We start from the raw sequence: 47,260 nt of genomic DNA, 5'->3' as shown, positions 1-47,260 counted from the left end.
TGGCCTCAACCCCCGGACTTTGTTCGGGGGTTGAGGCATTTTTGCGTTGTATACCCCCGTCGACCGACCAGTCCGGGACTACCCCGCGTTTGAGGCCGTTTTGGTCTAGCCGTCCCGCAGCGCGGCTCTTTGACAAGGTGACGGGCCCGCGACCTGGCCGCACAGGATCTCGGTGCCGTTCCCGCACAGGAACGGCACCGGCCTCGACCCGGTGAAGCGCATCGACGGGGAAGACGCACGGCTGTCACAGGACCACGACGGGGCAAGCAGCACCGGGTACGACAAGGAGAACCTGAGCCTCGGAACCTTCTTGAAGCGGATGTAAGCCGATGGACAAGGGCTTCGGCAACCGGACGACGGAGTGGAACCCGGACCACACGGCCTCCCGAAGGACCCGGATCTCATGTTCTTCCCGGTCGGCTGACGGGGAGGGCGATGTGCCGCCCTAGCTAGCGCCGTGGCCGTCACCGCCGAAGGCCCTCCCGACCGGGAGGGCCTTCGGCGTAGGAACAGGCGGAATCACGGCACTCAGCGAGGGCGCGCAGCGAGCCGGCGAACCACGGCGACGGCACAGCAGGAGGACCTGGACAGACGGGCCTAGAGCCGCCCCGCTGCTTTCAACGCGAGATAGGCATCGGCGACGGCCGGGGCGAGGTCGTCCGGAAGGGCGTCGACGACGGTCACACCGTGGCGCTGCAGTTGTTCGGAGGTGCGGCCACGCTGGATCTGGGCTTGGGTACCGGCCGCGGCGTCGTACACGTCCTCCACCGTGCCGCGGCTCTCGGCCATCTTCTCGACGTGCGGGTCCGCAACGGCTGCGACGAGCAGGGTGTGGCGTCGGGTGAGTTGGGGGAGCACCGGCAGCAGCCCCTCCTCGATGGGAGCCGCGTCCAGTCCGGTCAGCAGAACGATGAGGGAGCGGCGAGGCGCGTGCTTGAGCGCGGTGGCGCTGAGGCCACGGGCGTCGGTCTCCACCAATTCGGACTCCAGCGGTGCCAGCGCGTTGACCATCGCCGACAGTGCTTCCCCGGCCGCCCGGCCCTGCACCTGGGCCCGCGTACGACGGTCGTACGCCAGGAGATCGACCCGATCGCCGGCTCGGGTGGCGAGCGCGGTCAGGAGGAGTGCGGCGTCCATGGCTGCGTCCAGGCGCGGCACGTCACCTACCCGGCCGGCCGACGTGCGTCCCGTGTCCAACACGATGAGGATGTGGCGGTCACGCTCCGGACGCCAGGTACGCACCGCGACCGCTGACTGGCGGGCGGTGGCACGCCAGTCGATGGAACGGGTGTCGTCGCCCGGCACGTACTCTCGGAGGGTGTCGAATTCGGTGCCCTCGCCGCGAGTGAGCACACTGGTGCGGCCGTCCAGTTCGCGCAGCCGGGCCAGACGGGACGGAAGGTGTCTGCGGCTGGCGAAGGGCGGCAGGACGCGCACCGTCCACGGCACGAGGTGGTTGCCCTGGCGCGCGGCGAGCCCCAGCGGGCCGTAGGACCGGACCGTGACCCGCTCCGCCCGACGGTCGCCCCGGCGGGTCGGGCGCAGGAGTGTGGTGATGCGGCGTTGTTCGCCCGCGGGGACGGCGATCCGGTGCCGAGAGGCTTCCTGATCGGTACCCGCGGGCCAACTGCTGGGTGGCCAGGCGTCACGAAGGTCCGCGCGCAGCCGGCGGCGGGACGGGTTCGTCACCGTCAGCTGGACCTGCGCGCCCTCGCCGAGACGAATCGACGTGTCACCGCTTCGGGTGAATCGCAGGGTGCGTACTGGTGCGGCGAGGGCGTAGTCGCAGAGAATGGCTACTGAGAGTGATGCATTGACCATCAGGAGCCCAGCCCAGTTGGGCGCGACGATGCCCACGAGGAGGGAGCCTAGGGCAGCGAGGAGTGCCGTTCGTCCGGTGAGGGCCATGGGATCGGGGCCTCAGCGGGGGACGGGTACATGGGAGAGGATCGCGGTGATGACGGAGTCGGCAGTGACCCCTTCCATCTCGGCCTCTGGGCGGAGCTGGATGCGATGCCTCAGGGTGGGCAGTGCCAGAGCCTTCACGTCGTCCGGGATGACGTAGTCCCGGCCGGTCAGCCAGGCCCAGGCGCGGGCGGTGGAGAGCAGGGCGGTGGCGCCTCGAGGAGAGGCGCCGAGAGTGAGTGAGGGGGAGTCGCGGGTGGCACGGCAGATATCGACGACATAGCCGGCGATGTCGTCGGAGACCGAGGTCTTGGAGACTGCGGCGCGGGCCGCTTCCAGATCGGCGGCGCTGGCGACAGGACGGATACCGGCGGCCTTCAGATCGCGAGGGTTGAACCCCTCGGCATGCCGGGTGAGAACGTTGATCTCGTCTTCGCGCGAGGGCAGAGGAACCGTCAGCTTGAGGAGAAAACGGTCGAGTTGTGCCTCAGGCAGAGGGTAGGTGCCTTCGTACTCCACCGGGTTCTGCGTCGCCGCGACGAGAAACGGTTCGGGCAACGCCCGCGGAGTACCGTCCACGGTGACCTGACGCTCTTCCATCGCTTCGAGTAGTGACGACTGCGTCTTCGGAGGCGTCCTGTTGATCTCGTCGGCAAGGAGCAGATTGGTGAAGACGGGACCGGGCTGGAAGGAGAACTCGGCGGTTCGCGCATCGTAGACCAACGAGCCCGTGACATCGCTCGGCATGAGATCAGGGGTGAACTGGACCCGCTTGGTGTCGAGTTCGAGGGAAGCGGCGAGGGCACGCACCAGGAGCGTCTTGGCTACGCCCGGGACGCCTTCGAGGAGCACGTGGCCGCGGCACAGCAGGGCGACGACGAGTCCCGTCACGGCGGAATCCTGGCCGACCACGGCTTTCGCGATCTCGGCCCGCAGAGCCTCCAGGGACGTGCGTGCATCGTCCGATTTCCCGGGGGTCTCGGGGGTCGGGGCGCTCATGAGGTGCGTACCTCTCTTTCGAGGGCGTCGAGTTGGTCAGTGAGGCGGATGAGTGCGGCATCGTCCGTGGGCGCCGGGCCGAAGAGCACATCGCCGAGTTCGCGGTCGCTGTCGGCGAGGTGTGCGGAGACGGCCGGGAGGAGGACATCGGGGGAGTGGGCGTCCGCCACGGCGACGCCCAGGAGAGGGGCGAGCCGAGTGCGGGCGGCCTGACGGAGTACGGCGGCGGCCCTGTCGCGGGCATTGGCCTTGCGGTAGAGGCGTGCTCTGCCCTCCGTCGCCTCTGACGCCCGGATGGCGACGGGCAGACGTTCGGTCACGAGTGGTCCGAGCCGCCGCGCCCGCCAGACAGCGGCGATCACGGCGGCGAAGGCGAGCTGGAGCGTGCCCCAGAGCCAACCGGAGGGGATCAGGTCGGAGAACGTCTTGTCGCTGTCGCCCGCGGAGCCATCAGCGAGAGAGGGGAGGTACCAGACGAGATGCGGCCGGGAACCGAGCAGTTGGAGGGCGAGCGAGGCATTGCCCTCCTCGTCGAGGCGCTCGTTGTAGAGGATGTCGGGCGAGCCGATGAGGACGGTGTCCCCACTGCCGGTGCCTTGGATCCTCAGGAGGCTCGGGAGCCCGTCACTGGGGTAGCAGCTCTGGGCGCCCGGGAGGTTGTCCGTGACGTAGCGCTCACCACCCATGTCGGCGCTACCCGCACGCCGGGCGGCGGGGAAGGAGCACCGCGGATCACGGGGCCGGACGGCCGTGGGGGCGTCGGCCAGTACACCGGGAGCGAGGCTCTCGACGGATGCCGGACCCGGCGCGATGAGCACCGTACGACCTCCCTTGGGGGCCACCGAGGTGCGCAGGTCCGCCTGCTGGTCTTCTGTCAGCAGGTCCGGAGTGGTGACCAGGAGCGTGGTGTCGGGGCCGGCGGCGGTAGTGGCCTCGTCGAGGGTGGTGACCACGCGGGTGGAGACGCCCCGCGCGGTGAGCAGTTCGGCGACGGCCCGGCTGCCGTAGCGGTCGGCGGAACGCGGGTCGAGGCTACCGTGCTGGCCACCGGAGCGGACGGCGGCCAGGGCGATGCCCGCGGCGAGCAGGATGGCGACGACGAGCAGCACTCCCCGGGCGCGCGCCCAGATCTGACGGGACGTGGGGGAAGTCGAGGTGGTGGAGGCGGCGGGACCGGTCATTCGGCCGCTCCCGAGGCCGACTGGCTGAGAATGGGTTTGCTGCTTTCCAGTGCGGTGTCGAGTTCCTTGACGCGGAGGTACGCCGGCTCGTCGGCCGTCCGTCCCCCGTACGTGACGTCGTCGAACGTGCCGGCCGCGGAGCGGAGTTCCACGGCGTGCCCGGGCATCGGGCGGCTCGCCTCCGCGGCTGCTTCGTCGGCGGTCCGTCCCGGACGCGGGTCGAGGAGGGCGCGTTCCTCCAGGGACCGGACGATGGCGCGCATCCGTTCCTGGACGGCCTCGTTCCACCGGCCGGCGTCGGCGTGCGCGTCGGCGGCCGCGCGGTGTTCGGCCGCACTGCGGGTGCGCTCGCCGAACAGGGAGTCACCCCCGGTGGTGGGTGTGCGCCGCGGCGTACCGAGTCGCCACCAGAGCGCCGCGATCAGGGCGACGGCGACGACGGCGATGACCGCGAGGCCGAGCGGCCCGCCGGGGGCGGCGCCCGACGCGGAGTCGAAGAGGTCGCCCACCCACTCCCAGAACCGGTCGAGACCGCGCTGGAGCAGGTTCGGATCGTTCTCGTGGTACATCGGCTTGGTGAGTTCGCGCTCGGCCGCCTCCCGGGCGGGGAGGCGTGGAACGTCCACCGGTACGTCGTCGTTCGCGCGGGCGATCAGCCACGCTGCGGTCATGCCCCCCGTGACGGACACCGCATCAGATCCCGGAGGTGCCGGGGCCCGGCGCGTCGGAGTCGTAGCCCGAGACGCCCGCCGCCCGGGCCAGTTCGAGGTCGAGGGCCTCGCGGCGGATGCGCTGGTCCACGTAGAGGAGGACCGTGACGCCGGCCGAGATCGGGTACGTAATGGAGGCGGCGATCACTGCGCCGATGCCGGTGATGACGAGGAACGGCCAGCCGAATTCCGGCGCGCTACCGGAGAACAGCGACCCGAATCCCTGGCCGTCGACCGCGAAGGCGATCACGGCGAACGGAATCTCGATGATCATCGAGACCAGCATGGTCAGCAGGGCGGTGAGGGCCAGGACGCCGAAGGTCCGCCACCATGCTCCGCGAACCAGCTTGGCCGAGCGGCGCAGCGACTGGACGACGCCTTGGCGCTCCAGCATGAGGGCGGGGGAGGCCAAGGCGAAGCGGATCAACAGCCAGAGCGCCACGACGGCACCGGCGAGTCCGCCGAGGACGGCGAGGGCCACACCCGGGGCGGAGCCGATCAGGACGCCGGGGAGCACGCCGACGGCCATCACGCCGACGGCGATCAGCATCAGCAGGAGGATCAGGCCCAGCAGGTGGGGCAGACGGGGCCGCGCCTCACGCCAGGCCTCGGAGAGGTCCACGGGATGGCCCAGCACCGAGCGACTGACGACCACGGTGAGCAGCGCGGTGGTGAAGAGCGTGGCCATCAGGGTCAGTACGGTCGTCGGAGCCAGCCCGATGAGCGAGGCACTGAACTGGTCCTGCGCCTGCTGGAGGGCTTCCGCGGGCGTCGGATTGGGGTTCAGCGCGGGGGGTTTGGGGACCAGGTAGCGCTGGACGAGGATCTCGCCGATCTGGGTGATGACCGAGATGGTGATGGTGATGCCCAGCACCGTTCGCCAGTGTGCGCGGAGCGTGGACACGGCTCCGTCCAGGATCTCGCCGACGCCGAGGGGGCGCAGGGGGATGACCCCGGGCTTCGCCGCGGGGGCGTGACCCCAGCCGCTCCCCTGGGGCGCGCCTCCCCAGCCGTACGGGGGCGGCGGAGCCCCCGGGCCCGGCCCAGGGGTGGTCGGCGGAGTCCACTGACCGGCGGGCGGCTGCTGCGCGGACCATTTCGGGGACGGTCCGGTGGCACCCGTGGGGTCCGGCGCTCCCGAGCCCTGGCCGTCGGACGGAGAGGATCCGGGCGAAGCCCAGCCCGGAGTGTCGTTCACGGTCGTCCACCTCGTGGATTGGTCGCGGCGCCGGTTCGTCGATCCGGCTCGGTCACGGTGTCCGTCCGCGTATCACGGCGGATGGTTGGCAGCCATCGTGCCACGCGCCGTTCGCCGGTGGGCGGGCTGGTGGATCTCCTCGTCGCCTTCCTTGTCGCCTTCATTGTCGGTGCTTCAGGGGGCAGACTGGGCGGATGGATGATCAGCACGCACGAACCGTGGCCGGTGAAGAGCCGCCGAGGCTTCCGTCACTGCGTTGGGACGAGCCACCGGAGGGCCCGGTGCTGGTCCTTCTCGACCAGACCCGGTTGCCCGCCGAGGAGGTCGAGTTGGCCTGTACGGACGTACCGGCGCTGGTGCACGCGATCCAGACGCTGGCCGTGCGTGGTGCGCCGCTGCTCGGCATCGCCGGTGCCTACGGGGTGGCGCTGGCCGCGGTGCGCGGCTACGACGTCGCGGAGGCGGCGTCCTTGCTGGAGCGGGCCCGACCCACCGCGGTGAACCTCGGTTACGGGGTGCGGCGGGCGGCCGCCGCGTACCGGGAGGCGCTCGCCGGTGGAGCCGGAGCGGACGGGGCTGCTGCGGCCGCGCTCTCGGCGGCGCGGCAGTTGCACCGGGAGGACGCCGAGGGCAGCGACGAGATGGCACGGTACGGCCTCGAACTGCTCGACGAACTGATGCCGGGGGGCAGCCACCGGATCCTCACGCACTGCAACACCGGTCGGCTCGTCTCGGGAGGGGAGGGCACTGCCTTCGCGGTCGCTCGTGCCGCCCACCGGGCGGGTCGGCTGCGCAGGCTGTGGGTGGACGAGACGCGACCGCTGTTGCAGGGCGCCCGGCTCACCGCGTACGAAGCGGCCAGGAGCGGGATGGCGTACACCCTGCTCACGGACAGTGCCGCGGGTTCACTGTTCGCGTCGGGGCAGGTCGACGCCGTGCTGATAGGGGCGGACCGGATCGCCGCGGACGGTTCCGTCGCCAACAAGGTGGGCAGCTACCCCCTGGCCGTGCTGGCCAAGTACCACCACGTGCCGTTCGTCGTGGTGGCGCCGACCACCACGATGGACCTGCGCACACCGGACGGGGCGTCGATAGAGGTGGAGCAGCGTTCGGGGCAGGAAGTGACGGAAGTGCCCGTGCCGGGATACGCCGCGGTCCGAGCCGAGGCCGGGGTGTCCGTCGCACCGCTGGGAACTCAGGCGTACAACCCTGCGTTCGATGTCACACCTCCTGAGCTCGTCACGGCGATCGTCACGGAAGAAGGGGCGATTTCCCCGGTCACGGGGGAGGCGATAGTGGATCTGTGTGCCAGGTCACGCCGGGTAACGATGAGCTAATGGGATGATGTCGAATATGAAGGGACGCGTCCTCGTCGTCGACGACGACACCGCACTGGCCGAGATGCTCGGCATTGTGCTGCGTGGTGAAGGGTTCGAGCCGTCGTTCGTAGCGGACGGCGACAAGGCACTCGCTGCTTTCCGTGAGGTGAAGCCTGACCTGGTGCTGCTCGACCTCATGCTGCCGGGCCGCGACGGCATCGAGGTCTGCAGGCTGATCAGGGCGGAGTCGGGTGTGCCGATCGTGATGCTCACGGCCAAGAGCGACACCGTCGACGTGGTGGTCGGCCTGGAGTCCGGGGCCGATGACTACATCGTCAAGCCGTTCAAGCCGAAGGAGCTGGTCGCTCGTATCCGGGCCCGGCTGCGGAGGTCGGAGGAGCCCGCTCCGGAGCAGCTGGCGATCGGAGACCTGGTCATCGACGTGGCCGGTCACTCGGTGAAGCGGGACGGTCAGTCGATCGCGCTGACGCCGCTCGAGTTCGACCTGCTCGTCGCGCTGGCCCGGAAGCCGTGGCAGGTGTTCACCCGCGAGGTGCTGCTGGAGCAGGTGTGGGGGTACCGCCATGCGGCGGACACCAGGCTGGTCAACGTCCACGTCCAGAGGCTCCGCTCCAAGGTCGAGAAGGACCCGGAGCGGCCGGAGATCGTGGTGACCGTCCGTGGCGTCGGATACAAGGCCGGGCCGAGCTGACATGACCGTGGGCAGCACTGCTCCGAAGCCCGGGGGGCCGGGAGTCCGTACGGGGCGGGCTGCCGGGCCCGGGCATGGGCATTCGCGTGTGGGTCGGCTCCTCCAGGGCGGACGGCTCCTCCAGGACGGGGCACCGAGCGTGCCGGCGCTCCGGCTCTTCGTGCGCTGGGCGCGCCGGCCGTTGCTGCCGGCCGTGCGGCTGTGGCGGCGCAACATCCAGCTCCGGGTCGTCGCCGGCACCCTGCTGATGTCGCTCGGCGTGGTGCTGCTGCTCGGGCTCGTCGTCATCGGCCAGGTCCGCAACGGTCTGCTGGACGCCAAGGAGCAGGCGGCGCTCAGTCAGGCCGCCGGTGGCTTCGTGGCGGCGCAGGACAAGGCGAGCGTGCCGGCCGCCCTCGGCGGCCAGGACGGCGACGGGACGGACGCCAGGCCCGACCACGCCTCCGTGAACTGGCGGTCCGAGCTGGTCAAGCAGTTGGCGAGCGGTGGCCAGGGCGCGTACCACGTGGTGGCGCTCAGCCCGGACTCTGAGGACGCCGGGACGAGCAGGTCGCCCCGGGCGTCCGGCGACGTCGACGTCGCGAGCGTTCCCGAGGCGCTGCGCAGCTCGGTCGCTCAGGGGACGGGCACGTACCAGACCTATGTGAAGATCAAATACCTGGTGCCGAAGGAGGCCGAGGCCGGGCTCGTCGTCGGCAAGCGCCTCAACGACGTCGCGGGCAAGCCCTACGAGCTCTACTACCTCTTCCCGCTGACCCACGAGGAAGACTCGCTGAGCCTGGTCAAGGGCACTCTGGCCACCGCCGGGCTCTTCGTGGTGGTCCTGCTCGGAGCCATCGCGTGGCTGGTGGTGAGGCAGGTCGTCACGCCGGTTCGGATGGCCGCCGGAATCGCCGAGCGGCTGTCCGCGGGACGGCTCCAGGAGCGGATGAAGGTCACCGGTGAGGATGACATCGCCAGACTCGGTGAAGCCTTCAACAAGATGGCCCAGAACCTCCAGCACAAGATCCAGCAGCTGGAGGAGCTGTCCAGGATGCAGCGGCGGTTCGTCTCGGACGTGTCGCACGAGCTGCGGACGCCCCTGACGACCGTCCGCATGGCGGCGGACGTCATCTACGAGGCGCGCAGCGACTTCGACCCCGTGACGGCACGCTCCGCCGAGTTGCTCGGCGACCAGCTGGACCGGTTCGAGTCGCTGCTCTCCGACCTGCTGGAGATCAGCCGCTTCGACGCGGGTGCCGCGGCGCTGGAGGCGGAGGCCATAGATCTGCGCGAGGTCGTGCACCGGGTGATAGGCGGCGCGGCGCCGCTGGCCGAGCGGAAGGGCTCGCGCATCCGGGTGATCGGGGACGAGCAGCCCGTCGTCGCCGAGGCCGACGCCCGGCGCATCGAGCGAGTGCTGCGCAATCTCGTCGTCAACGCCGTCGAACACGGTGAGGGACGCGATGTGGTCGTGCGCATGGCGTCGGCCGGTGGCGCAGTCGCCGTGGCCGTGCGTGACTACGGCGTCGGGCTCAAGCCCGGCGAGGCGACCCGGGTGTTCAACCGTTTCTGGCGGGCCGATCCGGCCCGTGCGCGCACCACCGGAGGCACCGGCCTCGGTCTGTCCATCGCCGTGGAGGACGCGCGGCTCCACGGCGGCTGGCTGCAGGCCTGGGGCGAGCCGGGCGGCGGATCGCAGTTCCGGCTGACGCTGCCGCGTACGGCCGACGAGCCGCTGCGGGGATCGCCGGTCCCCCTGGAGCCCGAGGACTCCCGGCGCGCCCGTGACCGGGCCGCGGCCGACGCGGCGAACGACGGCGCCCTGCGGTTGGCGGCCGTCCCGCCGCAACCCGGCGCGGACAGGTCGCGCCTGCCCGGGCCGGTGCGGCCCGGTGGGCTGCCGCACGCCTCCTCGGCGGCGGTGGATCCGGCTGCGCTGCCGGGCAGCGGTGCACGTGTGGTGGCCCGCCCGGTGGGAGAGCCGTCGGCTGATGGAGGGACGGCTGGATCCGTCCCGGGACAGGTTTCGGAGCGGGAGGACACGACTCGTGGGCGCTGAGCGTCATCGGTCCGGCCGGAGGCGCACCGTACGGGCAGGGGCCGTGCTCGCCTGCGTCGCCATGGTGCTGGCCGGGTGTGCGTCGATGCCGGATAGCGGCGACGTGGAGCAGGTGAAGGCGACCAAGGGCGTCGACTCCCAGGTGCGGGTCTACGCCGTCCCGCCTCGCGACGGTGCCAAGCCGGACGAGATCGTCGGCGGTTTCCTCGAGGCCATGACGAGCGACGACCCGAGCTTCGCCACCGCTCGCAAGTACCTGACGAAGCGAGCGTCCAGGGAGTGGCGTCCCGAGGCGCTGACGACCGTGCTCACGGAGGCTCCGGTCTCCGGTCCGGCGAGCGTCGGGGGCGACGAGAACGATCGCAGCTACGCGCTGTCCGGTGAGCTGATCGCCACGGTGGACCGCCATGTGTACCACTCCGCGGTGCCCACCCAGTACGGCGGAACGCTTCGCCTGGTGCGGCAGGCCACGTCGGACGGCAAGGGCAAGGAGTGGCGCATCGACGCGGCCCCCACGGGCCTGGTGCTCGGCGAGAGCGACTTCCTGCGCAACTACAGCTCCGTCAACCGCTACTACTTCGTGTCGGGACGGGATTCCGTGGTCGCCGATCCGGTCTACATACGGTTGCGACAGGATCCGGTGACGCGGATGGACGCGGTCGCGCAGACCGTGTCGGTGCTGTTCGAGGGCCCGACGGACTGGGTGGCACCGGCGGTGGTCTCGGCGTTCCCCGTGGGCACGGCGCTCAAGAAGGGCGTGACGTCCCTGACACCGGACGACCAGAACAAGCTCAAGGTGCCGCTCAACGAGAAGGCGTCCGGCGCGGGACGGACGGCGTGCCGGCGGATGGCCACCCAGTTGCTGCTCACCCTGCACGACCTGACGTCGCCCCGCGTCGACCAGGTGGAACTGCTCCGCTCCGACGGCTCCCAGCTGTGTGTGCTCAGCACCGACCAGGCCGAGGCTTCCGCCCCGGTCCGGCCGTCGCCGAGCCCCGACAACGTGTACTTCGTGGACGGGGACCGCCGGATGGCCGTGGTCCGGGCGACCGCCAAGCCCGTCGACAAGACGATGGTGCGCGGTCCGTTCGGCAACGGTTCGCTGAAGATCGGCACGGTCGCCGTGGCTCGCAGCATGCAGCGCGCGGCTGCGGTCTCGTACGACGGCAAATCCCTCTACACGGCGTCGATCATGTCCGACGAGGAACTGGCTCCGCCCTTGGTGCAGAGCCATGCCGTGAAGCCCGAGGACCGGCTCTCGGCGCCGAGCTGGGACCGGAGCGACCTGTGGGTGGCTGACCGCGACCCGACCCGGCCGCGTCTGCTCCGCCTGGCCAACGGCCGGGGTACCGGGGAAGAGGTCAAGGTCCAAGGGCTCGACGACGCGCGGATCGAGTCGCTGAGGGTGTCCGCCGACGGGGTGCGGATCGCGCTGCTGGTGTCCAAGAACGGCAAGACCACCCTCAAGATCGGCCGTATCGAACGGCACACCGGCACGGAGGGCGAGCTCAAGGTCTCGGTGGCGGACCTGCAGCCCGCGGCGCCGCGGCTGGAGACGGTGACGGCGCTGTCCTGGGCAGGTCCCAGCCGTCTCGTCGTGGTCGGCAAGGAGGCCGGCGGGGTGCAGCAGGTGCGCTACATCCAGACTGACGGCTCCTTGTCGCCGGCCGGTGGCCTCCCCGGACTCAACAAGGTGTCTGCCGTCGCCGCCACGGAGGACAAGGACCAGTACCTGGTCGCGGTGTCCGACGACGGGCTGGTGCGGTTCGTCCCCAGTGCGAACTGGCAGACGGTGATCGAGGACGGATCGTCGCCGGTCTACCCGGGTTAGTCCGACCGCGCCCCCGGAGCCTCCTCGATGCACCGAGGAGGCTCCGGGGGTTTTCCACAGGGATGGCCCCGTCCTTCGGGCAGGAGGACAGTGGTGGGCATGCGGGAGTGGTGGGGGGAGATCGCCGGACTGGTGTTGCCGGCCGTCTGCGAGGGCTGCGGACGGCCCCGTTCCCTGCTCTGCCGTGCGTGTGCGCGTCAGCTGGTCGGTGGGGAGCCGGGGCGCGTCCTGCCGCGACCCGCGCCCGCGGGCCTGCCTGTGGTGTTCGCCGCGGCCCGCTACGAGGGCGCGGTGCGTGCCGTCCTGCTGGCCCACAAGGAGCGGGGCGCACTGGGTCTCGCGGGCCCGCTGGGCGGAGCGCTGGCCTCCGCAGTGCGGGCCGCGCCGCCGGAGACCATGCGGCGGCCGTCCGGACCGCTGCTCCTGGTACCGGTGCCCTCGGCGCCCCGCGCCGTGCGGGCCCGGGGCCAGGACGCCGCCCGGCGGATCGCCGCAGCCGCTGCCGGGGCCTTGCGGAGCACGGGCACGTACGCGCGGGCGCTACCAGTACTGCGGCACGCCCGCCGGGTGGCGGACCAGTCGGGTCTCACGGCCCGGGAGAGGCTGGAGAACCTGGCGGGGGCACTGGAGGTGGTGCCGGGCGCCGAGCGCCTCCTGGAGGACCGCAGAGCGGTGCTCGTGGACGACGTGATGACCACGGGCGCCTCGCTCGCGGAGGCGGCGCGGGCCCTGCGCACGGCAACCGTCACCCGTTGCCCGGGCTTCACTCCCTCGAGTGCCGCGGTGGTCGCCGCGCCCCCGCTGTCCTTCGAACCGGTCCGGAACTCGCAGGCCGGTTGCAACGTTGCAGGTTGCAGGACGGGAAATCCACTGGGTCGGAAGTACGCGCTGGTAGCGGGTGCCGACAACGGTCCAGGAGAGCTATGTTCGGGGTGTGAGGAAAGGTGAACGCAGCCCGTCAGCGAATACTTGCTTGAGTTGCGGACAGGTATTCGTGCGGTAGCCCAAGTCCTCGAAATGTGGTGGGGTGGCGATCTTGCCGATGGGGGAGGAGGAGGTGAAAGTCGCCAAGTCCGAGGCTCCGGCGTTCACCGGGGCCTGGTGCAAAAGGGAGATGCTCCGCCGTGGGAGCGGAGCGATCCGGGAACGGAGTTCTGCGTGGACATCGTCGTCAAGGGCCGCAAGACCGAGGTGCCCGAGCGGTTCCGCAAGCACGTGGCCGAGAAGCTGAAGCTGGAGAAGATCCAGAAGCTCGACGGCAAGGTGATCAGCCTCGACGTCGAGGTGTCCAAAGAGCACAACCCGCGGCAGGCCGACCGTTCCGACCGCGTGGAGATCACACTGCATTCGCGGGGCCCCGTGATCCGGGCGGAAGCGGCTGCCGGCGACCCGTACGCAGCGCTCGATCTGGCCACGGCGAAGCTGGAGGGGCGGCTGCGCAAGCAGCACGACAAGCGCCACACCCGCCGGGGCAATGGCCGGCTTTCGGCGGCAGAGGTCGCCGATGTCGTCCCTGGCGTGGCCCAGTTGAACGGTAGCGGTGAGCCCGTCACCGAGGAACCTGCGGAATCCATTCCGACGACCAGGATCGGCTCGCTCGAGGTGCAGGGCGAAGGGCCGCTGGTGGTGCGGGAGAAGAACCACGTCGCCGCCCCGATGACGCTCGACCAGGCGCTGTACGAAATGGAGTTGGTCGGGCACGACTTCTATCTGTTCGTCGACTCCGAGACCAAGGAGCCCAGTGTCGTCTACCGGCGACATGCCTATGACTACGGCGTGATCCACCTGCAGACCGATCCGCTCGCGGGACGCGAGGCGGGCGGCGCCGGTGGTGCGCTCGGCGGCTGATCCCTTCCTACCCCGGTGCCCCTGGAGCGCCCTTTGCGCCCCCAGGGGCGCCTTTGTGCCACCGGAGGACCGCCCCTGTGACGAGCTGGCATGAAATCATGGGCGGTCCGAGCCAACCGGTGCGCAGTGGACTGTGGTTGGCAGACCGCAGATGAACCAAGGGCCACGGCCTCAGGGGGAGGAACGATGGCGGACAGCTTCGGACCGGTACAGCATGCGGATGACGCCGGAGGCGCGGCCGGTGCGCCCGGTGCCGGGCGGGACGCGTCCCACAAGGAGCCGATCCGGGTGCTTGTGGTGGACGATCACGCGCTCTTCCGCCGAGGGCTGGAGATCGTCCTCGCGCACGAAGAGGACATCCAGGTCGTCGGCGAGGCCGGGGACGGGGCGGAAGCGGTGGACAAGGCGGCCGATCTGCTGCCCGACATCGTGCTGATGGACGTGCGCATGCCCAAGCGGGGTGGGATCGAGGCATGTACCTCCATCAAAGAGGTCGCCCCCAGCGCGAAGATCATCATGTTGACGATCAGCGATGAGGAGGCGGACCTCTACGAGGCGATCAAGGCCGGTGCCACCGGCTACCTCCTCAAGGAGATCTCGACGGACGAGGTGGCGACGGCGATCCGCGCGGTGGCCGACGGGCAGTCGCAGATCAGCCCGTCCATGGCGTCCAAGCTGCTGACCGAGTTCAAGTCGATGATCCAGCGCACCGACGAGCGCCGGCTGGTACCCGCCCCCCGGCTCACCGACCGGGAGCTGGAGGTCCTCAAGCTGGTGGCCACCGGGATGAACAACCGGGACATCGCCAAGGAGCTGTTCATCTCCGAGAACACGGTGAAGAACCACGTCCGCAACATCCTGGAGAAGCTCCAGCTGCACTCCCGCATGGAGGCCGTCGTGTACGCGATGCGGGAGAAGATCCTCGAGATCCGCTGACCGCTCGGGACGCTCAGGTGAGAGCGGCGACCAGGGGCGCCGTCAGCTCCGGGCGGTCCACGTGCTCGACGCGCACCGTGTCGCATCCCACCCACCGGGCAGCCTCGAGCAGCGCCTCAGCCATGGGACGCACGGCCTTCGGGGTGTCCAGGGACACCTGCTTGGCGACCAGCGTCGTGCCCTCTCGGGCCGGGTCGACCCGCCCGAGCAGCCTGCCGCCCGACAACAGCGGCATCGCGAAATATCCGTACACCCGCTTCGGCTTGGGGACGTAGGCCTCCAGGCGGTGGCTGAAACCGAAGATCCGCTCCGTGCGTGCCCGTTCCCAGATCAGTGAGTCGAACGGTGACAGCAGCGTCGTACGGTGCCTGCCGCGCGGCTCGGTCGCCAATGCCAGGGGATCGGCCCAGGCCGGTTTGTCCCAGCCCTCCACGCGCACCGGCACCAGGCCCGAGTCCGCGACCGCGGCGTCGAACTGCTCGCCCTTGAGCCGGTGGTAGTCGGCGATGTCCGCACGGGTGCCCACGCCGAGGGAACGGCCCGCCAACTGCACCAGCCGGCGCACGCACTCCGCATCGTCCAGATCGTCGTGGAGCAGCCCGTCGGGGATCGCCCGCTCGGCGAGGTCGTACACACGCTTCCAGCCGCGCCGCTCGGTGCACACCACCTCGCCGTACATCAGCGCCCGCTCGACGGCGACCTTCGCTTCCGACCAGTCCCACCACGGGCCGCCGTTCTTCGCGCCGCCGAGCTCGGTGGCGGTCAGCGGCCCCTCCGTGCGCAACTGCTTGATCACCGTCTCGTACGCGCCGTCCGGAAGCGTGTGGCCCCAGTGGGGGCGGGCACGGTAGGCGCGGCGGCGGAAGGCGAAGTGCGGCCATTCCTCGACGGGGAGGACGCAGGCCGCGTGAGACCAGTACTCGAACGCCTGGGGCCGCGGCCGAGGGGCTCCGTCGGCCGCCGTCCAGTACGCGTCCTCAACGGCCCTGCGACCCACCGCGCCGAGTCGGGCGTACGGAACCAACTCGTGCGAGCGTGCGAGCACCGAGATCGTGTCCAACTGGACGGCTCCGAGGTGCCGCAGCACACCCCGCACCCCACCGCGGCGGTCGGGCGCGCCCAGGAACCCTTGTGCGCGCAGGGCTATGCGACGGGCTTCATCGGCGGACAACTCGGCAGTGGGCGGCGGCGCAGTGGTCATGGTCCGCACCCTAGACGGCGCCTCTGACAACCCGCCTGAACAGGGGATCACCCCGCCCCGGCCGGGAGCCCGTGGCACCCGGGCGCCGCTCGTGCCGTCGTCGCCCTCGGCCGGGCCCATGGGGCCCGTCCACCGGCGGACGGCGGTTCAGACTCGCGCGGGAAGGTACGGAAGGGGGCACGGCAGGCCCAGGTCCGACGGGAGCAGCGCGGCGACCCAGCAGTCCCGCATCGTCCCCCTGCTCTCCAGGCCCCCTCGCTGGACGCCCTCGACCGTGAACCCGGCCCTCTCGGCGACGGCGCGCGAGCCTGCGTTGCCGACCTCGGCCCGCCATTCCAGACGGGTGCACGCCAGCTCGGTGAAGGCCCAGCGCGCCATGGCCAGCGTGATCTCGGTCGCGTAACCCTTGCCCCGGTGCTCCTTGGCCGTCCAGAAGCCGATCTCCCAGGAGCCCGACCGCGGGTGGTGCAGGCTGGTCGACGCGATGAGCGGACCGCCGTCGCGAGGGCGCGCGGACAGTGTGTACTCCGTGTCGTTGCGCCAGCCCTCCGGCACCGTCAGCCCGACGAACTCCTCCGCGTCGCGGAGTTCGTACGGTGAAGGGATGGGGATCCAGCGCTGGATGTCGGGGTCCTGACAGGCCGCGCGGACCTCTTCCGCGTCCTCCGCCGAGAAGGGGACGATCCGTAGTCGCTCGGTGACGAGGGTGATGGGCTGCATACGGGGATTCTCGTGACTCTCCGTGGCCCGTGCGAACACTTTTCGGGAACGGCGGCACCTTCCGCGCCCCGCGTGCGTTCTCCTGGTGAGCGGCAGCCGGCCCGTGCCCGGGGTACACGTTGGGCGTGCCCCGAGGGAGGACCTCCCGGCGCGGCGGGGTCCTCGCTTACGATGGCCGTTGCGGTGGGGCCCACCTGCCGTGCCCGCGCCAGTGTCCGACAAGACCCAGTGCCAGGCCCGACCGGCAAGGAGACCAGCCTCAGTGTCCGTCTTCAACAAGCTCATGCGTGCAGGCGAAGGCAAGATCCTGCGCAAACTGCACCGCATCGCGGACCAGGTCAACTCCATCGAAGAGGACTTCGTCAACCTCACCGACGCCGAGTTGCGGGCGCTCACCGATGAGTACAAGGAGCGCTACGCCGACGGCGAGAGCCTCGACGACCTGCTGCCCGAAGCGTTCGCGACCGTCCGCGAGGCCGCCAAGCGCGTGCTCGGCCAGCGCCACTACGACGTCCAGCTGATGGGCGGCGCGGCGTTGCACCTCGGGTACGTGGCCGAGATGAAGACCGGTGAGGGAAAGACCCTGGTCGGCACGCTGCCGGCGTACCTCAACGCGCTTTCCGGCGAGGGCGTCCACCTGATCACGGTCAACGACTACCTGGCCGAGCGCGACTCCGAGCTGATGGGCCGGGTGCACAAGTTCCTCGGCCTGACCGTGGGCTGCATCATCGCCAACATGACGCCGGCGCAGCGCCGCGAGCAGTACGGCTGCGACATCACGTACGGCACGAACAACGAGTTCGGCTTCGACTACCTGCGCGACAACATGGCGTGGTCCAAGGACGAGCTCGTCCAGCGCGGCCACAACTTCGCGGTCGTCGACGAGGTCGACTCGATCCTCGTCGACGAGGCCCGTACGCCGCTGATCATCTCCGGCCCGGCGGACCAGGCCACCAAGTGGTACGGCGACTTCGCCAAGCTGGTCACGCGCCTCACCAAGGGCGAGCCGGGCAACCCGCTGAAGGGCATCGAGGAGACCGGCGACTACGAGGTCGACGAGAAGAAGCGCACCGTCGCCATCCACGAGCCCGGCGTCTCGAAGGTCGAGGACTGGCTGGGCATCGACAACCTCTACGAGTCGGTGAACACCCCGCTGGTGGGCTACCTGAACAACGCCATCAAGGCCAAGGAGCTCTTCAAGAAGGACAAGGACTACGTCGTCATCGACGGCGAAGTCATGATCGTCGACGAGCACACCGGCCGTATCCTCGCCGGCCGCCGCTACAACGAGGGCATGCACCAGGCGATCGAGGCGAAGGAAGGGGTGGACATCAAGGACGAGAACCAGACCCTCGCCACGATCACCCTGCAGAACTTCTTCCGCCTCTACAACAAGCTCTCCGGGATGACCGGTACGGCCATGACCGAGGCCGCCGAGTTCCAGCAGATCTACAAGCTGGGCGTCGTCCCGATCCCGACGAACCGGCCGATGGTCCGCAAGGACCAGTCGGACCTGATCTACCGCACCGAGGTCGCCAAGTTCGAGGCGGTCGTCGACGACATCGCGGAGAAGCACGAGAAGGGCCAGCCGATCCTCGTCGGCACGACGTCGGTCGAGAAGTCCGAGTACCTCTCGCAGCAGCTGAGCAAGCGCGGCATCCAGCACGAGGTCCTCAACGCCAAGCAGCACGACCGCGAGGCGACCATCGTCGCCCAGGCGGGCCGCAAGGGTGCCGTCACCGTCGCCACGAACATGGCGGGCCGCGGCACCGACATCAAGTTGGGCGGCAACCCCGACGACCTGGCCGAGGCGGAGCTGCGTCAGCGGGGGCTGGACCCGGTGGAGCACGTCGAGGAGTGGGCTGCGGCGCTGCCCGCCGCATTGGAGAAGGCCGAGCAGGCGGTCAAGGCCGAGTTCGAAGAGGTCAAGGATCTCGGCGGGCTCTACGTGCTGGGTACCGAGCGCCACGAGTCGCGGCGCATCGACAACCAGCTGCGTGGCCGTTCCGGCCGTCAGGGCGACCCGGGCGAGTCCCGTTTCTACCTCTCCCTGGGCGACGACCTGATGCGGCTGTTCAAGGCGCAGATGGTCGAGCGGGTCATGGCGATGGCCAACGTGCCGGACGACGTGCCGATCGAGAACAAGATGGTGACGCGTGCGATCGCCTCCGCGCAGTCGCAGGTCGAGCAGCAGAACTTCGAGACGCGCAAGAACGTCCTGAAGTACGACGAGGTCCTCAACCGGCAGCGTGAGGTCATCTACGGCGAGCGCCGCCGCGTCCTGGAGGGCGAGGACCTGCACGAGCAGATCCGCCACTTCATGGACGACACGATCGACGCGTACATCCAGGCGGAAACCGTCGAGGGATTCGCCGAGGAGTGGGACCTGGACCGCCTGTGGGGTGCGTTCAAGCAGCTCTACCCGGTGGATGCGACGATCGAGGAGCTCGAGGACGCGGCCGGCGACCGGGCCGGAATCACTGCCGAGTTCATCGCCGAGACGATCAAGGACGACATCCACCAGCAGTACAGCGAGCGCGAGAAGCAGCTCGGGTCGGACATCATGCGCGAACTGGAGCGGCGCGTGGTGTTGTCCGTCCTGGACCGCAAGTGGCGTGAGCACCTCTATGAGATGGATTACCTCCAGGAGGGCATCGGCCTGCGGGCGATGGCCCAGAAGGATCCGCTGGTCGAGTACCAGCGCGAGGGCTTCGACATGTTCACCGCGATGATGGAGGGCATCAAGGAGGAGTCCGTCGGCTACCTGTTCAACCTGGAGGTCCAGGTCGAGCAGCACGTCGAGGAGGTCCCGGTGCAGGACGCCGGGGAGAAGCCCTCCCTCGCGAAGGAGGACGCCGTTCCGGCGGGCGCGCGCCCCGAGATCCGTGCGAAGGGGTTGGAGGCGCCGCAGCGCCCGGACCGGCTGCACTTCACCGCACCCAAGGTGGACGGCGACGGCGGCATCGTCGAAGGCGACTTCGTCAACGGCGACGGGTCCGCACGGTCCGAGTCGGACGGTCTGACGCGTGCGGAGCGCCGCAAGGCCCAGAAGAGCGCCGGAGGGCGCCGACGCAAGAAGTGACGCCGCCGGCGCGCGGAGCACGTGCGACGTAGGCGTGGGGTGAGGGGCTGGGCGCCGGGTGGGACGCTGTTGGTTAATTCCGGCTCTCGCGTGACGTCGGCTCCCAAGACCTGGTTGTGGTCTTGGGAGCCGACGTTGTCGTTTGGGGAGGGTGTCGATGTCGGTGCAGCCGCGGGGGCCGGGGGAGATCCCGGTGGAGACGGTGCGGGTGGCACGGGCGGCCTTCCCGAAGGGCAGTCTGGCGATCCGGGTCCGCGATGAGCTGGGGGTTCTGTTCACGGATGAACAGTTCGCGGACTTGTTCCCGGTGCGGGGGAAGCCTGCCTGGTCACCGGGGCGTCTGGCGATGGTGCTGGTGTTGCAGTTCGTGGAGGGTTTGACCGACCGGCAGGCCGCTGAGGCGGTGCGGGCCCGGATCGACTGGAAGTGGACGCCTTCACCATCGACTGGGACAACCAGCACGTGACCTGCCCGAACGGGATCACCAGCACCCAGTGGCACAACCGCCGCTCCGAAGAACACCTGCCCGTGATCCGAGTTCGCTTCTCGCCGGCGGACTGCCGCACCTGCCCCACACTCCGGAGCTGTGTCAGCTCGCCGAAGGCCCAGCGCCGGGAGATCACCCTGCGGCCCCGCCACGAATACGAAGCCCTCCATCAGGCCCGGAACCTTCAGGCGACCGACGCGTGGAAGGACCGCTACAGATCCGTGCCGGGATCGAAGAAACCATCTCCCAAGGAGTACAAGCCTGCGGCCTGCGCAGATCCCGCCACCGCGGACTCGGCAAGACCAGCCTCCAGCACCAGCTCACCGGCGCCGCGATCAACCTCATCCGCATCAACGCCTGGCTTACCGACCAACCCCGCGCCCACATCCGGACCAGCCCCCTGGCAGCGCTTCGCCCCGCCGCATAACGACGGGGCGAAGTATCAAGGGCCAGGGATTCGCCAACAGCGTCCCGGTGGGTGTCCGGCCTCCGCCGCGTCCGGGCCGCAGTACCCGGCGCCGGACGGACGCGGCACGGCCCGGGCTCGTGGCGGCGTGGCGCCCGGCTCGTGGTGGCTGCCGGCCGCCGCGCCGGTGGGTCGGAGCCGACGTGCGCTTTTCCCCGCTCCCTCGGTCCGTGCGCCGTCGGCGCGCGCCTGGCTCTGCGCCGCTCCCGTCCCGAGCGGTGGCGTCACCCGGCGTCGACCGTGATGCGTTCGCCGCCGAGTTCCACGGCGGCGCAACGCCAGCGGAGGTCGTGCCCCCTCTCCAGCCGGAAGGCCATGGCGCGCACCCGGTCACCGGTGGCGATACGGGCGAAGGCCTCGATGACGCCGGGGCGCGGTACGTACTCGTCGCAGTGGCGGACGACCGGTCGCGGGCCGTTCGATCGCAGCGGGGTGGCCGGGGCGAGTCGTACGAGGGATTCGTAGGCGTCGCCGATGGTGTGGCCGAGCATCCAGTGGACCGGCCGATGGCCGCTGAGGACTGACAGCAGGCGTTCGGCGAACCAGTAGCGGGGCAGGCGGGAGCGGCCCGTGGGAGACGGTACGGGGCCGCGCTGGGCCCGGCCGGGGCCGCGTCCGTCATGGCGGTTCCCGGGGCCGGTGCGCGTCCTGCCAGGGATGTGCTGCATGGTCGTCGCCCTCCGATACTCACAAGTAACTTCGTGTGGGGATCTTGTACGGGGCGCCGACGGCCGTCGCAAACCACGGTGGATCGGGCGGAGAGGGCCCGGAAAATGCACCTATCCGGGTGAGGGAAGCGCCCTGTGGGGCCGAACCGGGTGGCCGCCGGGGGCGTCGTGCTGACGCCGGGGCCACTGCAAGGGGAAGTCCGAAAGGGGACTCCGCACGTATCCTTAGGTGCTCACCCGACTACGAAAGCGGCCAGCCATGCGCGTCTACGTCCCCCTGACCCTCCCCGGTCTCGCAGAGGCGTACAAGGCGGGCGAGTTCGGTCCCGCCCCGCTGACCGCCTACGCGGTGACGCCCGCCCTGCGCGAGTGGTACGTCTCCGACGACATCGAGGAGCTCGAGTACGCCGCGCTGAACCGGGCCGCGGCCGCGTCGCTGCGGCTGCTGGCCGGTGATCCGGGTGCGCCGCGCCGCCGCGTCGTCGTGGCCGTTGACGTACCGGACGGCGCCACGAGCACGGACCCCGGGCCGATGCTGGGGTCGACGTCCCTCGGCGAGGTGCGGATCGCGTCGTCGGTCCCGCTCACCGAAGCCGCCTCGGTGCACGCGGACTCCGACGAGGCCGGTGCCGACGTGGCCGCGGCGGCGGACGCGTTGGGTGCGGCGGACCACGGGGACGACGACGCCCAGTTCGTCGTCGACGGAGCGGAGGACCACGAGCTGCTCTGGTTCGGGGTCCAGGAGATCCCCGGGCTCATCGGCTGACCCCCGCGGGCCCGGTCCACGGCTCCGGCCGTCACACCCGCCCGGTACCGTTGCTAGGCATGGGGAAGTACACCGCGCATCTGGTCTGGGACTGGAACGGCACGTTGTTCGATGACATCCACGCGGTCATCGAGGCGACCAACGCGTCGTTCGCGGAGTTGGGGCTGGACCCGATCACGCTCGAGCGCTACCGGGACCTGTACTGCGTGCCGGTGCCGCTCTTCTACGAGCGGTTGATGGGGCGGCTGCCCACGGACGACGAGTGGGCGATCATGGACGCGGTCTTCCACAGGCACTACTGGCTGCGGGCCGAGGCGTGCGGGCTCACCATCGGCGCGGCGGAGCTGCTTGCCGAGCGCCGATCCGAGGGGCACACGCAGTCGCTCTTGTCGCTCGCCCCCCACGAGCACCTGGTGCCGATCGTCCGGCGCCACGGCATCGAGGAGCACTTCGTCCGCGTCGACGGCAGGACGGGCGGGTCGCACGCCGGCAAGACGGAGCACATGGTGCGGCATCTCGCGGCGCTGGAAGGCGTCAGGGCGGACCGCATCGTGGTCATCGGCGACGCGGCTGACGACGCCGTCGCCGCGGCGCACGTGGGGGCGAAGGCCGTGCTCTACACCGGCGGATCCCACAGCAGGAGCAGCTTGGAGTCGGCGAGGGTGCCGGTCGTCGACACTCTCGCGGAGGCCGTGGCGGTCGCCGAGGAACTGGTGGCCTAGCCGTACCCGCCGGCGCCCCGCATCCAGGAGAGCCTCCGCTCGGGCCCGTGAGCCGGCGGGCTCGGGCGTCGCCCACGCGGTGCCGGGGCTCTGACGTGCCTCCGGGCGGGTCGGTCCGCCGGCGCACGATGCGCATGTCGATCGGCGTGCCTCCGGACGTCAGACGGGCACTCGTGAAGGTGCCGGCCCGCCGGTGCCCGACATGCTTCCCCGAGCGTCAGGTCGCCGGCGCCTTGGTGCGCAGCACTTTGAGGAACTCGCGCATCCAGGCGGGATGGTCGGGCCAGGCCCGGGACGAGATCAAGGTGCCGTCGACCACGGCCTGGGCGTCCTGGAAAGAGGCGCCGGCCGCCTGCATGTCGAGTTCGAGGGCGGGGTAGGACGTCACCCTGCGCCCGGTGAGGCTGCCGGTCGCGGCCGTCAGCAGCGGACCGTGGCAGATCTGGGCCACGGGCTTGTCGGCGTCGAAGAAGGACTTGAGGATCTTGCGGAGTTCCGGATCGTTGCGGAGGTACTCGGGGGCGCGGCCGCCCGGGATGACGACTGCCGCGTAGGCGCCCGGATCGACCTCAGAGAAGGCCAGGTCCGCCGGCCAGGTGTAGCCGGGCTTCTCGGTGTAGGTGTCGAAGCCGGGTTCGAAGTCGTGCACCACGAACCGGAGCTTCTTCCGGGCCGGGGCTGCGACGTGGACTTCGTACCCCTCCTCGAGCAGCCGCTGGTAGGGGTAGAGGACTTCCAGGGACTCGGCTGCGTCGCCGGTGACGATCAGGACCTTCACGCTCATGGCTACTGCTCCCCTGTATCGTATTTCTTATATTGATTTGTCGGCCTTCGGCCCCACACCGTCAACCTGCCTCCCTGGCGGTTGTTTGCCAAGGGGCCACGTGTCGCTGTCCAGAGTGTCAAACTTCCGGCCCCACTTTTGTACACATACGGCTCATGACGGGGCCGGGGTGCGGGGCGATAGCCTTATGGCGTGATCAGCGCGATACGCCTCGGGGGCACCGAAGCCCCCGGATCGCGCCCGGAACGCCACAGCGGCCGGGTGCGAGCTGATCTTCCCTGCGGTTCCGCGCCTCTCCGCGGCCCGTACGGACATGGTGGACCGCGTCGCGGTCCCGTTCCGGGTCCCCTGCCCATCTTGGCCGATTTCGGCCCGGACACCTCTCACCCCGGCATAACGTCGAAGCCGAGCGGACACCCCGTTTCGTGGCGTTGTGCCTTCTTTTCCACCGACGTCACGCAACGGCGCGCGACAGGAGCCAGAGGACATGCAGACCAAGCTGGACGAAGCCAAGGCCGAGCTGCTCGAACGGGCCGCCCGGGTAGCTGAGCACAGCCCGGGCGGGGGGCGACTTCCGACTGGGCCCGACGGCGGGGGGCGTCCTGATCAGGACCATCTCCTCGCCTACCTCCAGCGCTACTACCTGCACACCGCTCCCGAGGACCTTGCCGACCGCGACCCCGAGGACGTGTTCGGTGCCGCCGTGGCGCACTACCGGCTGGCGGAGAACCGCCCGCAGGGGACGGCCAACGTCCGCGTGCACACCCCGACCGTCGAGGAGAACGGCTGGACGTCCAGCCACTCCGTCGTCGAGGTCGTCACCGACGACATGCCCTTCCTCGTCGACTCCGTCACCAACGAGCTGTCCCGTCAGGGCCGCGGCATCCACGTCGTGATCCACCCGCAGGTCGTCGTGCGCCGTGACGTCACCGGCAGGCTCATCGAGGTGCTGACCGGTGGCTACGACACGCGCAGCGGCGCCCGCAAGAGTGTGGAACTGCCGCACGACGCTCTCGTCGAGTCCTGGATCCACGTCGAGATCGACCGCGAGACCGACCGCGCCGACCTGAAGCAGATCACCGCCGACCTGCTGCGTGTCCTCTCCGACGCCCGCGAGGCGGTGGAGGACTGGGAGAAGATGCGCGAAGCCGCACTGCGCATCGCCGAGGAACTGCCCGGCGAGCCCACCGCCGACGACCTGCGCGACGGCGAGGTCGACGAGGCGCGCGAGCTGCTGCGGTGGCTCGCCGAAGACCACTTCACCTTCCTCGGCTACCGCGAGTACACCCTGGTCGACGGCGATGCGCTGTCCGCCGTCCCCGGCACCGGGCTCGGCATCCTGCGCTCCGACCCGGACCACAGCGGCGACGACGCCCACGGCCACCCCGTGAGCCCCTCCTTCAACCGGCTGCCCGCCGACGCCCGTGCCAAGGCCCGGGAGCACAAGCTGCTGATCCTCACCAAGGCCAACAGCCGCGCCACCGTGCACCGCCCGTCCTACCTGGACTACGTCGGCGTCAAGAAGTTCGACGACCAGGGCAACGTCATCGGAGAGCGCCGGTTCCTGGGGCTGTTCTCCTCGGCCGCGTACACCGAGTCCGTGCGCCGTGTCCCGGTCATCCGCCGCAAGGTCGCCGAGGTCCTCGACGGCGCCGGCTTCTCGCCGCACAGCCATGACGGCCGCGATCTGCTGCAGATCCTGGAGACGTACCCGCGCGACGAGCTGTTCCAGACCCCGCCCGAGAAGCTGCGCGAGATCGTCACCAGCGTCCTCTACCTGCAGGAGCGGCGGCGGCTGCGACTGTACCTGCGTCAAGAGGAGTACGGACGCTACTACTCGGCGCTCGTCTACCTGCCGCGCGACCGTTTCAACACCACCGTCCGCGAACGTCTGACCGGCATCCTGATGGAGGAGCTCGACGGCACCAGCGTCGACTTCACCCTGATGAGCACCGAATCGGTGCTGACCCGGCTGCACTTCGTGGTGCGCGTGGCGTCCGGCACCGAGCTCTCCGAGCTCACCGACGCCGACCGGGAGCGCATCGAAGCCCGGCTCGTCGAGGCCGCCCGCTCCTGGGCCGACGGTTTCGCCGAGGCGCTCAACGCAGAGACCGGTGAGGAGCGCGCCGCCGAGCTGCTGCGCCGCTACGGCAACGCCTTCCCCGAGGGCTACAAGGCCGACCACTCGCCGCGCGCGGCGGTCGCCGACCTCTGCCACCTGGAGCAGCTCACCCGTTCGGGCAAGGACTTCGCGCTCTCCCTCTACGAGCCCGTCGGTGCGGCGCCCGGCGAGCGTCGGTTCAAGATCTACCGGATGGGGGACCAGGTCTCCCTGTCCTCCGTGTTGCCGGTCCTCAACCGCCTCGGCGTCGAGGTCATCGACGAACGGCCGTACGAGCTGCGCTGCGCGGACCGCACCCACGCGTGGATCTACGACTTCGGCCTGCGGATGCCCGTGCCCGCGGGCAACGGCGGCGACTACATCGGCGACGACGCCCGCGAGCGGTTCCAGGACGCCTTCTCCGCCGTGTGGACCGGGGCGGCGGAGAACGACTCGTTCAACTCGCTGGTGCTGCGCGCCGGGCTCACCTGGCGCGAGGCCGTGGTGCTGCGGGCCTACGCCAAGTACCTGCGCCAGGCCGGATCGACCTTCAGCCAGGACTACATGGAGGACACCCTCCTCAACAACGTCCACACCACCCGGCTGCTGATCAACCTGTTCGAGGCCCGGATGGCCCCGGACCGCCAGCGTGCCGGCACCGAGTTGATCGACGCCCTGATGGAGGAACTGGACGCCGCGCTCGACCAGGTCGCGTCACTCGACGAGGACCGCATCCTGCGCTCCTTCCTCACGCTCATCAAGGCGACGCTGCGCACCAACTTCTTCCAGGAGGCGGGAGGCGGTACCCCGCACGCCTACGTGTCGATGAAGTTCGACCCGCAGGCCATCCCGGACCTGCCCGCGCCACGCCCGGCATACGAGATCTGGGTGTACTCGCCCCGGGTCGAGGGCGTGCACCTGCGCTTCGGCAAGGTCGCGCGCGGTGGTCTGCGATGGTCCGACCGGCGCGAGGACTTCCGTACGGAGATCCTCGGCCTGGTCAAGGCGCAGATGGTGAAGAACACCGTGATCGTGCCGGTGGGCGCGAAGGGTGGCTTCGTCGCCAAGCAGCTCCCGGATCCGTCGGTGGATCGTGACGCCTGGCTCGCCGAGGGCATCGCCAGCTACCGCACCTTCATCTCGGCGCTGCTGGACATCACCGACAACATGGTGGCGGGCGAGGTCGTGCCGCCGCACGACGTGGTGCGCCACGACGAGGACGACACGTACCTGGTCGTCGCAGCCGACAAGGGCACGGCGACGTTCTCGGACATCGCCAACGAGGTCGCCCTCTCGTACAACTTCTGGCTCGGCGACGCGTTCGCCTCCGGTGGTTCGGCCGGCTACGACCACAAGGGCATGGGCATCACGGCGCGCGGTGCCTGGGAGTCCGTCAAGCGGCACTTCCGCGAGCTCGGCCACGACACCCAGACCGAGGACTTCACGGTCGTCGGCGTCGGTGACATGTCCGGTGACGTGTTCGGCAACGGCATGTTGCTGTCCGAGCACATCCGCTTGGTCGCGGCGTTCGACCACCGGCACATCTTCATCGACCCGGAGCCCGACGCGGCGGTCTCGTACGCCGAGCGCCGCCGGCTGTTCGAGCTGCCCCGCTCGTCGTGGGCCGACTACAACTCGGAGCTGCTGTCCGCCGGCGGCGGCATCCACCCCCGCAGCGCCAAGTCGATCCCGGTCAACGCCCATGTGCGCGAGGCCCTCGGCATCGAGCCGGGCGTCACCAAGCTGACCCCGGCCGAGCTGATGAAGGCCATCCTCCAGGCCCCGGTGGACCTGCTGTGGAACGGCGGCATCGGTACGTACGTCAAGTCCTCCGGCGAATCCAACGCCGACGTCGGCGACAAGGCGAACGACGCCATCCGCGTCGACGGCGACGACCTGCGGGTCAAGGTCGTCGGCGAGGGCGGCAACCTGGGCCTGACCCAGCTCGGACGCATCGAGTTCGCGCGCGGCGGCGGTCGGGTCAACACCGACGCCATCGACAACAGTGCGGGCGTGGACACCTCCGACCACGAGGTGAACATCAAGATCCTGCTGAACGGGCTGGTCGCGGAAGGCGACATGACGGTCAAGCAGCGCAACAAGTTGCTCGCCGCGATGACCGACGAGGTCGGCACGCTGGTGTTGCGCAACAACTACGCGCAGAACGTGGCGCTGGCCAACGCCGTGGCCCAGTCGCCGAGCCTGCTCCACGCCCACACGCGGTTCATGCGCCGGCTCGGCAGGGAAGGCGCCTTGGACCGGGCGCTGGAGTTCCTCCCGAACGACCGGCAGGTCCGCGAGTTGCTGAACAACGGCAAGGGTCTGTCCCAGCCGGAACTCGCCGTCCTGCTCGCCTACACCAAGATCACGGTGGCCGAGGAACTGATCGGGACCTCGCTGCCGGACGACCCGTACCTGCGCCGGCTGTTGCACGCGTACTTCCCGAAGCCGCTGCGGGAGAAGTTCTCCGAGGCGGTCGACGGCCACGCGCTGCGCCGCGAGATCGTGACGACCGTGCTGGTCAACGACACCGTGAACACCGGTGGGTCAACGTTCCTGCACCGGCTGCGGGAGGAGACCGGGGCGTCGATCGAGGAGATCGTCAGGGCGCAGACCGCCGCCCGCGCGATCTTCGGTCTGGGCGCGGTCTGGGATGCCGTCGAGGCGCTCGACAACGAGGTCGCGGCCGACGTGCAGACCCGGATGCGGCTGCACTCGCGGCGGCTCGTCGAGCGCGGCACCCGCTGGCTGCTCGGCAACCGGCCGCAGCCGCTGGAGCTCACCGAGACCATCGACTTCTTCTCCTCGGGCGTCGAACAGGTGTGGGGCGAGCTGCCGAAGGTGCTGCGCGGCCTGGACCTGGAGTGGTACCAGGGGCAGCTCGAGGAGTTCACGGCCGCGGGCGTCCCCGAGAGCCTGGCCACGCGGGTCGCCGGATTCTCTTCCGCCTTCCCGATCCTCGACATCGTCGCGATCGCCGATCGCACGGGCAAGGCCCCGCTGGCCGTTGCCGAGGTCTACTACGACCTGGCCGACCGGCTGCGGATCACCGAGCTGATGGACCGCATCATCGAGCTGCCGCGGGCCGACCGCTGGCAGTCCATGGCCCGTGCCTCCATCCGCGAGGACCTGTACGCGGCGCACGCCGCCCTGACCGCGGACGTGCTGGCCGTCGGCAACGGCTCGTCCGCGCCCGAGGAGCGCTTCGAACAGTGGGAGCAGAAGAACGCCGCGATCCTCGGCAGGGCGCGGACGACGCTGGAGGAGATCCAGAGCTCCGACACGTTCGACCTGGCGAACCTGTCGGTCGCCATGCGGACGATGCGTCAGCTGCTGCGCACGCGTAGTTGATCCGTCGGCCGGCCGGCCGGGCGAGGCCGGCGGCCGCGGGACGAGGGGCGCCCACCCTGGTGGGCGCCCCTCGTCACAGCCGCCGCCAGGACAGCCGGGGCGCCGCGGTGCGCAGCACGTCGCGCAGGACGAGCCGCCGCGCTCCTCGCTGTCCTCGATGGTGAGCCCCGGACCTGACGCGGGCGACGGTGGCGGCCGCGTCGGCGAGTAGCGTCACGGCTGCGAACGCCTGGAGTAGCTGAGCCAGGGCGCGAGCGCCGGGGTGAGGAACAGCCGCGGCACCCGGTGGGCAATGCCGGGTGGGGTTCCCGACGGGGGAGGATCCCCGGCTGGGCTGCCCGTACCAGCGTGCATGGAGCACGTACCTCGCGGGAGACGCATCCCGGCGCCGAGGTCGTCCTGTGCGAGGAGGACCGGCACCGCGAGCCGGGTTGCGAGGAAGACGGCGGCCGGGGTCGAGGTGCGGGCTGGGGTGCGGGTGCGACGGCGACCCGGCAGACCCGCACCCGCACCCCGTCGTGTGAGGAATTCCTGCTATTTCTTCTGCGTGAACGCCTCGTACGCCGCGACGACGTCCTGCGCGGGGCCGTCCATCCGCAGGGTTCCCGACTCCAGCCACAGGGCGCGGTCGCACGTCGTGGTGATCGCCGCGTTGCTGTGGCTGACGAGGAAGACCGTGCCGGCCTCCTCGCGCAGTTCGGCGATCCGCTCCTGGCTGCGGCGCTGGAACTTGGCGTCACCGGTCGCGAGCGCCTCGTCGATGAGCAGGACGTCGTGGCTCTTGGCAGCCGCGATGGAGAAGCGCAGCCGGGCGCCCATGCCGGACGAATACGTGCGCATCGGCAGCGAGATGAAGTCGCCCTTCTCGTTGATCCCGGAGAAGTCGACGATCTCCTCGTAGCGCTCCTGGACCTCCTCGCGGGTCATCCCCATTGCGAGGCCGCCGAGGATGACGTTGCGCTCTCCGGTCAGATCGCCCATGAGTGCCGCGTTCACGCCCAGCAGCGAGGGCTGGCCGCGCGTGTAGATCTTGCCCTTGGCCGGGGACATCAGGCCTGCGATCGCCTTCAGGAGCGTGGATTTGCCCGAGCCGTTGGAGCCGATCAGTCCGATCGCCTCGCCCTTGTGGGCGGTGAAGCTGACGCCCTTGACGGCGTGCACCACGCGGCCGCCCGCTTGCTCCGGGCGGCGGGAGAGGATCCGGCTCAGGGCGGCGGTGGCACTGCCCCGCCCCTTCTTCGCGCCGTTGATCTGGTAGGTGATGTGGACACCGTCGGCTACGACGGTGGGCGTCCGGGTGGTCTGTTCAGCCACGGCCGTAGCTCTCCTCCGCCTGCCAGAAGTACAGGAAACCGCCCACGCCGAGGAGCAGCGCCCAGCCGGCGGCGACCGCCCAGACATGCGGCGGCAACTGGGCGGCGGTGAAGCTGTCGATGAGGGCGAAGCGCATGAGGTCGATGTAGACGGCTGCGGGGTTGCACTGCAGCGCCAGCATGACGGCGTGCGGCAGGTGGTGGCCCTTGAGCACCGCGTGGATGCTCCACATGACGCCGGACACGTACATCCAGGTGCGCAGCAGGAACGGCATCAGTTGGGCGATGTCGGGGGTGCGCGCGGCGAGACGGGCGAAGACCATCGAGACGCCGGTGTTGAAGACGGCCTGCAGCATCAGGGCGGGGATGGCCAGGAGCCAGGAGGAGCTGGGGTACGCGCCGAAGAGCACCAGGATCACGACGAGCGCGCCCATCGAGAACAGCAGTTGCTGTAGTTGCTGCAGGGCGAGGGCGATCGGGAGGGAGGCGCGCGGGAAGTGCAGGGCTCGGACGAGCCCGATGTTGCCGGAGATGGCCCGGGTCCCGGTGGTGATCGAGTTGGCCGTGAAGGTCCAGATGAATACGCCGGTGACCAGGAACGGCACGAAGTCGGCGACGTGGCGGCTGGTATTGAGCAGCACGCCGAAGATGAAGTAGTAGACCGCTGCGTTCAGCAGCGGGGTCATCAGCTGCCAGACCTGGCCGAGCTTCGCCTGACTGTACTGGGCGGTGAGCCGGGCGGTGGCGAAGGCGGAGATGAAGTGGCGACGCGACCACAGCTGACGGACGTACGCACCGAGCGTGGGGCGCGCCCCGCTCACGGTCAGGCCGTGACGGGCGGCGTACTCCGCCAGGCTTTCCTCCGGTTCCGCCAGTGGCGCCGGACTGCTGATCGTCGCACTGCTCACGCTGTCACTCGCTCGCTTTCGCCGGAGGCAGGGGTCATCGCGACGGAACGGACCCGTTTCGTCGCTACGGGGAGAGTATGGCCGATCAACGTCGCAACGCAACCGTCCCGTCGTGACGGGTATGCTCATGCGCATGACCACGGACCCTGGGACCCCACGACGTGCCCCCGCGGGAGCCGCAGTGCTCCGGGAGGACGTGACCGAAGCCATCCGTGCCGCCGTCTTCGAGGAACTCGCCGCGGTCGGCTTCGCACGGATGTCGATCGAGGGCATCGCCCGTCGGGCCGGCGTCGGCAAGACCGCCGTGTACCGGCGCTGGAAGTCCAAGCTCTCCCTCGTCCTCGACCTGGTCTCGGCATTCGCCGCGAAGGGGCTGCCCGCACCCGCGACGGGTTCCCTCTACGGGGACGTCCGTGCCCTGCTCGAAGTCGCTTCGCACGCCCTGCGCCACCCCGTCGCCTCTCAGGTCATCCCCGACCTCCTGGTCGAGGCGGCCCGCCACCCGGAGATCTCCGATGCGATCAAGGCTGCCCTGCTCGACAGCCAGCAGGGGGTCGCCGCGGTGGTGGTGCGGGACGCGGTCGCCCGTGGCGAACTGCCCGAGGGTGCTGACCCCGACCGTGCGCTCGACCTGATCATCGGCCCGCTCTACTGGCGGCTCGTAGTGGTGCGTGGCGACCTGCCCGAGGGGTACCTCGACGACCTCGCCGTATCAGCGGTCGCCGCGCTCTCCCGCACGTGACCGGCACCGTCGGCCGGGTCCGGTCGGTAGGACCCGGGACACGGATGTGCCCTCACGCCTCCCGGGTCGGTGTGCCCTCCGGGGCTCAGCGATGGACGTGGGACGGGAAGGGGGCCGTCACCGGGGCGGCCACCGGCGCCGGATGGCGTTCGTCGAACGGAACGGACGCGGGGCCGCCGGGACGAGGGGAACGCCCCGACGCGCGCCCGTCGTCGTACGGGCAGAACCGGGCGCGGAACGACGCCCGCAGCTGTGCCGAGTGCGAGCCCCGCCACCGGCCGCTCGCGAAGACGCCGATCAACTCGTCCTCCGTGCGCACGATCGGGCCCGGCGGACAGGAACGCAGGTCGACGTAGGTGCCGCGGGCTGCCTCGTACGCCTCCCAATCGCCGGCGTACACGACGATCGGCCGGTCGAGGCTCGCGTAGTCGAACATCAGTGAGGAGAAGCCCGTGACGAGCGCGTCCGCGGCCAGGCACAGGGCCTCGATCGAATGCCGGCCCGTTCCCTCGTGGGTCAGCACGACGAAACGCGGCCCCAGGACGCGACGGACCCGGTCCAGGTCGGGACCCGGCAGCCGCGGGCGCCGGCGGTCGCGGTGCGCGGGGGCGTACAGCAGGGCGGTACACCCCTTGGGGATGCCGAGCTCCTCGCGCAGCGCGGCGACATCGCCCTCGGTGGCCCTCCGCAGCACTTCGCTGCGCGGGGAGCCCTGGGCGAGCGTCGTGTACCCGCTCGGGAATGCCCGTTCCCGCACGGAAGAGCGCCGTTGGGCGGACAGGCCGTAGCCCCCGTCGACGGAGTCCGACACGGTGTGACCCCCGCCGCGCGCCGCCGTGCGGCGCCCGCGCGGCGCGGGACCCGAAGCGGCGGGCGGACCGAACAGGGAAGTGTCGTACCGGACGGGACCGGCGCTGAGCAGTGCACCGTCGCCCGGCGCCCCGAGGTCCCCGCCCCGGCCGGTGTGGGTCGTGCGGGCCGAGGCGGACCAGCGTCCTGCCGCGTCCTGCCGCAACAGCCTCCGGACCCGGGGCGGCAGCCCACGGCGCCGCTGCACTCCGGCCGCGCACGCGGCGCGCAGGTGGGACGCGAGCTCCCGGGCGGTGGCACCGATCGCACCCGGTCCGGCACCGGGGAACGCGCCCCCATCCGCGGTGAAGACCGCGAGGCGGGGCCCGACGGGCAACCGGAGCTGGAATCCCTCCTGGGCGCGCAGCACAGCCCGCACCAGCGTCCGGTATGCCGTGGCCGCGCCGCGTCCCAGGGCCGCCCGCAGCGTCCTCGCGGCGTGCCGTGTCCGGTGGGCGCGGTGGCCGGAGGTGCGCGCCCGGGCATCCCACGGCCAAACCGGGGTGACCGCGGCCCGACCGTGCCGCCGCCGGTACCGGTCGAGGGTGTGCTGCAGGGACGTCGCACCGCCGCGCCGCAGCCTGCGGCTGGTGGCGGCGGCCCGGCCCGTGACCCGTCCGGACAGCCGGCGCAGGAGCACGGCGGGCCGTCCCGTCCGCGCGCCCGGACGCGACGCGGCGACGGCGCGCCGGTCCCGGGCCGGGACGCCGGCGTGCACGCCGCCGAGGGCGACGCCCCGCCGCCGTGCACGGGACCGCACGCACACCCGGTCGAGCGTGGCGATCGTGCGCGCGCAGACCAGGACCGGGCAGCCCCAGGCGGCGTCCGGGCCGGGACCCGGCGGGAAGGCGAAACCGTTGTGCTCGACGAACCCCCTGCGGTAGGCCCTGCTCCGTGCCGCTGCCGGGTGGTGCAGTAGTCCGGGCCGTCCGCAGGGCGGGAAGGGCGCCGAGCCCTCCTCGGACAGCAGCCCGGCGTCGTCGCGCTGCACGGCGCGGCCTCTACGGTCCGTGTACGCGAAGCCGTAGACGAGGACGTCGGGCTCGCCGGTCTCTGTGATGCGGTCCGCGACGGCCCGGAGTGCCCCGGGGACGAGGACGTCGTCGCCGTCGAGGAAGATCAGGTAGTCGCCGGACGCACGGGCGAGTCCGGCGTTGCGGGCCCCGCCGACGCCACCGCCCCCCGGCAGCCGCAGAGGGATGACGCGCCGGTCGCGTGCGGCACACGCGTCGAGGACGGAGCCGCAGCCCGAAGGCGATCCGTCGTCCACCGCGATGACTTCGAGGTCGTCGTAGGACTGCGTGAGCACGGATTCCAGACACCTCCGCAGGGACGCCTGGACCTTGTGCACGGGGACGATCACGGTGAACCGGGGCATGGCCCGGGAACGGACGCCGGAGCGACGGGGTTACGGAATGTCGGCATTCGGGCGACGCGCACCCTGAGGTCGCGTGCATCCCCGCCCATCTCCCGTGTGACGTCGTCTACTTGACGGCACCCGCCATCACCCCGGAGACGAACTGCCGCTGGAAGGCGAAGAACACGGCGAGGGGAATCACCATCGACACGAACGCACCAGGCGCCAGGACGTCGATGTTGTTTCCGAACTGCCGCACCTGCTGCTGGAGGGCGACCGTGATCGGCGGGGACTCGGAGTCCGCGAAGATCAGTGCCACCAGCATGTCGTTCCAGACCCAGAGGAACTGGAAGATGCCCAGCGAGGCGATCGCGGGCCCGCCGAGCGGCAGCACCACCCGGGTGAACAGCCCCACCTCACCCGCGCCGTCGAGCCGCGCCGCCTCCAGAAGTTCCCTCGGGATCTCCGCGAAGAAGTTGCGCAGCAGGAAGATCGCGAACGGCAGGCCGAAGGCGACGTGGAAGACCACGACCCCGGCCGTGGTCTCGAAGAGTCCGATCCCACCGAACAGCTTCGACACCGGGACCAGCGCGACTTGCACCGGCACGACGAGCAAAGCGACGACGGCGAGGAACCACCAGTCCCGTCCGGGGAAGTCCATCCAGGCGAAGGCGTATCCGGCGAGCGAGCCGATCACGACGACCAGCACCGTCGCGGGGACGGTGATCTCCACCGTGGAGAGCAGCGAGCCGGTGATCGTGTCGTTCTCCAGCAGCCGGGCGTAGTTCTCGGTGGTGAGCTGTGCCGGCGCGGTCAGGACCTGCCACCATCCGCTCGCGCTGATATCGGTGGGCGAGCGGAGCGAGGACAGCAGCAGGCCGACGGTCGGCACCAGCCAGAACAGCCCCGCCAGGACGAGGAGGACGCGCAGGGCGCCGCCTCCTGCGCAGGCGGCGATGCGGGAGGGGAGCGGCCGCCTCGCCCTCGGCGTGCCGGTGGTCGCCGTCATCGACGCGTCTCCCTTCGGATCCGCCGGATGTTGAAGAGCATCACCGGGATCACCAGGAGCAGGAGCAGCACGGCGATCGCACTGCCGACGCCGAGGTCCGCGTCCGTACCGAACGACGATCGGTACAGCTGGAGCGCCAGCACGTTCGCGTCGTCCTGCGCCGAACCGGGCGCGATGACGAAGACCAGGTCGAAGACCTTCAACACGTTGATCGTCAAGGTGACGAGGACGACGGCGAGGACCGGAGCGAGCAGCGGGACGGTCACCTTGCGGAAGACCTGCCACTCACTGGCGCCGTCCATCCGTGCTGCTTCCAGCAGTTCCCGCGGCACGGCGGCGAGTCCCGCGGCGATCAGCACCATGGCGAAGCCCGCCCACATCCACACGTAGGCGCCGATGATGGCCGGGGTCACCAACGAGGGACCCAGCCAGTCCACGCCGTCGTACGGCTCGCGGAAGTCGCTCTCCGGGAGCCGGAGGTACGAGCCGTCCGCCGCCGGGGGGAGGGAGAAGGTCCCGTCTGCGGCCGCGGTGGTGGTGGCCACGACCTCACCGTCCCTGACCGCCTCGACGGTGATGCCCTTCAGTCCGAGCTCCCCCGCGTCGACGGCGTTCGTCCGCCCGCCGCCGCCCTTCGTGAAGTCCAGCCACGCGGTTCCCGTCACCCTGCCGCCGTGGGGGGGCGCCTCCCTCGCGGGGCGCGCGTCGGCGGGCATCTTCTCGGCGGGCACCCCGATGAGCGGGAGTCGGACCGGACGGCCCGCCGTGACGGGTTGCTTGGTGACGTACGCACGGCCCTCGGCCCTGAGGGGGTGGGCGGGCAGCGGATGGGCCCGGGGGAAGCCGGACGACTCGGCGAAGGTGTCGTGGACGCCCACCCAGACCGCGTTGGCGACGCCGCGCTCCGGGTCCTGCTCGTACACCAGCCGGAAGATGATGCCCGCGGCGAGCATCGAGATCGCCATCGGCATGAAGACGACCAGCTTGAAGGCAGTGCCCCAGCGCACGCGTTCGGTGAGGACGGCGAACACCAGCCCGAGCGCGGTCGCGACCGTCGGCGCGACGACCACCCAGATCGCGTTGTTCCGCACCGCCGTCAGGAGGGTGTCGTCGGAGAAGATCTCCGCGTAGTTGTCGAACCCGGCGAACGAGCTTCCGGACTTGTCGAAGAAGGACCGGTGGAGCGAGTACCCGATCGGGTAGACGACGAGCGCGCCGAGCAGCACGAGCGCGGGCAACAGGAAGCCTGCGGCCACGAGGCCGCGCGTGCCGGTCACGCTCGCGCGGACGCGACTGCGGGGGGCCGTGACGGAGGGCGCCGGTCGGGTGGCTCGCTCGGCGGCCCCCGAACCGGCGCCCTCCCCTCCGTGGGGGGAGGCCATGGTGGATCAGCTCCCGTAGGCCTTGGCCGCGTCGGCCTCCAACCGCGCTTGGGCGCCGACGATGTCCGAGGGGTTCTTCAGGAAGTCCTGCAGTGCCTTCCATTCGCCTCTGCCGGGCGTACCACCGAAGGACTGCGGCATCTGGTCCGACATGTCGAAGCGGAAGTCGTCGCCCGCGGCGATGAGCGCCTCGGCGATGTCGCGCTGGACGTCGTTCGGGTACGCGGCCGGGTCCAGGGACTTGTTCGGTGAGATGAACCCGCCCGCCCGGGCCCAGATCCCCGCGGCGTCCTTCGAGGCCAGGAAGGTCAGCAGCGCCTGGGCGCCTTCGGAGTCCGTCAGCGCGACCGCCGCGTCGCCGCCGGTGACCACGGGAGGTTCGGCCCCGACCGCAGGGAACGGGAACACCCGGGCGTCCGACCCGATCTCGGCCTCCGTCTGTGCGATGTTGACGCTGACGAAGTCGCCCTCGAAGACCATGGCGGCCTTCGGATGGTCGCCCCCGGTGAAGGTCTGGCTCACCGACTGGGGGAACTCCGTCTGCAGGGCACCGTCCGCACCACCCGCGATCAGGTCGGCCTTGCCGAACAGCTGGGCGAGTGTGGCCAGGGCCCGGTGCACGGACGGGTCCGTCCATGTGATCCGGTGCTTGGCGAGCTGGTCGTACTTCTGCGGACCGGCCTGGGAGAGGTAGACGTTCTCGAACCAGTCGGTCAGCGTCCAGCCGTCCGCACCTCCGACCGACACCGGCGGGACGCCGGACGCGGAGACGGTCTCGGCGGTCGCGAGGAACTCCTTCCAGGTCTTGGGCTCCCGGGCGCCCGCGTTCTCGAAGACCGCGTGGTTGTACCAGACGAGGGACTTGTTGGCGGCCTTGAAGTACACCCCGTACGGGGTGCCGTCGACGGATCCGAGGTCCTGCCAGCCCCGGGCGTAGTTCGCGGCGAGCTGGGCGCGCGCCTCGGGCCCGACCGGCTTGGCCCACTTCTTCGCCACGGCCTGCTGGACCGCGCCGACCTGGGGCAGCATGGCGACATCGGGAGGGCTGCCGCCGGCGATCTTCGTACCGAGGAAGTTGACGATCGGGTCCTGGGCCGGGACGAACGTCACCGTCGCGCCGGTGCGCTTCTCGAACTCCTTGAGGACCTTGGTGAAGTTCTGCTGCTCGGGGCCGGTCCACACGGCGGCGACCTGGAGCTTCTGTCCGTCCAGCCGTGGCAGTCGGACGGTCGCCGCGGGATCCTTGCCCGCGCCCTTCTTGCCCTTGGTGTCCCCGTCGTCCCCGCCCCCGCCGCAGCCTGCGACGGCCAGGGCGCCCACGGCCGCCAGCAGAACGGCGTTGCGTGCGCGGCGACCCGGCCAGGGGAGCTTGCGAGGTGCCCGCCGGTTGCGAGTCGTCCGCGTCGTGCGAGTTGTGCGCATCACTGCCCCGTCTCTCCCGCGCGTGCGGAGGGGCCGCCGTGACGTCGGCGACTCCGCTCCCGTCCCGTGCGATCAGGTCTACGCCCGGGCGGGGGGCGGGGCAATACCACGTTCGCCGTCAACTGCCCGATTGTGATGGGCTCGTGACGTAACGACAGGAGGTGTGCAGGCTGCGGGCTGGTGGCCGCGGGGTCGCCAGGGGCGGGCGCCGGCTACGGCGACAGCACGGTGCGGTCTCAGGGGCGTACCGGGGTGAGGGGCGGCAGGGGAGCCGCGTCGACCGAACGTGCGGCCCGGTCCAGGGCGCTGGCCAACAACGCGAGGTCCGTGGGCCCGTTGCCCAGTTCACGGACCGGCCGACGGGCCGGGGGGTCCCCCATGCGCTCCCACTCGAGCTCCACCACGGTGGGGCGCAGCGTCGCTGTCCGGGGGATGCGTCCGGTTACCCGGCCCCCCTGGAACGGGATCACCAGGCCGTCCGGAAGCCCGAGCCTGCCGCGGCCCGGTGCCGGATCCTCCGGGCCGGGGGAGACGGTCGGCGGGTCGAGGACGACGCGCAGCCGGGCCCCGTGGGTCAGCTCCGTGTCCGCCGTACGCTCCGGACGTGCCGAAGTCGCTATGAGGTGCACGCCGAGCCGCTCGCCGTCCCTGGCCACTGCCTCCAAGGCCCGCACGACGGAACCCGCCGCGGGCCGTCCGGGGCTGCCGAGCGCGGGAGCGACCAGCGCGTCGTAGTCGTCGGCGAGCACGACCAGCCGCGGCAGCGGCGGTGGCGGCGCCTCCCCTTGCGGGCGCGCCCCTGCGGGGCGGAGCCGGAGCGTGCCGCTGGGCGCCGCGTCCAGATCACCGCGTGACTCCGCGGCGCTCGCCGGGCGCTGCCCGCCGAGCCGATCGGAGACCTCGCGCCGGGAATGCCACTCGGCGAAGCTCTCCCCGCCGAGCAGCTCGGCCCTGCGCTTCAGCTCCGCCCCGAGGGCCTGCGCGAACTCACGCATCCGCACCGGGTCGGAGGCGACCAGGTGTCCGGCGACGTGGGGCAGTTCGGTGAGTGCGGCCAGGCCCTCGCCGCGCTCACCGCCCGTCCCCTCGACCAGCAGGAGGCCGAGGCGGTCCGGTCGGCCGCCCGCGGCCAGTGACGCGGCGATCGCACGGAGCAGCTCCGTACGGCCGCTGCCCGGAGGGCCCTCGACCAGGAGGTGCGGACCCTCCGCGGTGAGGTCCACGGCGACCGGGCCGCGCGGACCCGCGCCGAGCACGGCCGTACCTTCCGTGGCGGAAGCCCACCGGGCCATCAAGGACGCGGGGGTGGCCCGGGCCAGCCCCAACTCGTCCAGCAGTCGCGCCGACTGCGGCAGGGGGGCCGAAACCGTGCTGCCGTGTGCCGACGCGTCCCCGTCGGCGCGGAGCGGGGCGACGGCCCTGGCGAAACGCTCCGCCCAGGCCGCGGACACCGCGTCCACCGCCGCGACCGTGCCGTGTCCGGCCGGCTGGCCCGAGGCCGTGCGCAGCAACCGCAGCGCCGTCGCGACGTCACCGCTGAGCAGTGCGACCGCTCCGCACTCCCGGAACGCGAGCGACGCGGCGCAGGCCTCCTCGTACGTGGCCGCCACCGGGGAGCGGGGCGAGGCGGCCGGGGTTTCCGCGAGGCAGACGACGTGGATGCCCGCGGCGGTGCCGGCCGCGGCGAGGCGAGCGGTGCTCTCGCGCAGTGCAGCGGATCCGGGGTCGCCGTCCAGGAGCACGAGCGTCCGCGTGCCGTCGTAGCGGGCGGCGGCCTCTTCGACCGCTCGGGGCTCGGCGCTCGGCCAGCCCGGGCCGAGCGGGCCCTCGTCCAGCCGGCGCGTCAGCTCGGCGGTGCGCGCCGTGGCCTGGTCCCGCTCGTACGCCAGCAGGAGACGGCAGTCCTGGCCGTGGGAGGGGCGCAGGTGGGGCAGCCAGCCGAGCCAGTGCCATTCCTGCCGGCGCTCCTCCAACGACCGCGCCCGGTCCGTGCTGATGAGCACGATCTCCAGGTCGGCGGGCGAGTGCAGCGCGGCGAGTTGCGCGACGACGGACCGGGCCAGCCCCATGAGCCGCGCGCGGGGCCCGGCGAGGCCCAGCGAGCCGGCCTCGCGCAGTCCGACGGTGACGGGAACGGCGATGCTGCCCGCACGGTCCACCGTGCCGAGCCGGACCACCATCGACTCGGGGTGCCCGGGACCGCGCTCCCACAGCCGCGGCCCCGGGCCGAGTGCGGTGAGCAGGACGGCGGCGGGGTCGGGCCAGGTCTCGACCGCGGGCACGGTGGCGGACGGGAGCGGTGGTTCGTCCGCCGCCGGCTCGGGCCCGTCCTCCCTGGCCCCGGTCAGGCGCCGCGCCCAGGCACCTATGCCGCGTCTGCGCGACCCGCCTTCACCACGCGGCCGTGCGGACTTGCCGGGTGCCTGACCGTCGCCGGCCGCCGGTGCGGGCGGATCGAAGGCCGTGCCGACGTGTGTGACGTCGGAGCCGCGCCCCCCGCGCCCCCCGGTGGCGGGCTCGTACCGATCCGGGTCGTCGCTGCCGTCCGTCCGCTCCCCGGCCCCGGCTGCCGGGCCGTCGCCTCCCGTCCCGGTGCCGGGGTCGACGGTCCGCGCGGTGCCGGTACCGCCCGCCGCCTCCCCGGCACCGGTCGCGATCCAGAGAGCGTCCGCTGCGCCGTGGGGCTCGTCCCGCGTCCCGTCGACGGAGCGGCTCCGTGATGGCGCTCCGGGGATCGAAGGGCCGGCCGGGCGGCCGTCCTGGACGACCATCACCTCGGTGCCCATGCCCTGCGCCCACGACGGGCGGCGGGAGCCGGGCCGCCCGCCCTCGTGGCCGGACAGCCGGGTGTCCGAACCCTCCGCGGCGTGCGGGCGCGTGTGGTCCGCGTCGCCCCGTGCCGTCGCCCCGTCGTCGTCCGACGCGGTGCGGCGCACCCGGATGTGGCCCTCGCCGTCGGGTGCCGTGGCGGGGCCGGCGGACACCCGGGGGGAAGCCAGCCGGAGTGTCGACTCGCCGATGCGGAGCAGTGCGCCCGGAGTCAGCCGGACCGGGCGGGAACCGACCTCGGCACCGCCCAGGGACGTGCCGTTGGTCGAGCCCAGGTCCGCCACCGTGACCCGGCCGTCGGCCGCGACCGTCACTTCGCAGTGCAGGCGCGATACGTCCGGGTCGTCGAGCGGCACGTCCGCTTCCGCCGAGCGGCCGACTCTTATCCGGCCGCCGTGGAGCAGGTGGACCCCGCCTGCGTCGGGACCCGCGATCACGTGCAGCTGAGCCTGTCCACCGCTCTCGTCCGCGGCCTCGTCCTCACCGGGGGCGTTCAGCGACAGCACCGCGCCGTCCACGAGGGGCGGTTCGCCGAGTGCGCAACGCTGGGCGTCGAGCCGCTCGCGACCGGCGTACAGGACGACGGTTGCCGACGATGCCTCAGGCCCCGCCGCAGCCGCAGCCAGCCCGGAGGCCACCGCGGCCAGCGCGGTGCCGGCCGGGGCGGTCACCAGCACGTCGCTCGCGCGCGTGGGTGCCGGCCCTGCCGCGGGCACGGACGGGCCGCTGCGCGGCGCGAGGACGGTCAGCCGGATCTGCATCGCCGTCAGCGGTCCCTTCTGCGCGGGGTGCCCGGCGAAGGGGAGCCGCCCTGTGATTCCCCCCACCCGGCAGGTCGGCACGGCCGCGGCGCTCTCCCGGCCCCGCGTCACGTGCTGGGGGCATCCTCGCATCCGCCGACCACAACACGCCCGGAGGCCACCTGTAAGTGATCTTGATTGGTCGGCTCTGGGCGCAAAAGTGCCTGGTTGGGATCGCCTGTGCCGGCCTGAGCGCTGCGGCTCGGCAACCATCGGGGCGTCGGGGACGTCTTACCGGCCAATCCAGTGACCACATCGGTGACCCGATCGGCGGCATTACAGTGGGTCGGACACCCAGGAGGGGCCAAGGATGAACCCGGGGCCATCACCATCGTGACCCGGGAACAGCACCACCACGATCCAGCAGGGAGCGCATGACGTGCGGCCGGTAGGCAGCAAGTACCTGCTCGAGGAGCCGCTCGGCCGCGGCGCCACGGGCACCGTCTGGCGAGCCCGCCAGCGTGAGACCGCGGGGGCCGAGGCGGCCGTGCCCGGCCAGCCAGGTGAGACCGTCGCGATCAAGGTCCTCAAGGAGGAGCTCGCGAACGACGCGGACATCGTGATGCGCTTCCTGCGCGAGCGCTCCGTCCTGCTGCGCCTCACCCACCCGAACATCGTGCGCACCCGCGACCTGGTCGTCGAAGGTGATGTCCTGGCCCTGGTCATGGATCTCGTCGAGGGCCCCGACCTGCACCGCTACATCCGCGAGAACGGGCCCTTCAGCCCCGTCGCGACCTCCTTGCTCACGGCCCAGATCGCTGACGCGCTGGCCGCCAGTCACGCGGACGGCGTCGTCCACCGCGACCTCAAACCGGCCAACGTGCTGCTCGCCGAAGTCGGCGGCCAGATGCACCCGATGCTCACCGACTTCGGCATCGCCCGCCTGGCAGACTCCCCGGGGCTGACCCGCACCCACGAGTTCGTCGGCACGCCCGCGTACGTCGCGCCCGAGTCGGCCGAGGGGCGCCCGCAGACGTCGGCCGTCGACATCTACGGTGCCGGCATCCTGCTGTACGAGCTGGTCACCGGCCGTCCGCCGTTCTCCGGTGGTACGGCCCTGGAGGTGCTCCAGCGGCACCTCAGCGAGGAGCCGCGCCGCCCCTCGACCGTGCCCGGCCCGCTGTGGACGGTCATGGAGCGCTGTCTGCGCAAGGAGCCGGGGGAGCGGCCCAGTGCCGTGAACCTCGCCCGCGGGCTGCGTACGGTCGCCGCAGGGATCGGCGTGCACTCCACGCCCGCTCAGATCGAGGCCGCCGAAGGCGTCGGCGCACTGCTCGCGCCCGACCCGACGCCCGCCCCCGTCCCGGGCGATCCCGGCGCGGCCGATCCCACTCAGGTGCTGCCGAACAACGCCGGCTCGTACGACCCGAGCGGGGCCACCAGCGTGCTGCCGCACACCGGTGGCCCCACGGGCGCAGCGGACCCCACCAGCGTGCTGCCGCGCGGCGCCGCGGCCGACCCCACGTCGGTCATGCCGCCGGTGCCGCCGCGTCCCGACGGCCCGCCCCGGCCGGAGGAGCCGCACCCCTGGCAGTCCCAGCTGCGTGCGGCGCGCGACCGCAACGAGCAGACCCAGGTCCAGTACCTCGACCCGAGTGACGACCCGCTGCGCCGCCGTCCGCAGCGCCGTCCGGCCCCCCAGCAGCAGCCACACCAGCAGCAGCCACACCAGCAGCAGCCACACCAGCAGCAGGCGCAGCCCCCGCAGCGCCGTCCGCAGCAGCCGTACCCGCCCCAGCAGCAGCCGTACCCGCCCCACCAGCAGGCGCAGTCGCCACAGCGGTACGCCCCGCAGCCACCGCAGCGACAGCAGTACGCGCCGCCGCAGCCGCCGCCCCGACAGCAGCCGGCCCCCCGTGAGCCCAGGCCGCCTCGACAGCGCAGCGCGAACCCCATGCGCATCCCGGGCCTCGGCTGTCTCAAGGGCTGCCTGTTCACCCTGATCCTGCTCTTCGTCGCGGGCTGGCTCGTGTGGGAGCTCACGCCGCTCCAGGGCTGGATCGCCCAGGGCAAGAGCTACTGGCAGGTCATCGGCGACACCGCGTCGTCGGTGGGCGACTGGATCTCCGGGGTGGTCGACTCGGGCTCGGGCGGCAGCAACCTGAGTCGGTAACGCACGGTAACTCTGTCGTTATGTCGACTTCTGCGGGGGAAATAGCCCCGCAGAAGTGACGGCCGGCGCCATCCGGGGCACCCAACCCCCGACACCCGCGTACGTTGAGGGTCAACGCCAGCCGCTGAGGGAGCAGTCTTGGCACGGAATATCGGCAGCCGGTACACGGCCCACCAGATTCTTGGACGCGGCAGCGCGGGCACGGTGTGGCTCGGCGACGGTCCGGAAGGCCCGGTCGCCATCAAGATCCTGCGTGAGGACCTCGCCTCCGACGAGGAGCTGGTCGGACGCTTCGTCCGGGAACGCACGGCTCTGCTGGGGCTCGAACACCCCCGGGTCGTCGGAGTGCGTGATCTCGTGGTGGACGGCAACGACCTCGCCCTCGTGATGGACCTGGTGCGCGGCACGGACCTGCGCACCCGTCTGGACCGGGAACGCCGGCTCGCGCCCGAGGCCGCCGTCGCGATCATCGCGGACGTCGCCGAAGGCCTGGCCGCGGCGCACGCCGCCGGGGTCGTCCACCGCGACGTCAAGCCGGAGAACATCCTGCTGGACATGGAGGGGCCGCTCGGCCCCGGAGGTTCCCATCCCGCGTTGCTGACCGACTTCGGCGTCGCGAAACTGATCGACACCCCGCGACGCACCAAAGCCACCAAGATCATCGGTACGCCGGACTACCTGGCCCCCGAGATCGTCGAGGGACTGCCGCCCCGGGCCGCCGTCGACATCTACGCCCTCGCGACCGTCCTGTACGAGCTGCTCGCCGGGTTCACACCGTTCGGCGGCGGCCACCCGGGCGCGGTGCTGCGTCGCCACGTCACGGAGACGGTCGTCCCGCTCCCGGGCATCCCGGACGAGTTGTGGCGGCTCATCGTCCAGTGCCTGGCCAAGGCGCCCGCCTCACGGCTGCGCGCCTCCGAGCTCGCAGCGCGGCTGCACGACCTGCTCCCGCTGCTCGCCGGCATGCCGCCGCTCGACGTGGACGAACCCGACGCGGAGTCGCCGACCGATCCGTACGGCGAACCGGACTACCCGACGCCCCATGCCACCCCCCGCAGGGCCGCCGTCCCGCTGGTCCGGGGTTCGGCGACCGACTCCAACCGGGACACCCACACCTCCATGCGCGTCCCCGGCCCGGACGAGCTCGCGGGCGGCGCCCGGGGCACCGCCCGCGCCCCTCGCGCACCGGGGCAGCGACGTCCCGGCTCCGCCCGCCACAAGGCGGAGGCGCTGCGCAGGCGCCGGATCACGCTGGGCGTCGCGGGCGTGGTGCTGGCGGCGGCGGTGGGTGTCGGTGGCTGGCTGGCGACCAGCGGCGAGGAGGGCGGTGGCCCACCCCAGGACTCCAAGCAGTCGGCTCCGTCACAGCCCTGAAGGCGCCTTCCCGTGGACGGGCGGGACGGCGTGTCTTCCACAGCCGTTACGCTGGACCCGTGGCAGTCGTCGATGTATCCGAAGAGCTGAAGTCCCTCTCCTCGACCATGGGGTCGATCGAGGCCGTCCTGGACCTCGACGCGATGAGGGCAGACATCGCCGTGCTCGAGGAGCAGGCGGCGGCGCCGTCCCTGTGGGACGACCCCGAGGCGGCGCAGAAGATCACCAGCAAGCTCTCGCACCTGCAGGCCGAGGTCCGCAAGGCGGAGGCGCTCCGCGGGCGGATCGACGACCTCGAAGTGCTCTTCGAGCTCGCCGAGGCCGAGGACGACCCGGACACCCGCGCGGAGGCCGAGGCCGAGCTGGAGGCCGTCCGGAAGGCGCTGGACGAGATGGAGGTCCGAACGCTCCTCTCCGGCGAGTACGACGAGCGCGAAGCCCTCGTGAACATCCGCGCCGAGGCCGGCGGCGTCGACGCCGCCGACTTCGCCGAGCAGCTCCAGCGCATGTACCTGCGCTGGGCCGAGCGGCACGGCTACGGCACGGAGGTCTACGAAACCTCGTACGCGGAGGAGGCCGGCATCAAGTCGACCACCTTCGTGGTGAAGGCCCCGTACGCCTACGGCACGCTGTCGGTGGAGCAGGGCACGCACCGCCTGGTGCGCATCTCCCCGTTCGACAACCAGGGCCGCCGTCAGACGTCCTTCGCGGGCGTGGAGATCCTTCCGGTCGTCGAGCAGTCCGACCACGTCGACATCGACGAGTCCGAGCTGCGCGTGGACGTCTACCGCGCATCCGGCCCCGGCGGTCAGGGCGTCAACACGACGGACTCCGCGGTCCGCATCACGCACATCCCGACCGGCATCGTCGTCTCCTGCCAGAACGAGCGCTCCCAGATCCAGAACAAGGCGAGCGCGATGAACGTCCTGCAGGCGAAGCTCCTCGAGCGCCGCCGCCAGGAGGAGCAGGCCAAGATGGACGCCCTCAAGGGGGACGGTGGCAACTCCTGGGGCAACCAGATGCGTTCGTACGTCCTGCACCCCTACCAGATGGTCAAGGACCTCCGGACGGAGTTCGAGGTCGGCAACCCGCAGTCGGTGCTGGACGGCGAGATCGACGGCTTCCTGGAGGCCGGGATCCGCTGGCGCAAGCAGCAGGAGAAGTAACCCGCACGCTGAACGGCACGGCGCCGGGCCCACAGGGGTCCCGGCGCCGTTTCCGTGTGCGCACGGGTGCCCGCGTGGTTCGACGTCGTTCACGAGCAGGCAGCAGTCCGGCGGCGCGAGTTCACGGCCACGGCCACGGCAGCGGCACGGGCAGGGGTGACACCTACCGCTCCAGGGCACGGGGCGCGAAGTGCCTGACCGAGTGGGACGGGTGTGCACGCACCGTAGTCGTCGGGCTGCGTCCGCCACTCGTCGAAGGGCACCCGGTCGTATTCCCCGGATGTGGCCGTCCGGTAGAAGCGGAGGAGCGGGGTGAGTGCCCACTGGTCGGGCTCAACTCGGCTGCGCACGCCTAGGGTTTACAGGCGCAAGCGAAAAACGAGGTATCGACTCGCTTTGTCGACAAGATAACTCGCCTCGGTGAAGGATGAGTTGCGCGTTCCCGTCGCTGTTGCTGGTTTCATGCATCCTCAACTCCCCTTATTTCGGGCATCGCACGCGCAACGACCTTGACGTGTCCGTGAAAACTGGGAAGGCTGGCGCGCGGCATGCGTATCTCTGGGGCGCGTGCGAGCGGGGGAAGCGGAAGCGCGGCCCCCAGCGGCTGCAGCCCCGGACGCTGCTCCACACACGAGAACAGCTACTGGGGGTAGCAGCAGATGACCAAGAAGACGCGGGTCCGCGTCGCTCGGATCGCGGCCGGTGCGGTGATCGCCGCCGGTGCGTCCCTGACGGCAGCGGGCGCCGCTTCGGCCGTCGGCATAGGCGTGGGTCTCGACGCCAGGGCCGGGGTCAGTGAGCAGGGCGCCGAGATCGGTCTCCAGGACACCGACGGCGGTGCCATCGGCGGCGTCGACGAAGGCCAGGCCAACGGTGGTTCCACGACCGATGGTGGTGCGACCACGTCGGGTGGTTCCACGACTGACGGTGGTGCGACCACGTCGGGTGGTTCCACGACCGATGGTGGT

At 71.1% G+C, this 47,260-nt stretch carries 33 protein-coding genes and 2 pseudogenes; 18 read left to right on the top strand and 17 right to left on the bottom strand.

Translation table 11 applies throughout. The annotated features are described in order from the left end of the window. Positions 1-172: 172 nt before the first annotated feature. On the top strand, positions 173-325 hold the full coding sequence (locus ACFXOM_RS18040) for a hypothetical protein (RefSeq protein WP_384945013.1): 153 nt from the start codon (positions 173-175) through the stop codon (positions 323-325). Positions 326-597: 272 nt separating this feature from the next. On the opposite strand, the gene ACFXOM_RS18035 is transcribed toward ACFXOM_RS18040, so the two are convergent. The 5 genes from ACFXOM_RS18035 to ACFXOM_RS18015 are packed head-to-tail and all read right to left on the bottom strand — an operon-like array spanning position 598 to position 5,993. Next, positions 598-1,908: a DUF58 domain-containing protein gene (locus ACFXOM_RS18035; RefSeq protein WP_385038426.1), complete on the bottom strand. Its 1,311-nt coding sequence runs from the start codon at positions 1,906-1,908 to the stop codon at positions 598-600. Positions 1,909-1,920: 12 nt separating this feature from the next. Beyond that, complete coding sequence (locus tag ACFXOM_RS18030; protein ID WP_384930984.1) at positions 1,921-2,904, bottom strand: AAA family ATPase; 984 nt, start codon at positions 2,902-2,904, stop codon at positions 1,921-1,923. Beyond that, positions 2,901-4,085: a DUF4350 domain-containing protein gene (locus ACFXOM_RS18025; RefSeq protein ID WP_384945011.1), complete on the bottom strand. Its 1,185-nt coding sequence runs from the start codon at positions 4,083-4,085 to the stop codon at positions 2,901-2,903. Before ACFXOM_RS18025 ends, ACFXOM_RS18030 begins: the two co-directional genes overlap by 4 nt. Continuing rightward, the gene (locus ACFXOM_RS18020; protein WP_384930990.1) at positions 4,082-4,774 is read right to left on the bottom strand and encodes a DUF4129 domain-containing protein; all 693 of its coding nucleotides are present in this window, start codon (positions 4,772-4,774) and stop codon (positions 4,082-4,084) included. The genes ACFXOM_RS18025 and ACFXOM_RS18020 overlap by 4 nt, the downstream gene beginning before the upstream one ends. 4 nt (positions 4,775-4,778) lie before the next feature. After that, positions 4,779-5,993: a hypothetical protein gene (locus ACFXOM_RS18015; protein WP_384930993.1), complete on the bottom strand. Its 1,215-nt coding sequence runs from the start codon at positions 5,991-5,993 to the stop codon at positions 4,779-4,781. A gap of 194 nt (positions 5,994-6,187) precedes the next feature. Here ACFXOM_RS18015 and mtnA point away from each other — a divergent pair, with 194 nt between their 5' ends. The 7 genes from mtnA to ACFXOM_RS17980 all read left to right on the top strand — a co-directional run bounded on the left by mtnA (position 6,188) and on the right by ACFXOM_RS17980 (position 14,680). Beyond that, complete coding sequence (gene mtnA / locus ACFXOM_RS18010; RefSeq protein ID WP_384930996.1) at positions 6,188-7,330, top strand: S-methyl-5-thioribose-1-phosphate isomerase; 1,143 nt, start codon at positions 6,188-6,190, stop codon at positions 7,328-7,330. A gap of 4 nt (positions 7,331-7,334) precedes the next feature. Beyond that, on the top strand, positions 7,335-8,024 hold the full coding sequence (gene mtrA, locus ACFXOM_RS18005; protein WP_384930999.1) for a two-component system response regulator MtrA: 690 nt from the start codon (positions 7,335-7,337) through the stop codon (positions 8,022-8,024). Between the two features lies 1 nt (position 8,025). Next, on the top strand, positions 8,026-10,065 hold the full coding sequence (gene mtrB / locus ACFXOM_RS18000; protein ID WP_384931001.1) for an MtrAB system histidine kinase MtrB: 2,040 nt from the start codon (positions 8,026-8,028) through the stop codon (positions 10,063-10,065). Then, entirely contained in the window at positions 10,055-11,896 is a 1,842-nt protein-coding gene (locus ACFXOM_RS17995; RefSeq protein ID WP_384931004.1) for an LpqB family beta-propeller domain-containing protein, read from the top strand. Before mtrB ends, ACFXOM_RS17995 begins: the two co-directional genes overlap by 11 nt. A 99-nt stretch (positions 11,897-11,995) precedes the next feature. Then, positions 11,996-12,844 (top strand): ComF family protein, encoded by an 849-nt coding sequence (locus ACFXOM_RS17990; protein ID WP_384945009.1) that lies wholly within the window; start codon positions 11,996-11,998, stop codon positions 12,842-12,844. Positions 12,845-13,054: 210 nt separating this feature from the next. Further along, on the top strand, positions 13,055-13,744 hold the full coding sequence (gene hpf, locus ACFXOM_RS17985) for a ribosome hibernation-promoting factor, HPF/YfiA family (protein WP_384931009.1): 690 nt from the start codon (positions 13,055-13,057) through the stop codon (positions 13,742-13,744). Positions 13,745-13,930: 186 nt separating this feature from the next. Beyond that, positions 13,931-14,680 carry a response regulator gene (locus ACFXOM_RS17980; protein WP_384931011.1) on the top strand — a complete coding sequence of 250 codons (750 nt, stop codon included), beginning with the start codon at positions 13,931-13,933 and terminating at the stop codon, positions 14,678-14,680. Between the two features lie 13 nt (positions 14,681-14,693). Here the strand turns inward: ACFXOM_RS17980 and ACFXOM_RS17975 are convergent, their stop codons facing one another. Beyond that, on the bottom strand, positions 14,694-15,881 hold the full coding sequence (locus ACFXOM_RS17975; protein WP_384931014.1) for a winged helix-turn-helix domain-containing protein: 1,188 nt from the start codon (positions 15,879-15,881) through the stop codon (positions 14,694-14,696). A gap of 147 nt (positions 15,882-16,028) precedes the next feature. After that, entirely contained in the window at positions 16,029-16,601 is a 573-nt protein-coding gene (locus ACFXOM_RS17970) for a GNAT family N-acetyltransferase (protein WP_385038423.1), read from the bottom strand. Between the two features lie 262 nt (positions 16,602-16,863). On the opposite strand from ACFXOM_RS17970, the gene secA reads away from it, so the two are divergent. Next, positions 16,864-19,683, top strand: a complete 2,820-nt coding sequence (gene secA / locus ACFXOM_RS17965; protein ID WP_384931019.1) for a preprotein translocase subunit SecA — start codon at positions 16,864-16,866, stop codon at positions 19,681-19,683. A gap of 157 nt (positions 19,684-19,840) precedes the next feature. Next, positions 19,841-20,597: pseudogene (locus ACFXOM_RS17960) on the top strand (transposase). Between the two features lie 263 nt (positions 20,598-20,860). Here ACFXOM_RS17960 and ACFXOM_RS17955 read toward each other — a convergent pair. After that, the gene (locus tag ACFXOM_RS17955; RefSeq protein WP_384931022.1) at positions 20,861-21,304 is read right to left on the bottom strand and encodes an Rv3235 family protein; all 444 of its coding nucleotides are present in this window, start codon (positions 21,302-21,304) and stop codon (positions 20,861-20,863) included. A 259-nt stretch (positions 21,305-21,563) separates the two neighbouring features. Between ACFXOM_RS17955 and ACFXOM_RS17950 the strand changes: the two genes are divergently transcribed. Continuing rightward, the gene (locus ACFXOM_RS17950; RefSeq protein ID WP_384931025.1) at positions 21,564-22,070 is read left to right on the top strand and encodes a DUF6912 family protein; all 507 of its coding nucleotides are present in this window, start codon (positions 21,564-21,566) and stop codon (positions 22,068-22,070) included. A gap of 59 nt (positions 22,071-22,129) precedes the next feature. Next, complete coding sequence (locus tag ACFXOM_RS17945) at positions 22,130-22,792, top strand: HAD family hydrolase (RefSeq protein ID WP_385038420.1); 663 nt, start codon at positions 22,130-22,132, stop codon at positions 22,790-22,792. A gap of 217 nt (positions 22,793-23,009) precedes the next feature. Here the strand turns inward: ACFXOM_RS17945 and ACFXOM_RS17940 are convergent, their stop codons facing one another. After that, the gene (locus ACFXOM_RS17940; protein ID WP_384931033.1) at positions 23,010-23,576 is read right to left on the bottom strand and encodes a DJ-1/PfpI family protein; all 567 of its coding nucleotides are present in this window, start codon (positions 23,574-23,576) and stop codon (positions 23,010-23,012) included. A 487-nt stretch (positions 23,577-24,063) separates the two neighbouring features. Between ACFXOM_RS17940 and ACFXOM_RS17935 the strand changes: the two genes are divergently transcribed. After that, positions 24,064-29,028 (top strand): NAD-glutamate dehydrogenase, encoded by a 4,965-nt coding sequence (locus ACFXOM_RS17935; RefSeq protein WP_385038418.1) that lies wholly within the window; start codon positions 24,064-24,066, stop codon positions 29,026-29,028. 73 nt (positions 29,029-29,101) lie between these two features. Here ACFXOM_RS17935 and ACFXOM_RS17930 read toward each other — a convergent pair whose 3' ends face one another. The 3 genes from ACFXOM_RS17930 to ACFXOM_RS17920 all read right to left on the bottom strand — a co-directional run bounded on the left by ACFXOM_RS17930 (position 29,102) and on the right by ACFXOM_RS17920 (position 31,249). Further along, complete coding sequence (locus ACFXOM_RS17930; protein WP_384931037.1) at positions 29,102-29,245, bottom strand: hypothetical protein; 144 nt, start codon at positions 29,243-29,245, stop codon at positions 29,102-29,104. Between the two features lie 317 nt (positions 29,246-29,562). Further along, the gene (locus tag ACFXOM_RS17925) at positions 29,563-30,342 is read right to left on the bottom strand and encodes an ABC transporter ATP-binding protein (protein WP_385038415.1); all 780 of its coding nucleotides are present in this window, start codon (positions 30,340-30,342) and stop codon (positions 29,563-29,565) included. Further along, a complete protein-coding gene (locus tag ACFXOM_RS17920) occupies positions 30,335-31,249 on the bottom strand; it encodes an ABC transporter permease (RefSeq protein WP_384931042.1) in 915 nt (304 codons plus the stop codon). The genes ACFXOM_RS17925 and ACFXOM_RS17920 overlap by 8 nt, the downstream gene beginning before the upstream one ends. A 121-nt stretch (positions 31,250-31,370) precedes the next feature. On the opposite strand from ACFXOM_RS17920, the gene ACFXOM_RS17915 reads away from it, so the two are divergent. Continuing rightward, on the top strand, positions 31,371-31,991 hold the full coding sequence (locus tag ACFXOM_RS17915) for a TetR/AcrR family transcriptional regulator (RefSeq protein WP_384931553.1): 621 nt from the start codon (positions 31,371-31,373) through the stop codon (positions 31,989-31,991). Between the two features lie 85 nt (positions 31,992-32,076). Here the strand turns inward: ACFXOM_RS17915 and ACFXOM_RS17910 are convergent, their stop codons facing one another. The 5 genes from ACFXOM_RS17910 to ACFXOM_RS17890 form a co-directional block, all read right to left on the bottom strand. Beyond that, positions 32,077-34,218, bottom strand: coding sequence for a CDP-glycerol glycerophosphotransferase family protein (locus ACFXOM_RS17910; RefSeq protein WP_385038412.1), 2,142 nt, complete (start codon positions 34,216-34,218; stop codon positions 32,077-32,079). A gap of 106 nt (positions 34,219-34,324) precedes the next feature. After that, complete coding sequence (locus ACFXOM_RS17905) at positions 34,325-35,206, bottom strand: carbohydrate ABC transporter permease (RefSeq protein ID WP_385038409.1); 882 nt, start codon at positions 35,204-35,206, stop codon at positions 34,325-34,327. Then, the gene (locus ACFXOM_RS17900; protein WP_384931050.1) at positions 35,203-36,588 is read right to left on the bottom strand and encodes a carbohydrate ABC transporter permease; all 1,386 of its coding nucleotides are present in this window, start codon (positions 36,586-36,588) and stop codon (positions 35,203-35,205) included. The genes ACFXOM_RS17905 and ACFXOM_RS17900 overlap by 4 nt, the downstream gene beginning before the upstream one ends. 6 nt (positions 36,589-36,594) lie before the next feature. Then, a complete protein-coding gene (locus ACFXOM_RS17895) occupies positions 36,595-38,010 on the bottom strand; it encodes an ABC transporter substrate-binding protein (protein ID WP_384931053.1) in 1,416 nt (471 codons plus the stop codon). A 236-nt stretch (positions 38,011-38,246) separates the two neighbouring features. Further along, positions 38,247-41,600 carry an FHA domain-containing protein gene (locus ACFXOM_RS17890; protein ID WP_385038430.1) on the bottom strand — a complete coding sequence of 1,118 codons (3,354 nt, stop codon included), beginning with the start codon at positions 41,598-41,600 and terminating at the stop codon, positions 38,247-38,249. Positions 41,601-42,018: 418 nt separating this feature from the next. On the opposite strand from ACFXOM_RS17890, the gene ACFXOM_RS17885 reads away from it, so the two are divergent. From ACFXOM_RS17885 to ACFXOM_RS17870, 4 genes and pseudogenes are all read left to right on the top strand, one after another. Continuing rightward, positions 42,019-43,752 (top strand): protein kinase, encoded by a 1,734-nt coding sequence (locus tag ACFXOM_RS17885; protein ID WP_385038406.1) that lies wholly within the window; start codon positions 42,019-42,021, stop codon positions 43,750-43,752. 138 nt (positions 43,753-43,890) lie between these two features. Then, positions 43,891-45,126 carry a serine/threonine-protein kinase gene (locus tag ACFXOM_RS17880; protein WP_384931058.1) on the top strand — a complete coding sequence of 412 codons (1,236 nt, stop codon included), beginning with the start codon at positions 43,891-43,893 and terminating at the stop codon, positions 45,124-45,126. A 59-nt stretch (positions 45,127-45,185) separates the two neighbouring features. After that, on the top strand, positions 45,186-46,292 hold the full coding sequence (gene prfB / locus ACFXOM_RS17875; protein WP_384931060.1) for a peptide chain release factor 2: 1,107 nt from the start codon (positions 45,186-45,188) through the stop codon (positions 46,290-46,292). 659 nt (positions 46,293-46,951) lie between these two features. Then, positions 46,952-47,260, top strand: a pseudogene (locus ACFXOM_RS17870) (hypothetical protein); the annotation flags it as partial.

The organism is Streptomyces sp. NPDC059169, from assembly GCF_042755225.1.
In the GTDB taxonomy this organism is placed as follows: Bacteria; Actinomycetota; Actinomycetes; order Streptomycetales; family Streptomycetaceae; genus Streptomyces.
This window is presented reverse-complemented; position numbering and strand designations above follow the sequence as displayed.

Coding starts and splice junctions, on each gene's coding strand:
- ACFXOM_RS18035 (WP_385038426.1), bottom strand. CDS start 1,908: ATGGCCCTCACCGGACGAACGGCACTCCTCGCTGCCCTAGGCTCCCTC.
- ACFXOM_RS18030 (WP_384930984.1), bottom strand. CDS start 2,904: ATGAGCGCCCCGACCCCCGAGACCCCCGGGAAATCGGACGATGCACGC.
- ACFXOM_RS18025 (WP_384945011.1), bottom strand. CDS start 4,085: ATGACCGGTCCCGCCGCCTCCACCACCTCGACTTCCCCCACGTCCCGT.
- mtnA (WP_384930996.1), top strand. CDS start 6,188: ATGGATGATCAGCACGCACGAACCGTGGCCGGTGAAGAGCCGCCGAGG.
- mtrA (WP_384930999.1), top strand. CDS start 7,335: ATGATGTCGAATATGAAGGGACGCGTCCTCGTCGTCGACGACGACACC.
- mtrB (WP_384931001.1), top strand. CDS start 8,026: ATGACCGTGGGCAGCACTGCTCCGAAGCCCGGGGGGCCGGGAGTCCGT.
- ACFXOM_RS17990 (WP_384945009.1), top strand. CDS start 11,996: ATGCGGGAGTGGTGGGGGGAGATCGCCGGACTGGTGTTGCCGGCCGTC.
- ACFXOM_RS17980 (WP_384931011.1), top strand. CDS start 13,931: ATGGCGGACAGCTTCGGACCGGTACAGCATGCGGATGACGCCGGAGGC.
- ACFXOM_RS17975 (WP_384931014.1), bottom strand. CDS start 15,881: ATGACCACTGCGCCGCCGCCCACTGCCGAGTTGTCCGCCGATGAAGCC.
- ACFXOM_RS17970 (WP_385038423.1), bottom strand. CDS start 16,601: ATGCAGCCCATCACCCTCGTCACCGAGCGACTACGGATCGTCCCCTTC.
- ACFXOM_RS17955 (WP_384931022.1), bottom strand. CDS start 21,304: ATGCAGCACATCCCTGGCAGGACGCGCACCGGCCCCGGGAACCGCCAT.
- ACFXOM_RS17950 (WP_384931025.1), top strand. CDS start 21,564: ATGCGCGTCTACGTCCCCCTGACCCTCCCCGGTCTCGCAGAGGCGTAC.
- ACFXOM_RS17945 (WP_385038420.1), top strand. CDS start 22,130: ATGGGGAAGTACACCGCGCATCTGGTCTGGGACTGGAACGGCACGTTG.
- ACFXOM_RS17940 (WP_384931033.1), bottom strand. CDS start 23,576: ATGAGCGTGAAGGTCCTGATCGTCACCGGCGACGCAGCCGAGTCCCTG.
- ACFXOM_RS17935 (WP_385038418.1), top strand. CDS start 24,064: ATGCAGACCAAGCTGGACGAAGCCAAGGCCGAGCTGCTCGAACGGGCC.
- ACFXOM_RS17915 (WP_384931553.1), top strand. CDS start 31,371: ATGCTCATGCGCATGACCACGGACCCTGGGACCCCACGACGTGCCCCC.
- ACFXOM_RS17910 (WP_385038412.1), bottom strand. CDS start 34,218: ATGCCCCGGTTCACCGTGATCGTCCCCGTGCACAAGGTCCAGGCGTCC.
- ACFXOM_RS17905 (WP_385038409.1), bottom strand. CDS start 35,206: ATGACGGCGACCACCGGCACGCCGAGGGCGAGGCGGCCGCTCCCCTCC.
- ACFXOM_RS17900 (WP_384931050.1), bottom strand. CDS start 36,588: ATGGCCTCCCCCCACGGAGGGGAGGGCGCCGGTTCGGGGGCCGCCGAG.
- ACFXOM_RS17895 (WP_384931053.1), bottom strand. CDS start 38,010: ATGCGCACAACTCGCACGACGCGGACGACTCGCAACCGGCGGGCACCT.
- ACFXOM_RS17890 (WP_385038430.1), bottom strand. CDS start 41,600: ATGCAGATCCGGCTGACCGTCCTCGCGCCGCGCAGCGGCCCGTCCGTG.